Annotated in this window: 51 protein-coding genes (1 of these 51 cut by a window edge); 30 read left to right on the forward strand and 21 right to left on the reverse strand. The window is 71.4% G+C overall.

Annotated elements, in window-relative coordinates; genetic code table 11:
• Positions 1–91 precede the first annotated feature (91 nt).
• Positions 92–1555 (reverse strand): class I adenylate-forming enzyme family protein, encoded by a 1464-nt coding sequence (locus tag ACIBHY_RS46445; protein ID WP_397310092.1) that lies wholly within the window; start codon positions 1553–1555, stop codon positions 92–94.
• Positions 1556–1595: 40 nt separating this feature from the next.
• Positions 1596–3929, reverse strand: coding sequence for a helicase-associated domain-containing protein (locus tag ACIBHY_RS46450; RefSeq protein ID WP_397310093.1), 2334 nt, complete (start codon positions 3927–3929; stop codon positions 1596–1598).
• Between the two features lie 44 nt (positions 3930–3973).
• Here ACIBHY_RS46450 and ACIBHY_RS46455 point away from each other — a divergent pair, with 44 nt between their 5' ends.
• Positions 3974–4777 carry a hypothetical protein gene (locus ACIBHY_RS46455; protein ID WP_397257748.1) on the forward strand — a complete coding sequence of 268 codons (804 nt, stop codon included), beginning with the start codon at positions 3974–3976 and terminating at the stop codon, positions 4775–4777.
• Here ACIBHY_RS46455 and ACIBHY_RS46460 read toward each other — a convergent pair.
• Positions 4770–5396, reverse strand: coding sequence for a TetR/AcrR family transcriptional regulator (locus ACIBHY_RS46460; protein ID WP_397257746.1), 627 nt, complete (start codon positions 5394–5396; stop codon positions 4770–4772). The two genes, ACIBHY_RS46455 and ACIBHY_RS46460, sit on opposite strands and share 8 nt — an antisense overlap.
• 34 nt (positions 5397–5430) lie before the next feature.
• Positions 5431–5832, reverse strand: a complete 402-nt coding sequence (locus ACIBHY_RS46465; RefSeq protein ID WP_397310094.1) for a hypothetical protein — start codon at positions 5830–5832, stop codon at positions 5431–5433.
• An 87-nt stretch (positions 5833–5919) separates the two neighbouring features.
• Between ACIBHY_RS46465 and ACIBHY_RS46470 the strand changes: the two genes are divergently transcribed.
• Both ACIBHY_RS46470 and ACIBHY_RS46475 read left to right on the forward strand, forming a co-directional pair.
• Complete coding sequence (locus ACIBHY_RS46470) at positions 5920–6528, forward strand: HAD family hydrolase (protein ID WP_397257742.1); 609 nt, start codon at positions 5920–5922, stop codon at positions 6526–6528.
• A gap of 89 nt (positions 6529–6617) precedes the next feature.
• Positions 6618–7013, forward strand: a complete 396-nt coding sequence (locus ACIBHY_RS46475; protein WP_184972024.1) for a cold-shock protein — start codon at positions 6618–6620, stop codon at positions 7011–7013.
• Here ACIBHY_RS46475 and ACIBHY_RS46480 read toward each other — a convergent pair.
• Positions 7010–8578 carry an MFS transporter gene (locus ACIBHY_RS46480; protein WP_397310095.1) on the reverse strand — a complete coding sequence of 523 codons (1569 nt, stop codon included), beginning with the start codon at positions 8576–8578 and terminating at the stop codon, positions 7010–7012. The two genes, ACIBHY_RS46475 and ACIBHY_RS46480, sit on opposite strands and share 4 nt — an antisense overlap.
• 125 nt (positions 8579–8703) lie before the next feature.
• Here ACIBHY_RS46480 and ACIBHY_RS46485 point away from each other — a divergent pair, with 125 nt between their 5' ends.
• Together ACIBHY_RS46485 and ACIBHY_RS46490 are read left to right on the forward strand one after the other, a co-directional pair.
• Positions 8704–9504 carry a DUF3027 domain-containing protein gene (locus ACIBHY_RS46485; RefSeq protein WP_397257738.1) on the forward strand — a complete coding sequence of 267 codons (801 nt, stop codon included), beginning with the start codon at positions 8704–8706 and terminating at the stop codon, positions 9502–9504.
• A gap of 54 nt (positions 9505–9558) precedes the next feature.
• On the forward strand, positions 9559–12591 hold the full coding sequence (locus tag ACIBHY_RS46490) for a sacsin N-terminal ATP-binding-like domain-containing protein (protein WP_397310209.1): 3033 nt from the start codon (positions 9559–9561) through the stop codon (positions 12589–12591).
• 312 nt (positions 12592–12903) lie between these two features.
• Here ACIBHY_RS46490 and ACIBHY_RS46495 read toward each other — a convergent pair whose 3' ends face one another.
• Positions 12904–13311 carry a heavy metal-responsive transcriptional regulator gene (locus tag ACIBHY_RS46495; protein ID WP_397310096.1) on the reverse strand — a complete coding sequence of 136 codons (408 nt, stop codon included), beginning with the start codon at positions 13309–13311 and terminating at the stop codon, positions 12904–12906.
• 55 nt (positions 13312–13366) lie between these two features.
• Between ACIBHY_RS46495 and ACIBHY_RS46500 the strand changes: the two genes are divergently transcribed.
• Entirely contained in the window at positions 13367–13705 is a 339-nt protein-coding gene (locus ACIBHY_RS46500; RefSeq protein WP_397257734.1) for a hypothetical protein, read from the forward strand.
• Here the strand turns inward: ACIBHY_RS46500 and ACIBHY_RS46505 are convergent.
• The gene (locus ACIBHY_RS46505) at positions 13684–14532 is read right to left on the reverse strand and encodes an NAD(P)H-binding protein (RefSeq protein ID WP_397257732.1); all 849 of its coding nucleotides are present in this window, start codon (positions 14530–14532) and stop codon (positions 13684–13686) included. The two genes, ACIBHY_RS46500 and ACIBHY_RS46505, sit on opposite strands and share 22 nt — an antisense overlap.
• A 115-nt stretch (positions 14533–14647) precedes the next feature.
• Here ACIBHY_RS46505 and ACIBHY_RS46510 point away from each other — a divergent pair, with 115 nt between their 5' ends.
• Positions 14648–15640, forward strand: coding sequence for an Lrp/AsnC family transcriptional regulator (locus ACIBHY_RS46510; protein WP_397310097.1), 993 nt, complete (start codon positions 14648–14650; stop codon positions 15638–15640).
• 119 nt (positions 15641–15759) lie between these two features.
• On the opposite strand, the gene ACIBHY_RS46515 is transcribed toward ACIBHY_RS46510, so the two are convergent.
• On the reverse strand, positions 15760–16560 hold the full coding sequence (locus ACIBHY_RS46515; RefSeq protein WP_397310098.1) for a cation transporter: 801 nt from the start codon (positions 16558–16560) through the stop codon (positions 15760–15762).
• Entirely contained in the window at positions 16557–16994 is a 438-nt protein-coding gene (locus ACIBHY_RS46520; RefSeq protein WP_397310099.1) for an ArsR/SmtB family transcription factor, read from the reverse strand. Before ACIBHY_RS46520 ends, ACIBHY_RS46515 begins: the two co-directional genes overlap by 4 nt.
• A gap of 69 nt (positions 16995–17063) precedes the next feature.
• Here ACIBHY_RS46520 and ACIBHY_RS46525 point away from each other — a divergent pair, with 69 nt between their 5' ends.
• Together ACIBHY_RS46525 and ACIBHY_RS46530 are read left to right on the forward strand one after the other, a co-directional pair.
• Positions 17064–17411, forward strand: a complete 348-nt coding sequence (locus tag ACIBHY_RS46525) for a hypothetical protein (RefSeq protein ID WP_397310100.1) — start codon at positions 17064–17066, stop codon at positions 17409–17411.
• A 49-nt stretch (positions 17412–17460) separates the two neighbouring features.
• Positions 17461–18444 carry an arsenic resistance protein gene (locus tag ACIBHY_RS46530; protein ID WP_397310101.1) on the forward strand — a complete coding sequence of 328 codons (984 nt, stop codon included), beginning with the start codon at positions 17461–17463 and terminating at the stop codon, positions 18442–18444.
• A gap of 70 nt (positions 18445–18514) precedes the next feature.
• Here ACIBHY_RS46530 and ACIBHY_RS46535 read toward each other — a convergent pair whose 3' ends face one another.
• Both ACIBHY_RS46535 and ACIBHY_RS46540 read right to left on the reverse strand, forming a co-directional pair.
• Entirely contained in the window at positions 18515–19990 is a 1476-nt protein-coding gene (locus ACIBHY_RS46535; RefSeq protein WP_397310103.1) for an alpha/beta hydrolase, read from the reverse strand.
• A gap of 69 nt (positions 19991–20059) precedes the next feature.
• On the reverse strand, positions 20060–20266 hold the full coding sequence (locus ACIBHY_RS46540) for a DUF2530 domain-containing protein (protein WP_379618274.1): 207 nt from the start codon (positions 20264–20266) through the stop codon (positions 20060–20062).
• 52 nt (positions 20267–20318) lie between these two features.
• Between ACIBHY_RS46540 and ACIBHY_RS46545 the strand changes: the two genes are divergently transcribed.
• A complete protein-coding gene (locus ACIBHY_RS46545) occupies positions 20319–21779 on the forward strand; it encodes an NCS2 family permease (RefSeq protein ID WP_397257718.1) in 1461 nt (486 codons plus the stop codon).
• Here ACIBHY_RS46545 and ACIBHY_RS46550 read toward each other — a convergent pair.
• The gene (locus ACIBHY_RS46550) at positions 21766–24081 is read right to left on the reverse strand and encodes a LuxR C-terminal-related transcriptional regulator (protein ID WP_397310104.1); all 2316 of its coding nucleotides are present in this window, start codon (positions 24079–24081) and stop codon (positions 21766–21768) included. The two genes, ACIBHY_RS46545 and ACIBHY_RS46550, sit on opposite strands and share 14 nt — an antisense overlap.
• Before the next feature lie 336 nt (positions 24082–24417).
• Here ACIBHY_RS46550 and ACIBHY_RS46555 point away from each other — a divergent pair, with 336 nt between their 5' ends.
• From ACIBHY_RS46555 to thpR, 3 genes are read left to right on the forward strand one after another with little or no spacing between them, the layout of a single operon-like run.
• Positions 24418–24867, forward strand: a complete 450-nt coding sequence (locus tag ACIBHY_RS46555; protein ID WP_184972061.1) for a MarR family winged helix-turn-helix transcriptional regulator — start codon at positions 24418–24420, stop codon at positions 24865–24867.
• 23 nt (positions 24868–24890) lie between these two features.
• Positions 24891–26111, forward strand: a complete 1221-nt coding sequence (locus tag ACIBHY_RS46560) for an MFS transporter (protein ID WP_397257714.1) — start codon at positions 24891–24893, stop codon at positions 26109–26111.
• Positions 26112–26118: 7 nt separating this feature from the next.
• Positions 26119–26676, forward strand: coding sequence for an RNA 2',3'-cyclic phosphodiesterase (thpR, locus tag ACIBHY_RS46565; protein ID WP_397257712.1), 558 nt, complete (start codon positions 26119–26121; stop codon positions 26674–26676).
• 96 nt (positions 26677–26772) lie between these two features.
• On the opposite strand, the gene ACIBHY_RS46570 is transcribed toward thpR, so the two are convergent.
• A complete protein-coding gene (locus ACIBHY_RS46570) occupies positions 26773–27741 on the reverse strand; it encodes an aldo/keto reductase (protein ID WP_397310105.1) in 969 nt (322 codons plus the stop codon).
• A 107-nt stretch (positions 27742–27848) separates the two neighbouring features.
• On the opposite strand from ACIBHY_RS46570, the gene ACIBHY_RS46575 reads away from it, so the two are divergent.
• The 3 genes from ACIBHY_RS46575 (at position 27849) to ACIBHY_RS46585 (ending at position 33234) form a co-directional block, all read left to right on the forward strand.
• On the forward strand, positions 27849–29072 hold the full coding sequence (locus ACIBHY_RS46575) for a polysaccharide biosynthesis C-terminal domain-containing protein (RefSeq protein ID WP_397310106.1): 1224 nt from the start codon (positions 27849–27851) through the stop codon (positions 29070–29072).
• 37 nt (positions 29073–29109) lie between these two features.
• Complete coding sequence (locus ACIBHY_RS46580; protein WP_397310107.1) at positions 29110–30081, forward strand: hypothetical protein; 972 nt, start codon at positions 29110–29112, stop codon at positions 30079–30081.
• Between the two features lie 78 nt (positions 30082–30159).
• A complete protein-coding gene (locus ACIBHY_RS46585) occupies positions 30160–33234 on the forward strand; it encodes an SCO7613 C-terminal domain-containing membrane protein (RefSeq protein ID WP_397310108.1) in 3075 nt (1024 codons plus the stop codon).
• On the opposite strand, the gene ACIBHY_RS46590 is transcribed toward ACIBHY_RS46585, so the two are convergent.
• On the reverse strand, positions 33227–34186 hold the full coding sequence (locus ACIBHY_RS46590; protein ID WP_397310109.1) for an LLM class flavin-dependent oxidoreductase: 960 nt from the start codon (positions 34184–34186) through the stop codon (positions 33227–33229). The genes ACIBHY_RS46585 and ACIBHY_RS46590 overlap by 8 nt on opposite strands.
• Complete coding sequence (locus tag ACIBHY_RS46595; RefSeq protein WP_397257700.1) at positions 34183–35247, reverse strand: NAD(P)/FAD-dependent oxidoreductase; 1065 nt, start codon at positions 35245–35247, stop codon at positions 34183–34185. The genes ACIBHY_RS46590 and ACIBHY_RS46595 overlap by 4 nt, the downstream gene beginning before the upstream one ends.
• A 91-nt stretch (positions 35248–35338) precedes the next feature.
• On the opposite strand from ACIBHY_RS46595, the gene ACIBHY_RS46600 reads away from it, so the two are divergent.
• The gene (locus ACIBHY_RS46600; protein ID WP_397257698.1) at positions 35339–35767 is read left to right on the forward strand and encodes a MarR family winged helix-turn-helix transcriptional regulator; all 429 of its coding nucleotides are present in this window, start codon (positions 35339–35341) and stop codon (positions 35765–35767) included.
• A gap of 30 nt (positions 35768–35797) precedes the next feature.
• The gene (pip, locus tag ACIBHY_RS46605) at positions 35798–36751 is read left to right on the forward strand and encodes a prolyl aminopeptidase (RefSeq protein ID WP_397310110.1); all 954 of its coding nucleotides are present in this window, start codon (positions 35798–35800) and stop codon (positions 36749–36751) included.
• 51 nt (positions 36752–36802) lie between these two features.
• Here pip and ACIBHY_RS46610 read toward each other — a convergent pair whose 3' ends face one another.
• Positions 36803–37177 carry a hypothetical protein gene (locus ACIBHY_RS46610; RefSeq protein WP_397257694.1) on the reverse strand — a complete coding sequence of 125 codons (375 nt, stop codon included), beginning with the start codon at positions 37175–37177 and terminating at the stop codon, positions 36803–36805.
• An 83-nt stretch (positions 37178–37260) separates the two neighbouring features.
• Here ACIBHY_RS46610 and ACIBHY_RS46615 point away from each other — a divergent pair, with 83 nt between their 5' ends.
• From ACIBHY_RS46615 to ACIBHY_RS46645, 7 genes are all read left to right on the forward strand, one after another.
• Positions 37261–38271 (forward strand): NAD-dependent epimerase/dehydratase family protein, encoded by a 1011-nt coding sequence (locus ACIBHY_RS46615; RefSeq protein WP_397310111.1) that lies wholly within the window; start codon positions 37261–37263, stop codon positions 38269–38271.
• Complete coding sequence (gene lhgO / locus ACIBHY_RS46620) at positions 38268–39458, forward strand: L-2-hydroxyglutarate oxidase (protein ID WP_397257690.1); 1191 nt, start codon at positions 38268–38270, stop codon at positions 39456–39458. Before ACIBHY_RS46615 ends, lhgO begins: the two co-directional genes overlap by 4 nt.
• Before the next feature lie 17 nt (positions 39459–39475).
• A complete protein-coding gene (locus tag ACIBHY_RS46625; protein ID WP_397257688.1) occupies positions 39476–40162 on the forward strand; it encodes a response regulator transcription factor in 687 nt (228 codons plus the stop codon).
• Positions 40162–41562, forward strand: coding sequence for a sensor histidine kinase (locus ACIBHY_RS46630; protein ID WP_397310112.1), 1401 nt, complete (start codon positions 40162–40164; stop codon positions 41560–41562). The genes ACIBHY_RS46625 and ACIBHY_RS46630 overlap by 1 nt, the downstream gene beginning before the upstream one ends.
• A 65-nt stretch (positions 41563–41627) precedes the next feature.
• Positions 41628–42284, forward strand: a complete 657-nt coding sequence (locus tag ACIBHY_RS46635) for a response regulator transcription factor (protein ID WP_184972393.1) — start codon at positions 41628–41630, stop codon at positions 42282–42284.
• Between the two features lie 9 nt (positions 42285–42293).
• Entirely contained in the window at positions 42294–44012 is a 1719-nt protein-coding gene (locus ACIBHY_RS46640; protein WP_397310113.1) for an ABC transporter, read from the forward strand.
• Positions 44009–45616, forward strand: coding sequence for a GTPase (locus ACIBHY_RS46645; RefSeq protein ID WP_397310114.1), 1608 nt, complete (start codon positions 44009–44011; stop codon positions 45614–45616). Before ACIBHY_RS46640 ends, ACIBHY_RS46645 begins: the two co-directional genes overlap by 4 nt.
• Positions 45617–45751: 135 nt before the next feature.
• Here the strand turns inward: ACIBHY_RS46645 and ACIBHY_RS46650 are convergent, their stop codons facing one another.
• The 5 genes from ACIBHY_RS46650 to tdh all read right to left on the reverse strand — a co-directional run bounded on the left by ACIBHY_RS46650 (position 45752) and on the right by tdh (position 50864).
• On the reverse strand, positions 45752–46960 hold the full coding sequence (locus ACIBHY_RS46650; protein WP_397310116.1) for a cytochrome P450: 1209 nt from the start codon (positions 46958–46960) through the stop codon (positions 45752–45754).
• Positions 46961–47029: 69 nt separating this feature from the next.
• On the reverse strand, positions 47030–47620 hold the full coding sequence (locus tag ACIBHY_RS46655) for a TetR/AcrR family transcriptional regulator (RefSeq protein WP_397257678.1): 591 nt from the start codon (positions 47618–47620) through the stop codon (positions 47030–47032).
• 89 nt (positions 47621–47709) lie between these two features.
• The gene (locus ACIBHY_RS46660) at positions 47710–48615 is read right to left on the reverse strand and encodes a LysR family transcriptional regulator (RefSeq protein WP_397310117.1); all 906 of its coding nucleotides are present in this window, start codon (positions 48613–48615) and stop codon (positions 47710–47712) included.
• Positions 48616–48632: 17 nt separating this feature from the next.
• On the reverse strand, positions 48633–49805 hold the full coding sequence (locus ACIBHY_RS46665) for a glycine C-acetyltransferase (protein ID WP_397257674.1): 1173 nt from the start codon (positions 49803–49805) through the stop codon (positions 48633–48635).
• 33 nt (positions 49806–49838) lie between these two features.
• On the reverse strand, positions 49839–50864 hold the full coding sequence (tdh, locus tag ACIBHY_RS46670) for an L-threonine 3-dehydrogenase (RefSeq protein WP_397257672.1): 1026 nt from the start codon (positions 50862–50864) through the stop codon (positions 49839–49841).
• Positions 50865–51309: 445 nt separating this feature from the next.
• On the opposite strand from tdh, the gene ACIBHY_RS46675 reads away from it, so the two are divergent.
• From ACIBHY_RS46675 to ACIBHY_RS46695, 5 genes are all read left to right on the forward strand, one after another.
• The gene (locus tag ACIBHY_RS46675; RefSeq protein ID WP_397257670.1) at positions 51310–52452 is read left to right on the forward strand and encodes an ROK family transcriptional regulator; all 1143 of its coding nucleotides are present in this window, start codon (positions 51310–51312) and stop codon (positions 52450–52452) included.
• Positions 52453–52592: 140 nt separating this feature from the next.
• Positions 52593–53756 carry a Gfo/Idh/MocA family protein gene (locus ACIBHY_RS46680; RefSeq protein ID WP_397310118.1) on the forward strand — a complete coding sequence of 388 codons (1164 nt, stop codon included), beginning with the start codon at positions 52593–52595 and terminating at the stop codon, positions 53754–53756.
• A complete protein-coding gene (locus ACIBHY_RS46685) occupies positions 53753–54964 on the forward strand; it encodes a glycoside hydrolase family 20 protein (RefSeq protein ID WP_397310119.1) in 1212 nt (403 codons plus the stop codon). Before ACIBHY_RS46680 ends, ACIBHY_RS46685 begins: the two co-directional genes overlap by 4 nt.
• Positions 54965–56134, forward strand: a complete 1170-nt coding sequence (locus ACIBHY_RS46690; RefSeq protein WP_397257664.1) for a Gfo/Idh/MocA family protein — start codon at positions 54965–54967, stop codon at positions 56132–56134. It abuts the gene before it with no gap.
• Positions 56131–56392 carry the start of a hypothetical protein gene (locus tag ACIBHY_RS46695; protein WP_397257663.1) on the forward strand. It continues 1637 nt past the right edge of the window, so only the first 262 of its 1899 coding nucleotides appear in the window; the start codon lies at positions 56131–56133; its stop codon lies beyond the right edge, outside the window. Before ACIBHY_RS46690 ends, ACIBHY_RS46695 begins: the two co-directional genes overlap by 4 nt.

Raw genomic sequence — 56392 nt, forward strand, 5'->3', positions numbered from 1 at the left:
ACACTCATCCTCCGACAACACCAACGGCATCAGCTTCGGACTCGGCATGCCCCAAGCCTACAAGCTGCACATGAATTAATAACTCAGAACACTAGAGCCTGGTCCGCAGCTCCTTCCGGTCGATCTTGAGCACGCTGGTGACCGGAATCGTGTCGACGAAGTGCACCTCGCGCGGGTACTTCACCCGGCCGACCCGGTCGCGTACCCACGCGATGAGCTCCTCTCCCGCGGTCTCGGCGCCGGGACGGAGCTGGACGAACGCGACGACCTCCTCGCCGTGGCGCGGGTCGGGACGGCCGACCACCCCGGACATGACCACGTCCGGGTGCCGGTTGAGCGCGTCCTCGACGTCGCGCGGGAAGACGTTGAAGCCGCCGCGGATGATGAGGTCCTTCTTGCGGTCCACGACGTAGAGGTAGCCGTCCTCGTCGAGGCAGCCGATGTCGCCGGTACGCAGTTCGCCGTCCACGATCGGGGAGCTGAGGCCGCCCCAGTAGCCGAGCATCAGTGACGTGCCGCGGATGCAGATCTCGCCGATGTCGCCGGTCTCGACAGATTCGCCGGAGTTGTCGCGGACGGTGAGGGTGTAGCCGGGCAGCGGCAGGCCCACGCTGCCGATCCGGCGCCGGCCCGGCGGGTTGAAGGTGGTGACCGCGCTGGTCTCGGTCATGCCGTAGCCCTCCAGGATCTGCGTGCCCGGCATCCGGCGCTCGAACTCGATCAGCGTCTCGCGCCCGAGCGGCGCCGCGCCGCAGGTGAGGAAGGCCAGGTCGGGCAGCGGGTGCTCCTCGAGCGGTTCGGCCAGCAGCATCTGGATCATCGAGGGCACGACGGTGCCGAACTGCGCGCGTTGCTCGGCGGCCAGCGCCAGGAACGGCTTGGGTTCGAACCAGCGCATCAGCACCGCCTGCTGCGGCTCCTCGGCGTGCATCTCGGCGACGGTGATGATCAGGCCGTAGGCGTGGGAGAGGGGCACGGGCACGATCGCCCGGTTGAGCCCCTCCTGGTGGGACATGGCGAAGGCGTCCTTGGCGACCTGCCACAGGCCGCGGTGGCTGAGCTTGACGCCCTTGGCCCGCCCGGTGGTGCCGCCGGTGTACATCAGCGCCGCGAGATCCCCGGGGTCCACGGTGACGGGGCCGTGCTCGGGCGCCTGCTCAAGCTCCCCCGTGTCCAGAAAAATCCGCACTTCATCGGGTACGGCCAGCCGCACCGTCTCCACCAGCTCCGGCGACGTCACCACCGCCACGGCGCCGCTGTCGGCCAGGATGTGACGCAGCTCGTCCGGGCCCACCAGGAACACGACCGGCGTGACCACCGCACCGGCCGCCCATAACGCCTGGTAGACGATGGCGACGTCGGGACTGGTCGCCATCATCACGGCCACACGGTCGCCGGGCCGTACACCCGCGGCCACGAACCCGCCGCAGACCCGCCTGGTCCGCTCGGCGAGCGTGTGACGGCGGTGCCACGCACCGTCGTAGAACACCGAGTCGTAGTCGCCGAAGCGCTCCCACGACTCCTCTGCCAGCCTGCCCAGCGTTTGCTCGGTCACAGGATCAAGCTGATGCGGTCAACGGCCGGTAGTCAAGTCTTCATTGCAGGCCGGCGACTCCGGTGATGCGGTGGAGGGCGAAGCGGTGGACCGCGGCGCGGGTCTCGTCGTAGGCGGTCAGGTAGCCGCCCTCCATCCTGGCCGGCTCCAGGATGCGGGAAGTGGCGTTGCCCTGGGAGTCGAGGTAGCCGATCCACACGCGTACGCCCTGGCGGATGGCCTCCTGCAGCGCGGAGATCGTCGCGGTGGCCGGACCGCGCGGCACCTGGCCGTCGGGCGCCTCCACGGGCTCGCGGCGGGCCAGGTGGGCGGCGTCGCCGGCCCGCAGCGCGCGTACGGCCGCCGCCGCCACCCCGGAGTCCAGCCCCGTCGCCGAGGCCACGGAGCGGACCGGCGCGATGCCCTCGGTACGCCGGCTGTCGAGCTGGCTGATGATGACGTCGCCGTCGAGCGACTCGGCGACCGGCGCGTACCCCATGGCGCGCAGCGAGTCGACCAGCACCGCCCGCGACGAGCGGGAGGCGATCACGGTGGGCGCGAGCCTGCGCAGCCTGAGCTGGGCGGCGCGGCGGTCGGCGGTGATCTGGTCGAGCAGAGCCGGGTCGTCACAGCGGATGTACGCGCTCGCGGTGCCGACGCGCATGCGGCCGTGGCGCCGGGCGACATCGGCGACCAGGTAGGACAGGGCCTGCGGCACCGGCGTGGCCGAGTGGCGGGCCAGCATGGCGAGCAGTTCTTCGGCGCCGTGGCCGGCGTCGAGCGCGCGGCGGACGGAGGATTCGCCGAAGCGGTAGACGGTCGCGCCGCCCTTGGACTCGATGTCGGCGGTCAGCGTCATCCAGCGGTTGAGGTCGCTGGTCAGCGGGCCCGGCGCGACGGCGGTCAGGTCGGCCTGCAGGAGCACGTGGTCGACCGGTTCCGGCAGCAGCGGCTCCAGGACGGCGGCGGCGTCCAGGCCGTCGCGTAGCGCCCTGGCGTGCCCGGACAGCACGCCGAGGCCGGTGACGCCCACCTGCTCGGCCTCGCGCAGCGCGAACTCCATGAGCTGCTCGCGCAGCGCGCCCCGGCGTCTCGGCTGCTCCCACGCCAGCCGTTCGGCGATGGACTCGCGCGTCGGCGCGAGCCCCGCGGCGGCCGCCAGGACGCCCAAGGTCGCGGCCCGCACGCCGGGCGCGGCCGAGCGGCGCAGGTCGGTGTGCAGCGCGTTGAGCGGCCGGTCGCGCTCGTCGCGCTCGCCCACCAAACCTGGCACGCGGTCCATCTGCAGCCACGTCGTGGCCAGCACCACCCAGCGGGCGGCGGTCGGCTTGACCCGCCACAGGTCGTAGCCGGTCGTGGGCAGCCACTCGCCGTCCACGGCGCCGCCCGCGGCGATCAGCCCGGCCGCGTGGGTCACCTCGACGACCAGCGCCGCCGCCCACTCGGGCAGGTCGAGGTCGGTGGCGGCGCGCTTGAGGTCGCGCACGCCCAGCCCGCCGGTGCGCAGCACGCCCGGCGGGTCGACGCTCCACCGCTCGCACAGCTCCTCCACCGAGCGCACGAACGCGAACGCCTGCCCGGCGGCGGTACGATCGGCCATCTTCTGGTCGCGCTCGGAGCCCTCCAGCGCGGGCGCGGTGGCCCGCAGGTCGCGGTGGACGCGCCCGTCGCGCAGGTACAGGCCGACCTCCCGGGGGAGCGTCACGCTCTCCTCGCCGGTGGCGGCCAGCAGGGCGCGGGCCAGCAACTGCTCGATGGGCGAGCGGGCCGACTCGACGCGTACCTCACGCCGGGCGTTGGGCACCCGGCCGGTGGGCGGGCCCCAGGCCAGCTGTTCCAGCGCCGCCCGCGCCTCGCCGGAGACGTCCTCGATCAGCTTGCCGGGCTCGGCCAGGGCGGCGGCCAGGCGCTCCTTGCCGGTGCCCGAGGTGCCGGGGGCGATCTCGTCGGCCATGTCCGCCAGCTGATCGGGCGGATGGTGGCGGAACGCCTCGGCCGCCGGTGGCCCCAGCCCCGCGGGGTCGTCGAGTACCTTGCGCACGCCGGGCGCCAGGTCGAGCGCGCTGTCCGGGCCGTAGACGAGCGCGAGTTCGCGCAGCCGTTCCAGGGCGGCGGAAAGTTCGGGCTCGGGCTTGCCCTCCGCCAGCGCGCGGCCGATCACGGCGCGCAGGCGCGCCTTCGAGATCGGCTTCTCCTGTACGGCCAGCGTCTCGACGACCGCCAGCGTGAACCGGTCGAGCCGGTCGAGAACCCTGCCGATCGCCGAAGGACTGCCCGCCCGTGAGGCGAGGCCTTCCAGATGGGCGGGCACCGGGGTGATCAGCTCGGGGCGCGCCGAGACGAGCGCCCTCAGCTGTTCGTCGGTGCGCCCCCTGATCCACTCCGTGAACTCCATCGATGCCATGGTATGTCGCAGGTGATTCGGGCAGCATGGCTCCCGTGACAGAGCGGGCAGATCAGCTGATTCTTAATTACGTGAGCGCGGCTGCCGACGCCGCTCACGGCGTGCTCAGAGCGGATCAGCGGCTCGACTTCTCCCGGCGGCTGCGCGCCAGGATCGAGCAGGAGCGCCAGGGCAGCCAGAGCGCCCGTGACGTGGCGAAGGTGCTGGCCCGCTTCGGCGATCCGGAGGCGCTCGTGGCCCGCGAGGCCCGCAGGCTGGCCGAGGGACAGCCCGGGGAGCGAGAGCCCGAGTCCACCGCCGCGTTCCCGAAGATCCGCGACGACCCCGGGCTGCCTCCCGGCGCCGCCAAGAGCGTCAAGCTCGCCCAGGACCGGCTCTCGCGGCGGCCGGGACGCGGCATGCCGCTGGCGGGGCTGCGCAGGGCGGTGATGTCCAGCGCCAACCCGATGACCACCGAGGGCCGCGACGCGGGCACCATCGTCAAGGAGCACCCACGCGAGACGCTGGCGATGGCTCTGCTGCTGGTGGCGGCGCTGATGGTGCCGTTCAACCTGCCGTCGGTGGCCATCTTCACGGTCCCGATCATCATCTGGGCGATCGGCACCGTGATCGTGCTGCTCAGCGACAGCTGGACGTGGCGCGACCGGCTGCTCGGGACCAGCGCGCCCATCCTCGGCTACTCGGTCGGCGGGGTGCTCATCGGCGGGCTGCGGGTGGGGGCCACGGCCGGGTTCGAGCGGTTCTTCACGGAGTTCTTCAATGTCAGCGGGATCATGTTCATGATCGGCGCGGGGCTCGGGGTGGTCCTGCTGGCCTACCGCCTCTTCAACGTCAGCTGACCGGTGCGGGGCTCGGCAGGAGGCCGACGGCCAGGCGTACCCAGGCCGCCACGAACTGTTCCTTCTCCGCGTGGCCCGGCGTCTCGCCCACGGTCTCCTGGAAGAGCCGGTAGTGCACCACGGCGCCGCCGAGCACCGCGGCGATCGCCGGCCAGTCGATCTTGGCGTCGGCGTACTCGGGCTGGGTGGTGAACCAGGTGGTGATCGCGTCGAACATGGGCTGCAGCAGGCCCTCCCTGACCACCGTGACCAGCTCGGGGAACTGGCTGAGGTCGCGGAAGAAGACCCGGGTCAGCTCGCTCTCCTCGCGTACCTTGGCCAGGCCCGCGCGGCACACGTGCGACAGCCGCAGTTCCAGCTCGGCCGACTCCATGCCGCCGAGTTCGGCCAGGCTCTCGGCCACCTGGGCCTTGGTGCGGTTGGCGTGCTCGTTGATCGCCGCGGCGAGCACCTCGTACTTCGACTTGAAGTGCCGGTAGAGGCCGCCGGCGCCCGGTGAGAGCCCGGAGGCGGCCTCGATCTCGGCAACGGACGTGGCGGAGTAGCCCCGCTGCGCGAACAACCGCAGGGACTCGTCGATGATCCGCTCACGCGTGCTGGTGCTCGGCGATCTTGTCATGTCTTACCCGTTACCTCCGCAAGGAGCGTAGCCGTCATGGAGCCAAGCGCCGGACAAGGCCCGCGGCCACGGAGCCGAGGATGAGCCACACCACGGCGGCCAGACCGTAGTTGACCAGGGTTTCCCAGCGGGCGTCGGTCATCTGGAAGAGGTTGGACAGGCCCAGGGAGAGCCCGGAGGCGAGGGATTCGACCAGTTGGTACCAGGTGTTGGCGGGGTTCGCCCGGAAGACGGTGAACACGGCGTAAAGGACGGCCACGAGCGCGGCCAGGCGGGAGGCGACCCTGATCACCCAGACGGCGAACGTCACCGTCCGCTGCCACGCACCGGGCTTCCTGACGGCCGAGGGTCTGGCGGGGCGGTGGGGGCGGGTCTGCTCCAGCGGGGCCGCCACCAGCTTGTCACCCGGCTCTGGCGGCCTGGGGGTCTCCGACATGGGCACTCCCTCGATAAGTAATTCCTTTCTGCCCTCTCCACGGTCCCACAATTACCCTCGTTACGCTTCCTTTGGCATGCTGCTGGCGTGACTGCTTCTGTGGGCTTCGACCTGGATATGACGCTTGCCGATACTCGATCGGGCATTGCCGCCGTCTACGACGAGCTCGCCAGGCGGCTCGACGTGGAGATCGACAGCCAGGCCATCATCGCCAGGCTCGGGCCGCCGCTGGAGCTGGAGATGGCCAACTGGGTGCCCGAGGAGCGGGTACCGGCGGCGGTGACGCTGTTCCGCCAGATCTACCCCGACCTCGCCGTCCCCGCCACCACCGCCATGGCCGGAGCGCACGAGGCCGTCGAGGCCGTCAGGGCCGCCGGCGGGCGCGTCATCGTGGTCACCGGCAAGAACGTCCACGACGCCCGCCGTACCGTGAGCTGGCTCGGGCTGAAGGTCGACGAGGTGGTCGGATCGGTGTTCGGGGCGGCCAAGGGGGCGGCGCTCACCTCGTTCGGCGCCGCCGCGTACGTGGGGGACCACGTGGCCGACATCGAGGCCGCCAGAGCGGGCGGCGCCGTCAGCGTGACGGTCGCCACCGGCCCCTACACCGTGGGCGAGCTGCGTGATCACGGAGCGGATGTGGCACTGGGCGACCTGACGGAATTCGCGACATGGTTTGGCGATTGGCGTCAGGTGTAATTCGGGGCCAAATACCCGGTCGCTACGGGGCTCTCCGGGGCATAACCTACATCCATCCTTTTTCCAACGTTCCGAACGAGGTCCCTCCTGTGCCGAGTGGCAAGGTCAAGTGGTACGACGCCGACAAGGGTTTCGGCTTCCTCACCCGCGACGACGGCGGTGAGGTATTCGTTCATTCCTCCGCGCTTCCCACTGGTTCTGCCCCGCTGAAGCCCGGCCAGAAGGTCGAGTTCGGCGTGGCGGAGGGCCGACGCGGCCAGCAGGCGCTGTCGGTGCGCATCCTCGACCAGCCGCCGACGCTCGCCAAGGCCAAACCCAAGGGCAAGCGGAAGAAGCCCGACGAGCTGGTCGTCATCGTCGAAGACCTGATCAAACTGCTCGACGACCTATCCACGTCCTACCAGCGGGGCAAACACCCCGACGCGGCCCACTCCAAGAAGATCGCGGCCGTGCTCCGGGCGGTCGCCGACGACGTGGACGCCTAGCCGTAGGGGTTGGTGAGCGGCTTGGTCCGGTCGAGCGGACCGGGCTGCGCGTCCGGCGTGGGCGGCTCCTCGTGCGCCCACGCCTGCTCCGGCTCCCTCGGGACCGGCGCCGTCGGCGGCTGCCGCTCCTCATGGATCTGGGCGTTGACCGCCTTGATCCGCCGCCTGCGCCGGATCAGCAGCCAGACCAGCCAGGCGAACAGCACCACCGACAGCGTGATGAAGCCGGGCGGGCCGTTCTCGGTCAGGGACAGCAGCAGGCCGACCAGCCCGCCGAACACCCAGGCCATCTGCAGCAGCGCCTCGACCACGCCGAAGGTGGACGAGCGCACCTCCTCGCCGATCTCGCGCTGCACGATCGCGTCGAGCGCCAGCTTGCCGAGCTCCTGAGCGAAGGCGGTGATGAGCGCGACGGCGATGGCCGTCCACAGGTTGAAGAAGATCGCGGTGGCCACGGTCATCGCGACCGTCAGCCCCAGCGTGAGCAGCACGATGAGCTGCGGCGAGTGGTTACGCGCCCAGTTGGCCACGGCCGCGCCGACCAGGCCGCCCAGGCCGGCGGCCAGCGCGAGCACGCCGATCGTCTTGGGCACGTCGAAGAAGGTGTCCTTCACCTGCAGCCACGGCGCGCCCAGGTCCTGGACCAGGAACAGCATGAAGAACAGCAGGAACCCGGAGAACAGGCGAACGCCCACGTTGGCCAGCATCGCCTCGGTCACCGCGGGGCCCACGTTGAGCAGGCTGCGCCAGCGCTCGGCTCTGCCGCCCTCCTCCGGGGCCTCCTCCTCCAGGTCGGGGGAGTCGACGTGGCGCGGCAGCCGTACCGCGAAGACGCCGACCAGGAGGAAGGCCACCATCGCGACGCGCAGCATCACCGCGCTGCCCAGCCACGCCGTCAGACCCGCGCCAATGGGTACGGCGATGCCCGCCGTCACCAGCGAGAACAACGCCACGCGCGCGTTGGCGGAGACGAGCGTGATGTCGGCGGGCAGCACGCTCGGCATGATCGCCGCCCGCGAGACCGTGAACGCCTTCGACAGCACCAGCACACCCAGCGCTCCCGCGAACAACGTCGGCAGGTCGCCCGGCCCCACCGCCGCCGCCATCGCGAAACACAGCAGCCCCCGGCCGAACAGCGTCCCGGCGATCACATAGCGCCGGCCCGAGCGGAACTTGTCCAGGATCGGCCCGACGAAGGGCGCCACCAGCGCGAACGGAATCATGGTGATCACGAGGTAGAGCGCCACGGAGCCGCGCGCCTCGCCGACGGGGACGCCGAAGAAGACCGTGCTGGCCAGCGCCACCGTCACGAACGCGTCGGCCGCGCTGTTGCCGATCGACAGCTCGATCAGCCGCCCCAGGCCGGTACGCCCGGCGCCGTTGGCATGGGTGAGGCGGCGCGTGGCCTGCCCCATCTTGTGCGCGCCCCGAGCGGTGGCGACCCCGGCCCGCTTGGTACCCGTGGCGGTGGCCCGGCCGGCGCGCCAGGAAGCACGGCCCGCCTGGGCCGCGCCCTTGCCGACACGCCGCGAGATCTCTCGCGCCTTGTTCCAGCCTTCCGCCACGTCTACCAGTCTTACCCGATTTGCGGTCGCTCTCGGACCCGGATTCTCTGTGAGGGCGCTGTCAGGTCCGCCCATGGGTGAGAATGAAGTGTGAGCGAACAGCACCTTTCGGCGGAGGCGGTCCGATGACCCGCACCAGGACACGCGTGGCCCCGCCCGACCAGGCCTGCGTCGCCGCGGTCGATCTGGCCCGCGCCGCCGCGCTCGAGCTCGCCTGGCCCGGCGAGCCCGGCGATCACCTGGGCGTCGAGAGCGAGGGCGACCGGGTCGTCACCCACTACTTCGCCTGCCAGGACCGGGCGTACCGGGGCTGGCGCTGGGCCATCACCGTCACCCGCGCCTCGCGCGCGAAGATCGTGACGGTCAGCGAGGCCGTGCTGCTGCCCGGCTCGGGCGCCCTGCTCGCGCCCGAGTGGCTGCCGTGGAGCGAACGGCTGCGCCCCGGCGACCTCGGCGTGGGCGACCTGCTGCCCACGGCCGACGACGACGACCGCCTTGAGCCCGGTTTCGCCGAGACCAGCGACGACGGCGACACCCAGATGATTTTCGAGTACGGCCTGGGCCGGGCCCGTGTGCTCTCGGCCGCCGGCAGGGACCGGGCCGCCAGACGCTGGCACTCGGGCGAGCACGGGCCGCACACGCCGATCGCACACGCCGCGCCCGCTCAGTGCTCCACCTGCGGCTTCTTCTTGCCGCTCGCGGGTGTGATGCGGCTGGAGTTCGGGGTGTGCGCGAATGAGTACGCCCCGGACGACGGCAAGGTGGTCTCCGCCGACCACGGCTGCGGCGCCCACTCCGAGGCCGCGGTCATGCCGCCTCCGGTGGAGCAGGCCTCGCCCATCCTCGACGACATGGGCTTCGACCTGATCGAGGACGAGGCGGGCTCGGTCGACGAATCGGCCTCCGAGGAGCTCGGCCACTCCTGACTTCACTGTCGGTCGGGGCCGCTAATCTTCGGGGACCCCTACCCGCATTGGAGGATCGTGGACAGCTTCGGCACCGACCGGATGCGCGCGGCGGTCCTCACGGCCTGGACGGCCTCGCCCGCCCGTTTCCGTGAGGACGCCAACGCCGAGGAAGACTTCGCCCTCGGCGGTTATCGAGATCGGCTCATCGTCGAGCTCGCGCAGAACGCCGCCGACGCCGCCCTGCGCGCCGGCGTGCCGGGGGTGCTGCGGCTCAGCCTCGACGGCGACGTGCTCACCGCCGCCAACACCGGCGCGCCGCTCGACGCGACCGGCGTCGAGGGCCTGTCCACGCTGCGCGTGTCCGGCAAACGCGACGAGGCGGGCGCCGCCGGGCGCTTCGGCGTCGGGTTCGCCGCCGTCGTCTCGGTGACCGACGAGCCGTCCATCGGCTCACGCGAGTCCGGCGCGGTGCGCTGGTCGCGCGAGGAGACCACCGCTCTGGTCGCCGGTGTACCGGTCCTGGCCGGTGAACTGTCCGGGCGTTCCGGGCACGTCCCGCTGCTGCGCCTGCCGTTCGCGGCCGACCCGCTCACGGTGCCCGACGGTTTCGACTCTCTGGTACGGCTGCCGCTGCGCGACAAGACGGCGGCCGAGGCGGTCCGGCGGATGCTGGCCGAGACCAGCCCGGCGCTCCTGCTCGGCCTGCCCGCGCTCGAAGCCATCGAGATCGAGCTCGACGGCGCGCTGCGCCGGGTGGACGCCGACGGGTGGCACCTGGTGGCCGACTCCGGCGAGTTCACCGCCGAGCAGGTGGCCGAGCTGTTCGCCGACCGGCCCACCGAGGAACGGGCCCGGCCCTACTGGTCGGTGCGCTGGGCCGTACCCGTGGACGGGGTGGTCACGGAAGGGGCCGCGCGGGAGCCGCGGCCGCTGCCGGCCGGTGTGCCCGCGGTCGTGCACGCGCCCACGCCCAGCGACGAGGCGCTCGACCTGCCCGCGCTGCTCATCGCCTCCTTCCCGATGGCCACCGACCGGCGGCACGTGGCCAAGGGCCCGCTGACCGACTTCCTCATCGACAAGGCCGCCGAGTCGTACCTGCGCCTGCTCAAGGAGCTGCCGCGCACGCCCAAGCTGCTCGACCTGGTGCCCGCGCTCATGGGCAAGGGCGAGCTCGACGCCCGCATCCGCCGCGCGATCCTGCGCCGCCTGCCCGCGGCCCCGCTGCTGCCCGCGCTGTCGGCGCCCGCTCCGGCCGTGGAGACCGCGTCGTTCAGCGAGGCCGCCGTCTACGAGCCCGACGCCCAGTGGCACGTCGAACACCCCGCCCCCGCCAAGGGGCCCGACGGCTGGGTCGTGGCGGGCCGCGAGGCGGCGGTGGTCGCCGGGGCGAGTGACCTGCTGGAGGCGGTCGCCGGGTTCGTTCCCGGCCTGCTGCCCGCGGGCTGGCCGGCGCGGCACCCGGCGATGGCCTCGCTCGGCGTGCGCAGGGTCGAGCTGGCCGACGTGATCGACCTGCTGTCCGGCGAGGGCGTCGAGGGCCGCGACCCCGCCTGGTGGCACGCGCTCTACGACGTGCTGCCCTACGACGACCCCGAGTCGCTCGGGGCGCTGCCGGTTCCGCTGGCCGATGGGCGGCTGGTGCGCGGGCCGCGCGGCACGCTCATGCTGAACGGGGCCTCGCTCGACCTGGAGGCGCTGGGCCTGCGGATCGTCCACCCCGACGCGGCGCACCCGCTGTTGCTGCGCCTCGGCGCCGCCGAAGCCACGCCGCGCACCGTGCTCGAAGACACGCTCACCCGCACCGCCATCGCCGAGTCGCTCGACAGCGACGACCCGGAACCGATCGCGCGCGCCGTACTCTCCCTGGTCGACGCCGCCGCGCTCGCGCCCGGCGAGGCGCCGTGGCTGGCCGAGCTGGCCTTGCGCGGCGCCGACGGCGAACGCTACGCCGCCGGTGAGCTGCTGCTGCCGGGCGGGGTCCTGGCCGGGCTGCTGGAAGAGGGGCCGCTGGTCGCCGACGAGCTCGTCAGCGCGTACGGTTCGCGCGTCCTGGTCGCCGCCGGGGTGCTCGACGGCTTCGCCGTGGTCAACGACGCCGACGTCCTGCTCGACCACGACGAGTGCGACCACGACCTCGACGGCGAGGAGGCCTGGCTCGACCACGTCCACGACCTGCTGCCCGACCTTGAGGTGCCGCCGGTCGTGGCCGAGTTCACCGCCGTACGCGACCTGGAGCTCGTCGCCGACTGGCCCGCCGCCCTGCCGCTCCTCACCCGGCCGCCGCTGCGCGGGGCGCTGCACCCGCTGCGGGTGGACGGGGTGGAGGTGCCCTCGTACACGGCGTGGTGGCTGGCCGGGCACCCCGTGCTCGACGGCCGCCGTCCGCGCGAACTGCGCCTGCCCGGCGCCGACCCGCTGCTGCAGGGCCTCTACACCGACGCGCCCGCCGGGCTCGACGAGAGCGCGCTGTCGATGCTCGGCGTGCGCACCACGCTGGCCGACCTCCTCGCCTCCCACGGCGGGCCCGAGGAACTGCTCGACCTGATGGCCGACGCCGCGATCGTGGTCGACCGGGCCCAGTTGCGGGCCCTGTGGATCGCGCTGGCCGGGGTCTCGCCGTCGCGGGTGGCGCCGCCGTCCCGGGTCCGCGCGGTGCTCGACGGCGAGATCGTGGTGGCCGCGGCCGACGACGCCGTGGTGGTGGAGGCGCCCGACCTTTTGCAACTGGTGGCGGCGCGGCCGTTGGTGCTGGCGTCCTATGACCTGGCGGAGTCCCTGTCGGAGCTGCTCGACCTGCCGTTGGCGGGGGAACTGGTGAGCGGCGAGGTGACGTCGGAGGGGCAGGCCAGGCCGGTGCCGCCGGAGGTGCGGTCGCTGCTTCCCACCGCGCCCGAGACGTACGTGGAGCACGAGAAGCTGCTGGTGGACGGGGTTCCGTGCGCGTGGCGGTACTTCGACGGCTCGATCCACTGCACGGGGGTGGACGGGTTGGCCAGGGGCCTGGCCTGGGCGGTGGGCCAGTGGTCCGACCGTTTGGCGGTGGCGGCCCTCCTGCGCGACCCCGCCGCCGTCCCCCTCCTCCTGGCCGAAGCCGACCTCTCCTGAAAGTGTGGTCCTCGCCTGGGGCTCGGGCTGTGGCAGAGGGCCCGAAGGCGTGGTCCTCGCCGGGGGTGCTTCGCGCTTTGGGCTCGGGCTGCGACAGCGGGAGCAAGCCCCCGCGCCTCCGGCGAGAGGCCTTCCGGCCCCTCGCGCTCCCCGGTCGTGGGCCGGATTCGGCCTGGTCGTATCCGGGGCTGGACGACCACGGCCCCGGTCGCCCCGTGGCGTTGGATGCGCGCAGGGTCGTCGCCGTGGCGGGCATGGCGTCATCCGCACCGGCAGGCGGCGATCGGGGCGTGCCGGCTGCCGGCGACGCGTCTATGGCGACGGCCGGGAGGCGAGGATGGCGCAGACGCGGTCCGGGGCGCAAGCGGCCGGGTCGGTTTCCTGTGCGCGTCGCCGGAGAGCGAGCAGGGTTGAGCGGGCCGAGATGAGTTCGTCGATACGTTCGTTCACCTGGGTCAGATGTGCCTCGATCAGCTCGCCCACGTGCTCGCAGGGCGCCTGGCCCGCATCGCGGATGTTCAGGACCTCGCGGATCTGGGCCAGGGACAGCCCGGCGGTCTGGGCGTCGCGGATGAAGGCCAGGCGGTCGATCGCGGCGGCCGGGTAGTCGCGGTAGCCGCCGCTGGTGCGTGGGGGTTCGGGCAACAGCCCGGCCTGCTCGTAGAAGCGGATGGTCTTGGTGCTGACGCCGGCCTCGGCGGCGAGCGTGCCGATGCGCATAGCCCCAGGGTATGGCCTTGACCTTCCAGTGCGCTGGAAGGTTTAGCGTGTGCGCATGGAGATCGTGCTGTTGAGCGTGCCGGGCTGTCCGAACGCTCCCGTCCTGGCCGACCGCCTCGTCCGGGCGATGGCGGAGGTGGGGGTCGCCGACACGGTCGTACGCCGGACGGTGAGCACCGATAAGGAGGCGCGGCGGTGGGGCCTGCGCGGGTCTCCCATGCTCCTGGTGGACGGGCTTGACCCGTTCGGCGTCGCGGGGATGCCCGTCAGCATGTCGTGCCGGCTCCAGGAGATGCCTTCGGTCGCGGAGTTGCGGCAGGTGTTGCGGCGTACGTCCGCGATGGTGTGGTCGGACGCGCTGGGCCGTGCCGTTCATCTGAAGGACTCATGGTGATCGTGTGCCCATTGCTGGAAGCTGCGCGGTCGTTTCCCGGTGACGTCGGCGACGGTCGAGGTGACCAGGGACGAGGCCGAGCGGTTCTCGGCCGCCGACAGCAGCGCGTCCACGAGGGTGGGTGGGCGGCCGTCGGCCAGCATCTGTGCTCGTGCGTCCTGGACGGCGACCTCTTCGAAGCGGAGCTCGCGGCCGATCGCCGCGCCGATCGCCAGGACCTGCGCGGGGCGGCTGATCGTCTGGGGTCCGGTGAGCCGATAGGTCGCGCCCACGTGAGCGTCGTCGGTGAGCGTGCGGACGGCGACGGCCGCGATGTCGCGCGGGTCGATGACCGCCGTCGCCGCGGTGAGCGGGCCGCGCACCACCCCGGTGGCCCGGATCTGCTCGGCCCAGCCCAGGGTGTTGCTGGCGATGGTGTCGACCCGCAGTACGGTCCGGGGCAGGCCGGACTCCTCGATCAGGCGTTCCATGCCGGCGTGCAATGTGAAGATGGGGTCGTCTCGTTCCTCGGGGCGGCCGTCCACGCCGATCGAGGACAGGTAGACCAGGCGCTGGGCGTTCCGGGCGATCGCTTCCAGTACGCCGGGCGCGCCTTGGGCGGTGAGGAAGGGCCACACCAGGAAGACCGTCTTGATGTCGGTCAACGCCTCGGCCAGTCCGTCCGGGGCGTCGAGGCTTCCGGCCGCGACGCTGATGCCGCCGGGCACTCGGGTGGTTGCCGCCGCGCCCGGACGCACCAGGGCGCGGATGCCGGCCGTACCCATGGCGTGGAGTTGGGAGAGCACGTGTCGCCCGACGTTTCCCGTGGCCCCGATCACCAGAATCATCGCCTCATCCCTTCCCGAGGTTTCCGTTCCCGGCAATCGTGCGAATCCGGTGGGCCGCCTGGCGACTCAGAACCGGATGAACGAGCTGAATTCGACATCTCATAGGCTGGTAACGGTGGGAACCGACATCGCGGACGAGCTTGACCGGCGGCTGATCCACGCGCTCCAGCTCGACGCGCGCGCACCGTTCAGCCGCATCGCCGAGGTCCTGGGCGTCTCCGACCAGACGGTCGCGCGTCGCTACCGGCGGTTGCGTTCGGCCGATCTGCTGCGGGTCGTGGCGGTGCCGGCCGCGAACTTCTACGGGCACGGGCGGTGGATGCTGCGCCTGCGCTGTGTCCCGGGGGCGGCCGACGCGATCGCCTCCGCGCTGGCCCGCCGTCCCGACACGGCCTGGGTGCAGGTGGTCTCGGGGGGCACCGAGGTGCAGTGCGTCACCCGCGCCCGAGTGCCCGGCGAGAGCGAGCACCTTATCCTGGAACGCCTGCCTCGCAGCGGACGGGTGGTGGACATCACCGCCTACTCGCTGCTGCACACCTTCTATGGCTCACCCGGACGCGTCCGGCTGCTCAATGCCCTCACCCCGGAGGAGGCGGGCCAACTCGGCCCGGGGCCTGACGCGGTGACAGGAGCCGGCCTGCCGCACTGCGACGCCGACGACCTGCGCCTGCTGAACGTCCTCGCCCACGACGGCCGTACGGGACCGGCCGACCTCGCGGCGGCCACCGGCTGGTCGCCATCGACCGTGCGGCGGCGAATGGACGAGCTCCAGGCAAGCGGCGCGCTCCACTTCTACGCCGAGTTCGATCTCGCCTACCTCGGCTACCGCGCGGGCATACGGCTGTGGGCCACGGCCCCGCCCGCCGAGCTGGCCGCCACCGGGGAGGCCCTGGCCTCCCACCCCGAAACGGTCTTCGCCGCCGCCACCACCGGGCCCACCAACCTGGTCGCCACGGTGATCTGCACCGACGCGCATGACGTGTACCGGTACCTCACCGAACGCGTCGCGGCCCTGCCCGCCATCACCCATGTGGAAACGACCCCGGTCATACAGACCCGTAAACGCGTCGGCCGCCTCCTTCGGCCCTTGGCCCCAGCACCGGCTTAGCGGCATCGACGACAGGCGGCCCGCGCCCGCCGGTCAGGTGCTCCGCGGCAGGTGGGCCAGGGCGGCGTGCATCTCGGTGGGGTAGGCGGCCCGCACACGGGCGGGCATCGGGCGGCCGATCATCGGTCGCTCTCCTTCTCGCCGGTGGTGCAGCAGTCGCCGCCGCACGTGGCTGGCTCGATCGAATCGCCGTCGCCGTCGCCGTCGCCGTCGCCGTCGCCAGCGCCGTCGCCAGCGCCAAGGCCAGGGCTGGCGACGGTGTGGGTGCGGGTGCCGGGGTGGCTGTGGAGGGCGCAGCAGGCGTCGCCGCGCCAGGCTTCTCGGCCTTCCTTTACGGCGACGGCCGCGATGACCAGGGCGGCGATCGGGTCGGCCCAGGACCAGCCGAACAAGCTGTTGAGCGCCAGGCCCACCAGCAGCACCGCGGACAGGTAGGTGCACAACAACGTCTGCTTGGAGTCGGCCACGGCGGAGGCGGAGCCGAGTTCGCGGCCGGCGCGGCGCTGGGCGGCCGACAGGAACGGCATGACGGCCAGAGACAGGGCGGCCAGGATCAGGCCGGGCGTGGAGTGCTCGGCCTCGCCGGCGCCGGCCAGGGCGCGTACGGCGTCGAAGGTGACGTAGGCGGCGAGCGCGAAGAACGAGATCGCGATGACGCGCAGTGCCGTCTTCTCCCGCTTCTCGTGGTCGGTGGCCGAGAACTGCCAGGCGACCGCCGCCGCGGAGGCGACCTCGACCACGGAGTCGAGACCGAAGCCGATCAGGGCCGAGGAGGAGGCGATGGTGCCGGCGGTGATGGCCACGACGGCTTCGATCACGTTGTAGGTGATGGTCGCGGCGACCAGCAGGCGGATACGGCGGCGCAGTACGGCCCGCCGCGCCGGTGCCGGCCCGAGGCCGGGCAGGTTCAGCGCGGTCACGCGCCCACCCCTCCCTTGGCAGGCACGGCGGTCTCGGCGGTCTCGGCGCCGCCGGGGACGGAGATGGAGGCGCCGCCGGGGGTGGAGACGGGGCAGAGGGTGACGGCGTGGCCGGTGGCGGCCAGCAGTTGTTCGGCGGCGCCGAGCAGGTCCATCAGTTCGGGCCGGGTCAGGGCGTAGAAGGACTGGCGGCCTTCTGCGCGGTAGTCGACCAGGCCGCAGCCGCGCAGGCACGCCAGGTGCTTGGACACGGTGGACTGCGCCAGGCCCAGCTGGTCGGTCAGGTCCACGACGCGGGCCTCGCCCTGGGCCAGCCGCTGCACGATCTTCAGCCGGGTCTCATCGGCCAGCGAGTGGAACAGCGCCGCCGCCGGGGGGATGCCCGCGGCGATGTCGGTGTTCACACATCGACCGGCATCTCTATCAATCGCCATATGGCGATGATAGTCCGGCATCGCGATATATTGTCAACGGTCATGGCGTCCGGGGCTTACCGTCGGGGTATGGCACAGGACATCGCCCTTGACCAGGGATGGGCTCCTTCGGCGTGCACGCTGCCCACGGCCGAGCGGCCGGTGCGGCTGGCCGAGTTCGACGCCTTCTTCGCCGACGCGGTCCAGGCGGTGCGGCGCCCCGGGCGTGAGCTGCTCCGGCTGGAGCTCGTCTTCAGCCCGGAGCGCGCCGCCCGTGCCGCCGAGCTGAGCGCGCGGGAGAACGGCTGCTGCTCCTTCTTCACCTTCACCCTGACCATCGCCGACGGCCGCCTGACGCTGGAGGTGGCGGTGCCGGCCGTACACGAAGAGGTGCTGGACGCGCTCCAGGCCCGCGCCACGGCAGCAACCTCGGCATGAACGCGCGTCACGCACAGGACCCGCGCCCGCGATGAGCCGGACCACCCGCATGGAAGATCATCAGATTGCCGTCTACCTGGCCGCGATCGCCGCCGGGGCGCTGCTGGGATGGGCGTTGCCCGGACCGGGGGCGGCCCTGGCCGGGGCGATCAACCCGGTGCTGGGCGCGTTGCTGTATGTGACGTTTCTGCAGGTCCCGGCCGCCGGGCTGGTGCGCGCGCTGCGCCAGGGCCGGTTCCTGGCCGCCGTCTTGGTGGTCAACTTCGCCGTGGCGCCGGTCGTGGTCGCGGTGATGCTGACGCTGCTGCCCGCCGATCAGGCCATCCGCATCGGCGTGCTGCTGGTCCTGCTCACCCCGTGCGTCGACTACGTGATCGTCTTCAGTGGCCTGGCCGGCGCCGCCGCCGACCGGCTGCTGGCCACCACCCCGATCCTGCTGCTGGCCCAGATGCTCGCCCTGCCGGCGCTGCTGTGGCTCTTCCTCGGCGCCGACCTGGCCGCGACGGTGCGGCCCGGCCCTTTCGTCGAGGCGTTCGTCGTGCTCATCGTCATTCCGCTCGCACTGGCCTGGGCCACCCAGGCCTGGGCCGCGCGGGCCCGGCCCGGCCGCGTGCTCGCCGCGGCCGCGGGCGTCGCGATGGTGCCGTTGATGGCCGCGATCCTGCTGGTCGTGGTCGCCTCCCAGGTGCCCGCTCTCACCGCCGGCCCGGCCGATCTGGCCGATCTGGCCGGTGTGGTGCCGTTCTACGCCGCTTTCCTGATCGTCATGGCCTTCGCCGGGCTCGGCGTCGCCCGCCTGTTCCGGCTCGGCACCCGCGACGGGCGCGCGATCGTCTTCACCGGCGCCACCCGCAACTCCCTGGTCGTGCTCCCGCTGGCGTTGGCCCTGCCCGCCCACCTCGCCCTGGCCGCCGCCGTCGTGGTCACCCAGACCCTCGTCGAGGTCATCGGCATGCTCGTCTACATGCGGGCCGTACCACGCCTCCTGCCCGCTGCGCCGGAGACCGCGAACCGCGCCGAAACGAGCCCATGAGCAGATGCCCCTCCCTGGTTGGGAGGGGCATCGGGGCCGGGCGGCCGCCCCCGTCAGGCCGCCGGCCGGGTCAGGCGGCGGGGCAGGTGGCGTCCTTCTGGGGGAGGGTGCCGTTGAGGAGGTAGGTGTCGATGGCGCGGGTCACGCAGCTGCTGCCGCTCAGGTACGCGCCGTGCCCCTCGCCCTCGTACGTGAGCATGACGCCGGTCTTGAGGCTGGCGGCCAGGCGGGGCGCCCACTCGTACGGCGTGGCCGGGTCGCCCTTGCCGCCCACCACCACGATCGGGGCAGAACCGGTGGCGTCGACGCGCTTGGCGTCGTCGTTGGCGCCGCGCACCGGCCAGTAGCGGCAGATGGAGGCGAGCCCGCCGTTCTCCATCATCGGGTTCACCGCGAGGGTCGCCTTCTTCACGTCCTCGATGTCGGCGTCGGTGGGGCGTTCTGGGCTGTCGACGCAGTTGATGGCCTGGAGGCTGGTCATCATGGTGTTGTACGTGCCGTCGGGCCTGCGGCCGGTGTAGAGGTCGGCCATGCTCAGGAGCGCCTGGCCGTTGCCCTTCTTGGCCGCCGCGACGGCCTGCTCCAGCACGGGCCAGCTCATCTTGGAGTAGAGGGCGGCGATGACGCCGGTCTGGGCCAGACCGCCGGTCAGCTCGCGGTCGCCCACCTTGACGGGCTTGTCGTCCAGGGACTTCAGGAAGGTCTGGAGGTCCTTCTGGACGGCGGCGGGTGTGGCGCCGAGGTCGCAGGTCTGGGCGACGCAGTCCTTGGCGAAGGCGTCGAAGGCCTGCTTGAAGCCCTTGGCCTGGGTGACGGCCCGCTCCTTGAAGCTGACCGAGGGGTCGAGGGCGGCGTCCAGGACGAAGCGGCCGACGTTCTTGGGGTGCTTGGTGGCGTAGACGGCGCCGAGCTGCGTGCCGTACGAGAGGCCGAAGTAGTTGAGCTTGTCGTCGCCGACGGCGACGCGGATACGGTCGAGGTCCTCGGCGGCGTTGGCGGTGCCCACGTGGGGGAGGATCTTGCCGGACTCCTTGGCGCAGGTCGCCGCGAACTCCTTCATCATGCGGTCGAAGTCGGCGGACTGCGGGGAGACGGCGGCGAACTTGTCGATGTCGCCGCACTTGACGCCGGAGCTGCGGTCGACGCCGCGCGGGTCGAAGCTGACCAGGTCGTAGCGGGTGCCGAGGCTGGCGAACGCCTTCGAGGCCAGGGCGAGGGTGTCGACGCCGGAGCCGCCGGGTCCGCCGAAGTTGAAGACCAGGGAGCCGAGCCGGTCGCCGGTGGCCTTGATGCGGATGAGCGCCAGGTCGAGCTTGTCGCCGTCCGGTTTCGCGTAGTCGAGGGGGACGGGGAGCTTGCCGCACTCCAGGGAGGCGTCCTTCAGGGGCTTGCCGTCGGGCCCGGTCAGGTCGGTGCATGGGGCCCAGACGACGGCCCCGGTCGTCTCCTTCTTCTTCGCGACGGGGGCCGGGTCCGGCTTGGCCGCGGTGCTGCATGCGGTGAGCGCCGTCGCGAGCAGAAGGGTCGTCGTCAAGGTCTTCTTCATGCCCTCAAGCATGGTCAGACCGGATTTGCCCAGGTAGTGGGAGATGACAGCAGTTGCGGGTGACTTATGTCAGCGCCTGCGCCTGACAAACCAGATTCCGAACAGGCCGAAGCCGGCGCCGGTCAGACAGGTCCAGATCCACCAGGTGTTCTCGGGCGCGGGCCGGAAGATCAGCAGAACGACGAGCGCGACCGCCCAGAGCGCGGTGCCCACGGCGATGGCGGCCGGATCGTTGGTCTTGATCGGCTCCGGTTCTGGTCGCCATTCGCGTTTCACATTGTCCAGGGTAGCTTCCAATACCATCTCGATACGATCACCTACGCTTTTCATGTGTTGCGACGGCTGTCACCCTTCGCGCGTGAACAGCACTCTTGACCGGTTCTTCAGCATCACCGCACGAGGTTCGACGCTCTCCCGCGAGGTCCGCGGCGGCCTCGCCACCTTCTTCACGATGGCCTACATCGTGGTACTCAATCCCTTCATCATCGCCACCAAGCCGGACGCCGACGGACAGTTCATCGGCGACGGAACCAGCCCCAACATCGCCCTGGTCGCGGCCGGAACCGCGTTCGTGGCCGGTGTCCTGACCATCCTCATGGGCGTCGTCGGCAGGGTGCCGTTCGCCATGGCCGCCGGGCTCGGCCTCAACGCCTTCGTCACCTTCGGCATCGCCACCCAGATGAGCTGGGAGGAGGCGATGGGCCTGGTCTTCGTCGAGGGCGTGATCATCGGCATCCTGGTGCTGACCGGGTTCCGCGTGGCGGTGTTCAACGCGATCCCCACGCAGTTGAAGACCGCGATCAGCGTGGGCATCGGTTTGTTCATCGCGCTCATCGGCTTCGTGGACTCCGGCTTCGTCCGCGGCAACGCGGTGCCGCCGCTGACCCTGGGCATCGCCGGGGAGCTGACCTCCTGGCCGGTCCTGGTGTTCATCGTCGGCCTGCTGGCCACCGCGGCGCTCGTGGCGCGCAAGGTCAAGGGCGCGATCCTGATCGGGATCGTCGGCACGACCGTGCTGGCCGCGGTCGTCGAGCTGCTCTTCCGCCCGGGGGCGTTCTCCAAGGACAACCCCGGCGGGTGGATGCTGAACGTCCCGCACATCACCTCCGACATGTTCGGCATCACGAACCCGCTGGTGCTGTTCACGGAGTTCGACCCCATCGGGGGTTTCACCCGGGTGTCGGTGCTGCTGGCCGTGCTGCTGGTGTTCACGCTGCTCGTGACGGACTTCTTCGACACGATGGGGACCATCGTCGGCGTCGGCCGCCAGGCCGACCTGATCGGCCCGGACGGGCAGCTGCCCAGGACCAAGGAGATCCTGCTGGTCGACTCGATCGGCGCGGCGGCGGGCGGCGCGGGTTCGGTGTCCTCCAACACCACCTACGTCGAGTCGGCCTCCGGTGTGGCGGAAGGCGCCCGTACGGGCCTGGCCAGCGTCGTGACCGGCGTGCTCTTCCTGGTCGCGATCTTCCTGGCGCCGCTGGTCAAGGTGGTTCCGTACGAGGCGGCCGCGCCCGCGCTGGTCATCGTGGGCTTCCTGATGATGAGCGCGATCAAGGAGATCGACTTCAGCGACTACGAGGTCTCGATCCCGGCGTTCCTCACGATCGTGCTCATGCCGTTCACCTACTCGGTCTCCAACGGCATCGGCGCCGGATTCGTCAGCTACGTGCTGATCAAGGTGCTGAAGGGCAAGGGCCGCGAGGTGCACCCGCTGATGTGGGGCGTCTCCCTCCTGTTCGTCGTGTACTTCGCCCTGGGGCCGATCAGGGACCTCATCGGTTTGTAGCGCCCGCGACCAGCTCGGCCACCTTCGCCCTGGAGGTCAGGCCGAGCTTGGCCAGGATGTGCTCGACGTGCGTGTCGGCGGTCCGCTTGGAGATGTGCAGCCGCTCGGCGATCGCCCGGTTGGACAGGCCCTCGCGCAGCAGCACGGCCACCTCCCGCTCCCTGCGGGTCAGCAGCTCCATCGCGGGCCCGACGGCCACCGGGGCGCAGCCGGGCAGCCGGTCGGCGTCGGCGAGCGCGGCGCCGACCACCTTCTCCAGCGGCGTGCGGGCGCCGTGCTCGCGTTGTTCGGCGAAGCGCTTCTCGCCGAGCGCGGCCAGCACGGCGCCCGTCGCGCTCTGGTGGAACTCCTCCATCACGACCGTGCCGCTCAGCCGCAGCCCGGTCATCCGCCAGAGCCGGTCGGCCGCGCCCAGCAGCCAGGCCGCCCGCTGCGCGCGACCGCGTACGGCGGCCAGCCAGGCGTGCGTCTCCAGGCAGTAGGCCGTGCCGATCATGTCACCCAGTTCCGTCTTGATCCCGATCGCCGTACGGCCCGCCGTCTCACACCCCTCGTAGTCGCCCTTGCCGAACAGGGCGGCACTGGTGATGTAGTACAGGTATCCGCGCAGCCACTGCTCGCCGGTGCCGTGTCCCAGCCGCAGCAGCCCGTGCTCGCACAGCCGCCGCGCCTCCTCCGGCTCGCCGGCCAGGTGGTGGCGGTAGCCGTCCTGGGCGTCGAGGGCGACCAGCCCGATCCGGTCGTCGACCTCTTCCATGATCTTCAGCGCGGTCTCGGCGGCCTCGGCCGCCTCCCCGAGCCGGCCGGCGAAGCAGAGCGCCAGGTGCCGGTAGAGCAGAATGCGCCCGGCCAGCAGCCGTTCGCCGAGCTCCTCGGCCATGGGCAGGGCCTCGTCGCAGTCGGACAGGGCGGTGTCGAGGTCGCCCTGGAAGGCGATCAGGTACGCGCGCACGCCGAGCGCCCTGGCCCGCTGACGGGAGGGCGCGGTGCACCGGTGCAGCACCTGGCCCAGCCAGTAGCGGCTCTCGGTGTACAGGCACGAGATCTGCCAGTAGCCCCAGAGCGCGTTGATCAGGTCGGCGGCCACGTTCGGGTCGGGCAGGAGCATGGCGTGCTCCATGGCCGCGCGCAGGTTGGCGTGGTCGCGCCGCAGCGCCCGGTAGCGCTCCACCTGGTCGTCGTCGATGAAGTGCTCGTCGAAGTAGGCGGCCAGGCGGTGGAAGCGGGCGATCTGCCGGCCGCGCACGGCGGCCTGCTCGCCGCTGCGGGCGAGCTGGTCGGCGCCGTACTCGCGGATGGTGTCGAGCTGGCGGTAGCGGGCGCCCGGTTCGTCGGCGAGCAGGACGAGCGATTTGTCGACCAGGCCGATCAGCGTCTCCATGACGGTCTCGACGGGCAGCCGGTCGTCGGCGCAGACCTCCTCGACGGCCTCCATGTCGAAGGATCCGGCGAACACCGACAGCCTGGCCCAGAGCACTCGCTCCGCCGGGGTGCACAGGTCGTGGCTCCAGTCGATGGTGGTGCGCAGCGTCTGGTGCCGTGGCAGCGCCGTACGCCGGCCGCCCGTCAGTAACCGGAAGCGGTCCTCAAGACGCTCGATGAGCTGCTCCAGCGGTACGGCCCGCAGCCGCACGGTGGCCAGCTCGATCGCCAGCGGCATCCCGTCGAGGCGGCGGCACAGCGCGACCACCTGGTCGCCGTTGGCCTCGGTGAGCTGGAAGCCGGGCACGACGGTGGCGGCGCGCAGGGCGAACAGCTCGATGGCGTTCCCGCTCCCGGCGGCGAGGGCGGCGGAGTCGGGCACGGGAAGCGGCGCGATCATATACGTATGCTCGCCGGGAACGTCGAGCGGCTGGCGGCTCGTGGCCAGTACGCATACCCGGGGTGTCTCGCGCATGAGGATGTCGGCCAGGCCCGCGCAGGCGTCGATGAGGTGCTCGCAGGTGTCCAGGATGAGCAGGATGTCGCGCTCTTGGAGGTGGTCCAGGAGCGTGTCGAGCTGGGTCTGCCCGGCTTTCTCCGGAAGTCCGAGCGCCGTGCACGCGGTGTGGGTGAGGAGTTCGGGATCGCGCAATGCGGACAGCTCGATGAGGCAGATTCCGTCGGCGAAGCGCTCCTTGACGGCGTCGGCGACCCGCAGGGACAGGCGGGTCTTGCCGACGCCGCCCGGTCCGGTGACCGTCACCAGGCGCTCGCCGGTGAGGAGGGCGGCGAGCTCGGACTGCTCGGTCCGGCGCCCGATGAACGCGGTGACGTCGCGGGGGAGCTCTCCTGGCCGTCTGCGGAACGTGCCTAGTGTCATGTTCGGATCGTATTCATTGCGTAACGATCGGTTATGGGATTCCGCGCAATCCGTGGAGTACGTATGCCGAGAGAGCAGGTCGCCGGGAAATCCGTAGGGGGTACCGATAGCCGGGACGCGGGCCGTACCGGCACCCTGTGGGAGTGTGACCTCCGCTCCGCGCAGGAGCATGGATGTCTCAGCGGGCGGTGATCCGGCGTGGCCTCTGGAGGGGTGAGCCACCCCGGGTCACCGCCCCTTTTTCATGCTCGGCCAGGTCTGCTGTATCAATGGGTGAGATCTTCGGCCTGGAGGGAATGTGTCGGGTATCCATATAGTTAGCAAAGGTAATGACTCATGCTAACGAACACCCAAAAGATGGACCTGCGGAGCGACGCAGGCCTGGCTTCAGCTCTGCGCGTGTCACTGGCGCGGCTGACCAGGCGGCTACGACGACAGGCGACGGCGGCCTCGCTGACACCCACTCAGGTCGCGACGCTCGCCGCCGTGGAACGGCATTCCGCGATAACCCCCGGCGAATTGGCCGAGCTCGAGAAGGTGCAGCCGCCCTCGATGACCCGCGTGATCGCCGGGCTCGTGGAGCGAGGATTGCTCGCGCGTACACCGCACCCGACCGACCGGCGGCAAGTGACCGTGAGCGTGACCGAAGCCGCCTTGAAGCTCCTGAAGGAGGAGCGCAGGCAGAAAGAGGCTTGGCTGACGCAGCGGTTGAAGGAGCTGACGCCGGAGGAACGGGCGGTGCTCAGGCAGGCGGCCCCGATTCTGGAGAAGCTCAGCAAGATCTAGAACCTGAGGAACCCAGGACCGGGATGTTCCGGTCGCTCAGGAATCACAACTACCGGCTGTTCGCCTCCGGCAGCGCCGTCTCCAACCTCGGCGGTTGGATGCAGCGCACCGCCCAGGACTGGCTGGTGCTCGACCTCACGCACGGCAGCGCGGCGGCCCTCGGTACGGCTACCGCGCTCCAGTTCCTCCCGATGTTGCTGTTCGGCCTCTTCGGCGGCGTGCTCGCCGACCGCTACCCGAAGCGGCCCATCCTGGTCGTCGCTCAGTCGATCATGGCGCTGCTCGCGCTCGCCATCGGCATCCTGACCGTCACCGGCACCGCGCAGGTCTGGCACGTCTACGTGATGGCCTTCGCGCTCGGCCTCGTCTCCTGCGTCGAGGTGCCGACCCGGCAGACGTTCGTGGTCGAGATGGTCGGCCGCAAGGACCTGTCCAACGCCATCGCGCTCAACGCCTCGATCTTCAACCTGGCCCGCGTGGTCGGCCCGGCCGTCGCCGGTGTGCTGATCTTCATGCTGGGCGGGACCGGACCGATCTTCCTGCTCAACGCGCTGACGTTCGCCGGGGTGATCTCCAGCCTGATCTTCATGCGGAAGGCGGAGCTGAACCTCGCCGAGCCCGTCCCCAGGGCCAAGGGCCAGCTGCGCGAGGGACTGCGCTACGTGCTGGGCAAGCAGGAACTGCTGATGCCGATCCTGCTCATCGGGTTCGTGTCGATGTTCTCGCAGTCGTTCTCGATGTCGATCGCGCTCATGGCCCGCGAGGTGTTCAGCGCGGGCGCCTCGTCGTTCGGGCTGGCCTCCAGCATGTTCGCGGTCGGCGCGCTCGGCGGCGGGCTGCTGGCCGCGCGCCGCGCCAAGCCCAGCAGGAAGGTGCTGCTCACCGGCGCGATCAGTTTCGGGTTGTTCCTGGTCGCGGTCGGCGTGGCGCCCGTCTACCCGGTCTACCTGGCGCTGCTGGTCCCGGCCGGCATCGCGCTGATCACCGTCAACACCGCCGCCAACGCCAGCGTCCAGCTGGCCACCTCGCCGGAGATGCGCGGCCGGGTCATGGGCATCTACCTGCTCGTGTTCACCGGTGGCGCGCCGCTGGGGGCGCCGCTGGTCGGCCTGCTGTCGGAGTTCGGCGGCCCGAGAGCCGGAGTCATGCTCTCGGGTGCGCTGGTACTGGCCGGAACCGGCATGGCGCTGCTCATGACACGCATGATCGGCGCGCGCCGCAGGGTGGCGCTCGCCACGGCATGATGCCCGCATGAGGTTGTTCGCGGCTCTGGTACCGCCCGACGAGGTTCTCGACGAGATCGAGACGGCGATCGCTCCGCACGCCGGACAGGTACCGGGCCTGCGCTGGCCGGACCGCGCCACCTGGCACATCACCCTCGCGTTCTTCGGCGAGGTGCCCGAGCGCGTCCTGCCCGGCCTCCAGGTACGGCTGGCGCGCGCCGTAGCCCGCCACCCCGCCCTCGACCTGGCCTTCGACGGCTTCGGAGCCTTCTCGTCGGTACGCCGGGCCAGGGTCTTCTGGGCAGGCGTCACCGGCGCCTCGATGGCCCGCCTGGCCGACTCGGTCAAGGCCGGAGCCCGCCGGGCGGGCGCGGTGGAGACCGACGAGAAGCGCTTCCACCCGCACCTCACGCTCGCCCGCGCCAAGCACGAGCAGGACCTGAGCGCGCTGGTGGAGTCGCTGGCCGGATTCACCGGATCGCCGTGGCGGGCCGAGTCGGTCCGGCTGGTCAGCTCGACGCTGGGAGCCCAGGTGAGGTACGAGTCACTGGCCGAGTGGGCGCTCGCACCTCCGGAGCCCGGCTAGGCTCCACAATCGTGGACCGTCCCCGTTTCTGGCTCCTGCCCATCGTGCTCGGCCTTCTGCTGCTGATCGTCGTCGTCGGCGCGCTGGTCACCTGACCTACCAGGCGTAGTCCTCCGGCGCCGTCCTGTGCCCGGGGAAGATCTCGTCCAGGCCGGCCAGCGCCGCCTCGTCGAGCTTGACCTCCAGGGCGGGCAGACTGCTCTCGAACTGCTCCATCGTGCGCGGGCCGATGATCGGCGCGGCCACCGCGCGCTGCTTGAGCAGCCACGCCAGCGCCACGTGCGCGGGGTCGGCGCCCAGGTCGTCGCAGAGCTTCTCGTAGGCCTCGATCTTCTCGCGGTGCTTGTCGAGCTCGACGAGCATCCGCTCGGACGACGAGCGGCCCTTGTCGATCTTGCGCAGGATGCCGCCGAGCAGGCCGCCGCCCAGCGGGCTCCACGGGATCACGCCGATGCCGTAGTCCTCGGCCGCGGGCAGCACCTCCAGCTCGACCGCCCGGTTCAGCAGGTTGTAGTGGCTCTGCTCGCTGACCAGGCCCACGGAGTTTCTGCGCCGGGCGGCCTCCTGGGCCTTGGCCAGATGCCAGCCGGCGAAGTTCGACGAGCCGACATAGACGATCTTGCCCTGCTGCCGCAGGACGTCCATCGCCTCCCAGAACTCCTCCCACGGTGTGCCGCGGTCGACGTGGTGGGCCTGGTAGATGTCGATGTAGTCCGTCCGCAGGCGCTTCAGCGAGGCGTCGCAGGCCTTCCTGATGTTCAGGGCGGACAGCAGGCCGTCATTGGGCCAGTCGGTCATGCCGCCGTAGAGCTTGGTCGCGATGACGGTCTTCTCCCGGCGGCCGCCGCCCTGGGCGAACCAGTTGCCGACGATCGTCTCGGTCGCGCCCCGGCCGGCCGACTGGCCGTACACGTTGGCGGAGTCGAAGAAGTTGACGCCCGCCTCAAGGGCGCGGTCCATGATCGCGAAGGAGTCTTCCTCGGAGGTGAACGGGCCGAAGTTCATGGTGCCGAGGCACAGCGGGCTGACCTTGAGGCCGGAGCGTCCCAGGTTCACGTATTCCATGGACATCACCCTAGGTAGCTGGAGTGCACTCCAGGCTAGGATGACTTTCCGTCGTGATGGTGCTGCTTCGGTCCGCTGTTCCCCTGTTTCTGTCCATGGTGACCGGGATGGTGGGTTCCCTGGTCGTCGCCGGCGCGCTCGGGCGGCACGCGCCCGTCACGCTGGCCGCCTTCGCCGTCATGACCGCCGTGCTCAACCCCGCCGCCACCGCCGTGGCCGGGGCGCTGCGCGGGCTGATGCCGTTCGTCGCGCCGCACAAGGACGACCCGGTACGCGCGGTGCCGATCCTGCGCGACGCGCGCTGGCTGACGCTGGCAGTCGGGCTCGCCGGGGCGCTGGCGGTGCTCGGGGTGCCGTTGCTGGCCGGTGCCGCGGGGGTGTCGCGGGAGATCGTGGCCGAGCTGGGGCCGCTGCCGTACCTGCTGGCGCTCGATCTGCTCGTGCTGGCGTCGAACGGCGGCGCCAACACGGTGCTCATCGCGCTCGGACGTGCGCGGCAGGTGCTCTGGTCCGGCCTGGCCAACACCACGACGGTGATCGTGCTGACGCTGGTCCTGGTGCCGCGCTGGGGGCTCGACGGGATGGGCGTGGCGTGGCTCGCGGCCGGGCTGGCCGGCGTGCTCGTCTCGAACGTCTGCCTGCGCCGCGCGCTCGGCCGTCCCGTCGGGCAGGCGCGCCCCCGGGTGGCGGAGATCCTCGCGCTGGCGCGGGTCAGCCTGCCGCTGGCGGGGACGGTGCTGGTCAAGTTCGGGGCGCTCGGGGTGGTGACGTTCGCCGCGACGCTGACGACCGTGCGCGAGGCCGCCGCGCACGCGGTGCTCGGGACGCTCACCGGGTTCACGTTCCTGGCGTCGCTGGCGGTGGCGCAGGCGGCGGTGCCGGAGATGGCGCGGGCCACGACCTCGGCCGAGGTGCGGCGGGTCAACCGGCGGGCGGCGGTGCTGGCCGTGAGCGCCTCGGCCGCGGGCGGGCTGGCGCTGCTGGTCTCCGGGCCGGCGCTGGCCGGACTGTTCAGCGAGGACCCCGGTGTGCGGGGGGCGGTGCTCGCGCTGGTGCCGTTGATGCTGCTGTCGTCGATGGCGGACGCGGCACAGGCCGTGCGGGGTTTCGGGCTGTCGGCGCTCAAGCGGGCCGGCGCCTCGCTGGTCTACTTCGCGATCGGGTACGGCCTGCTCGTCGCCGCGGCGGTGCCGGTGGCGCGGGTGTGGGGGATCACCGGGTTGTGGGTGGCCATGTTGGCGGTGAACGTCCTGCTTTATGCGTTGCAGAGCTGGGGGTTCCGCAAGCACAGTGCCCAGGTGGGGATGGCCGGGGCCGCGGAGCGGGCATGATGTCAGGGTGGGGGATGTCTGGATTAGGGCGATTGCCGTGACCGTGCTGGCCTGCGCGCTGCCTGCGGCGCCGGCGATGGCAGCGGCCGATGAGGCGGAAGAGAAGCTGTTCACCTTCCGCGACGCGCGGATCACGGAGTCGAGCGGGCTGGCGGTCTCGCCCACGCATGCCGGGATCTACTACACGCACAACGACAGTTCGGCCGCGGCGGAGTTCTTCGCGGTCGACGGGGCGGGCCGTACCAAGGCGGCCTTCAGGGTGTTGGGGGCGCAGGCGCGCGACTGGGAGGCGATGGCGGCCTCCAAGGACCCCGCGACCGGGCGCGGCGTGCTCTGGTTCGCCGACATCGGGGACAATCTGGACGGCGCCTGGCCGGACATCTCCATCTACAAGGTGATGGAACCCGCCTCGCTGAGAGACGCCACGGTGCCCGCGGTGCGCTACCGGTTCCGGTACGCCGACGGGGCCCGCAACGCCGAGGGGATCATGGTGAACCCCAGGACCGGGCGGTTGTCGGTGGTGTCCAAGGAATTCACGGGGGCGGTCTACGAGGCGCCGCTGAAACTGCGGACCGGACGCGTGAACATCCTGCGCAAGGCCGCCGCCGCGCCCATGATGGCCACCGACGCGGCCTACGCGCCCGACGGGTCCTCCTATGTCGTGCGGACCTACTTCTCCGCCACGCTTTTCCGGCCTTCCGGCGACATCATCACCAAGATCTCGATGCCGCCGCTGGATCAGGCCGAGTCGATCGCGTACACGGCCGACGGCAAGGCGCTGCTGACCGGGTCCGAGGGGGCGCGCAGCCCGCTCTACCGGGTGCCGCTGCCGGAGCGGGCGCTGGCCTCGGCCGACTCCAGGCCGACGCCGTCGAAGAAGGCGTCGGTGGCGGCGGCCGAGACCGCCCAGGACGAACGCGGGCTGAGCGGCCAGGACATCCTGATCTGGCTGGCCGCCGCGCTCGGCGCCACCGCGGTCATCGCGGTGATCGCGCGCCGTAGCCGCTGATCTAAGCTGGACCACCCAGGTACGTCTGAGTACGTTCGCCCAGGCGTGGGGTTGACGTGCAGCGGCATCATTCTCACTATGCATCCTGATAGTGGGAAATTCCGGGTGATGGCGTGCCCGGACTGCGGGGCTCCGCTGGCCGGCACCCCGGGCGTCTGCCCGCGCTGCGCCCTGCCCCTGGCCGGGCCGACAGCGGCCGAGCTGTGGCGGGTCGACTCCGCCCTCGCCGACCTCAGGATGCGTGAGGCCGACCTCCACCGCCGCCGCGGCCACCTCCTCGGCCTGCTCCGCGAGGCACGGTCCAGGGCCCTGCGAGCATCCACGGCCGTGCCGGGCATACCGGCGGGTTCGGCGGGTCGGCCGCCCATGCCGCCCATGCCGCCCATGCCGCCCATGCCGCCCATGCCGCCCATGCCGCCTGCGCCGGGGGCGCCCAGGTTGTCTGGGGGGCCGGGTGGGGCTGGGCCGGCGGAGGTTTCTCGGCGGACCGCGCAGAATCTGCTGCTGATCCTCGGTGGGCTCCTGCTGACCGTGGCGGCTGTGGTGTTCACCGTGGTCAGCTGGGGATACCTGGGCATCGCCGGGCGGGGCGCGATCCTGGTCGTGGTGACCGGGGTGGCGCTGGCCGTACCGGCGCTGCTGCTCAAGCGGGGACTGACGGCCACGGCCGAGACCGTCGGGGTGCTGGCGCTGGCGCTGATGGCGCTGGACGGGTACGCGGCGCACCGGGTCGGACTGCTCGGCGGACTGTCGTGGGTCGACTACGGCGCGGGTGTGATCGCGGTCGTCGCGGCGGGGGCGGCCGTCTATGGCAGGGTGCTGCCGCTCCGGGTGGCGCCGATCATCGCGATCCTGCTCGCTCAGGTGCCCATGGTCATGTGGTTCGGTTCGACCGCGACCGGGACGGCTGCCGCGTTCACCGTCACCGCCCTGCTCGACGCCGCCGTCTGGAGCCGCGCCAAGCGCGTCGAGATCCGGGTGACGGCCGCGATCTGCCTGGGGATCAGCGCGCTCGTGGCGGTGTTCGTGGCCGCGGTCGAGTCGGTGGTGGGTGACCTGGTGTGGGCTCCGGCCGGGCTGCTGCTGGTGCTGGCGGCGGCGGGGATCCATGTCGGGATGCGGGTTGTTCCGCTGATGCGCTGGGCGCCGCTGGGGCTGGTGGGACTGGCCCTGATGTTCGCGCTGGGCTCGCCGGTGCGGCCGTTGCTGAACTCCTCGTGGCAACTGCTGCCGTACCCGCTGGCGGCGATGGTCGTCATGGTCGCGGCGCTGTGGCTGCCGGTCGTGATCCGGCGGGCCGGGGTGGTGTCCGGTGCGGTCATGGTCGTGCTGGGTGGGCTGCCGTTGGTGATGGTCGTGCTGAACGCGCTGCTCATGCCGTTCCGCAACGTGTCGGCGGTATGGGCGGGCACGCGATGGGAGGTCGCCCAGCTCGCCCTCGCTCGGCCGGGTGTCGTGTTCCTGGCCGTGGCGGCCGCGGTGTGCGTGGTGGCTGCCCGCCGGTGGAGTGTGCCGGCGGCGCGGGTCTCGGCTTCCGACCTCTCGGGGCTGGTGTTCGGGAGCGGGCTCGTTCTCGCGCTGCCGGCGTTGCTGGTGGTTCCGGCGGCCTTCGGGCTCGGGTACGCGGCCTCGGTCGGGGTGCCGCTGCTGGTCGCGGTGGCGCTCAGCGTGGCCGCGACCAGGTATCCGGCCGCTGCCTGGGGCGCCGGGACGGTGGCCGTGCTCGCGCTGACCGAGGGGCTGGCGGGGGAGGCGGCGACCTACACGGTGCTCGGCGTGCTCCTGGTGACCTGGGCCGTGCTGTACCGGCGTCCGGCCGCGCTGGCCGGCGCCGCGCTGAGCGGCTCGGGCCTGGTGTGGGCGGTCCTCTACGGGCTGGAGGTGGCGGTGCTCGACGCGGCCGCGCTCGGGTTCGCCGCCGGTGCGGTGCTCGCCCTCATCGGCTGGTACGGCACGCCCGAGCCGGCCGCTGAAGCGCAGGCCGGGGGTGCGCGGCAGGTTCCGGGGTTGAGGCTGGGCTGGGCGGTTGGGCGGGTCCTGGCCGTGGTGCTGGCCGGGGTGGCGGTGCTGCCGGTGGTGGACGTGGTGGTGCGGGGGGTGGCGAACTTCTCCGGGCTGCTCGACCCCTGGGGCGGGGCGCCTTCACTGCCGGAGGCTCGGTGGGCGGCGCTGCTCGCGGTCGTGCTCGCCGGGGCTGTGCTGGTCGCGGCGACCCGGCCCGCGGTCGCGGTGGTCGTGGCCGGGGTGCTGGTGGCGGTGGTGCCGGTGACGGTTCGCCTGCCGTACCAGGTGAGCTTGGGGTTGCTCCTGCTGGCCACGGCGGTGGCGGCGGTGCTCGCCGCGCGGCGCGCCACGGCGGGCGGGGAGTGGGTGCTCGCCGGTGACCTCGCGATCGGCGTGGCGGTGTGGCTCGGCGTGCTGTCCGTCGCGGGGGCGGCGGCAACGCAGACCGGGACGATCGTGACGTTGGCGACCCTGGCCGGGGTGGCGGCGGGCGCGAGTCTTTGGGGGCGGGGCGGGGTCGCCGGAGTGGCGCTGGCGAGTGTGCTGGCCGTCGCCGAGGTGGGCGTGGTCGCCGCCGCCCACGGCCTGCGTACGGCCAGCCTCGTCTGCGCCGGAGCGGGAGTCGTCGCGGTGGCGGCGGCGGCTTGGAAGCGGGTGCCGGCCATCGGGTATCTGGGGACCGGGTTCCTGCTGGTGTCCTCCTGGATGCGGTTGTGGGCGGAGGAGGTGACGGTGGTCGAGGCTTACACGCTGCCGTTCTCGCTGGTGCTGCTCGGGATCGGCTGGCTGCGGGGGCGGCAGGGGTCGTCGTGGAAGGCCTATGGGGCGGGGCTGTTGTTCACGTTCGGGCCGAGCCTGCTCGCCGAGCCGACGGCCCTGCGGTCGCTGCTGCTGGGGGCGGCGGCGCTCGCGGTCACCGTGGCAGGAGCCCGCCACCGGCTGCAGGCCCCGGCCGTGCTCGGCGCGCTGACGCTGGCCGCGGTGGCCGTCCGGGAGCTGGCGCCGTGGGTCGCCGGGCTGGTCACGGCGCTGCCCCGGTGGGTGCCCATCGCGGTGGGCGGCATGCTGTTGCTGGTGGTCGGCGCCACGTACGAGGCGCGCAAGCGCGACCTCGTCCGGCTGAAGGACGCCGTCGTCAAGCTCAAGTAGACGGATCAGGAACGGATGGCCGCGCCGACGTTCGGGGCTCGGGCGCGAGGGGCTGCCCGGGTGGCGGGGTTCTGGTACCGGTGGCTGCTCGGACGGCGGGGACGATTTCGGTGGCCCAGCGGGTCAGGGCTGTGGTCGCCGGGGTTCCGTCGGCGATGGGGAAGTAGGTGAAGCCCGCGGCGCCGTACTCCAGGACCGCGCTCGTGAGCTCCTCCACCCACTGCGCGACCGAACCGCCGCGCCAGCGCCCGCTCGCGTCGCGGGTGGCGGGCAGTGGCGCCGTGGTGATGCGACCGGGCAGGTTGTAGATCGTGGCGATGTCGCGTGGGTCGCGCCCGGCCTTGACGGCGGCCTCGTCGATCAGCGGGCGGGAGGTGGCCACGCGGTCGCTACGCCAGTCGGAGGCGTGGCCGGGGATCCAGCCGTCGGCCACTCGGCCGGTGACGGCCAGCGACTTCGGCCCCAGCGAGCCCGTCCAGATGGGCGGTGCCGGGACGGCCGCCGGGATCAGGTCGTTCACCCGGTAGAACTCGCCGTCGAAGGTGACCGGCCCGCCGCCGCCCGACAGCGCGCGTACCACCGTGATGGCTTCTTCCAGCGCCCGTACGGCCCGCGCCGGAGACAGCGGCTCGACCCCCAGCTTCTCGATCTCCCGCCACAGGCCACCGGCGCCCAGGCCCAGGGCGATCCGCCCGCCGGACAGCGCGGACAGGCCGGCGACGGTCCTGGCCAGCATGGGGGCGGGGCGGGTCGGGAGGTTGGTGACGTTGACGGCCGCGGTGACCGCGTTCGTGCGGCCGAGGATGACGCCGAGGGCGGCGTAGGCGTCCAGGCGGTCGTGGAGGTACGGGTGGTCGGAGACGGTGACCAGGTCGAGGCCCTCCCGATCGGCCTGTACGGCCTGGCCGATCAGCTGGTCGTCGTCCAGGCCGAAGCCGAACAAGATCTTCATCGTGCCGCCTCCGCTCCGAGCAGGCCGAGGTAGGTGTCGAGGAACAGTTCGCCCTTGATGCCCACGGTGGCCTCGGCGCCGAGCACGCCCGCCTCGGGGGCGTAGGAGACGCCGCCGCGCGGGCCGAGCGGCAGCACGATGGCGTCCTGGGCGGGTTCGTAGGCGGTGAGGCTGGTCTGTCCGTCGATCAGGGCGCGGATGTTGGCGGCGGCCACCTCGGCGTGCCGCTGGGCGAAGCGGGCCATCTTCATCTCGGGCACGCTGGTGATGTCGCCGATCGCGAAGATCGTGTCGCTGCCGGGCAGGCGCAGCTCGGGGGTGACGTCGAGCCGGCGGCCGGGGACGAGGTAGCCGGTGTTGGGCGTGGCGCCGTAGCAGGCGAACCAGATGTCGGCGCTCAGTTCGGCGCCCGCCCGCGTGGTCGCGGTGAACGGCGCGGCGTGACCGGGCGCGGTCGGCGGCGGCTCGCTCAGCGAGGTGCCGAGCAGCAGTTCGACGCCGAGCGCGGCGAGCTGGGCGCGCAGTTCCGCGCGGAACTCGGCGGGGAATTCTCCGGGCAGCAGCTCCGGGGCGGGATCCACGACGGTGACGTGCTTGTCCGGCCAGGCGGCCTTGATCTCCCCGGCGAACTCCAGCCCCACGGGCCCGGCGCCGAGCAGCAGCACGCGCGGGGCACGCGAGAGCGCCTCGTGCGTGGCCCAGAGCTTGGCGCGGGCGTCCACGCTGTCGTCCACGTCGAGCTTGGCCGGGTAGGTGTGGCGCGAGCCGGTCGCCAGGACCACGAAGTCGGAGGTGACCCGGTCGCCAGAACCGAGCTCCACGGCCGAGCCGAACATCCTGGCCGCCCGGTCGTGCCGGATCCGGCCCCGGGTCAGCAGGCCCTCGTACGGGATGAAAAGCCGCTCGGCCCACACCGGGTCGGTCACCGCGCGCAGTGCCGCGACGTTGTGGACGAAGGTGTCGCGGGGTTCGACCAGGGTGACGTCGGCCACGTCGTCCAGGGCCTTCGCGACGGTGATGCCCGCGTATCCGCCGCCGATCACGGTAACGGTCGCTGTCATGGAGTCCTCCAGAATGGTTCAGATTATGAACAGTTCTTATCATGAACCATAGAGGTGGTGGCAAGTGGGCTAGCCTGGGCCTGGAGGCGAGATGACCGAGATCGACGTGACCGAGACCAGGGAGCTGGCCACGGCCCTGGTGGGTCTGTCGCACCATGTGCTGCACATGTTCAACGACATCGGGCGGGGGCACGACCTCACCGCGCAGCAGACGGAGCTGGTGTGCGCCGTGATCGTCCGGGACCGGGTGCGGATGAGCGATCTGGGCAAGATCATGCATCTGGAGAAGTCCAACCTGAGCGGGCTGGTCGACCGTACGGAGAAGCGGGGCCTGATCGTACGCAGGCGCGATCCCGGGGACCGGCGCGTGACCTACGTCGAGCTCACCGACGAGGGACGCCGGGTGGCGGTGAGCACCCACTGCGAGGTCACCAGGCGGCTGAACCAGCTCGTCGCCCAGATCCCCGCCGAGGACCAGCGCAGCCTCACCGTGGTAGTCGAGAAGATCACCGAGTCCTGATATATAACAGTGCTGTTGTATCTTGGGACGATGTTTCCTGAGATCGAGCCCTATGACCATGGCCACCTCGACACCGGCGACGGCAACCTCGTGTACTGGGAGGCCTGCGGGAACCCCGGCGGCAAGCCCGCGCTCGTCGTGCACGGCGGCCCCGGGTCCGGATGCTCGCCGAACATGCGCCGCGGGTTCGATCCGGAGCGCTACAACATCATCCTGTTCGACCAGCGCAACTGCGGGCGCAGCCGTCCCCTCGCCGCCGACCCCGCGACGGACCTGACCGCCAACACCACCCAGAACCTCATCGCGGACATGGAACGGCTGCGCGAGCACCTCGGCGTGGACACGTGGCTGCTGTACGGCGGTTCGTGGGGATCCACGCTGATCCTCGCCTACGCGCAGGCACATCCCGAGCGGGTGTCGGCGATCGTCATCGTGAGCGTCACCATGACCCGCCGCTACGAGATCGACTGGCTGTACGACGGCGTCGGCCGCTTCTTCCCCGAGCAGCGGGCCCATTTCCGCGCGGGCGCGCCGGAAGGCGCCTCCGGCGCCGTGCCAGAACTACTGGCCGCCTACGGACGGCTCATGGCCGACCCCGATCCCGAAGTGCGGGCCAAGGCCGCGGTCGACTGGACGACGTGGGAGGACTCGGTCATCTCCCTGGAGCCGAACGGCAAGCCGAACGCCTACTCCAACCGGCCGTCCGAGGCGCTGCTGACCTTCGCCCGGATCTGCGCGCACTACTTCTCCAACGGGGCCTGGCTGGAGGAGGGCGCCCTGCTCCGGGACGCGCCCAAGCTGGCCGGGATTCCGGGAGTGCTGATCCACGGGCGCTTCGACCTGGGGTCGCCGCTGGAGAACGCCTGGCAGCTGGCCCGCGTGTGGACGGATGCCCGGGTGGTCGTGGTGGAGGACTCCGGTCACACCGGCAGCTCGACCATGCAGGCAGAGGTCCTGTCCGCTCTGAACTCCTTCGCCTCCTGACCCACGCTCCCGTCTCGGTTCTGGGTCGGTTGTGGCGCGCTCCGCCAGGGGTCAGCGGGGGCGGCGGAGGGTGGCGGTGAAGGTTTCGCCGCGCAGGGCCCGTTCCACCGCGTCGATCGCGCGGGACAGGCGGACCAGGCGGGGGCCCTCCTCGCGGTACACGTCAAGGACGGCCTCCACCGCGTGCGGCGGCAGGTGGCCCTTCAGGTCGACGGCGGCACCGCGGTAACCGGCGCGAGCCGCCTCGATGGCCGAGTCGACGTGGTGGGCCGCCATCCTGGCCAGCGCGATCGGGTGGCGGCGCAGCACCTCGTGCGCCCGGTAGTCGGGCGGGACGGCGTCGAGCAACCAGGCCACGGCCGAGGTCTCCCAGTCGGGCACGCTGGGCGGTCGGACCTCGGCCGGCCACTCGGGCGGGACATACATACCGCCATCGTACTCATGTTCGAGTGCCCGTCCATGAAAGCGGGGCCTGTACGGCGAACCAAGTAAGCGCTAGCTTGCGAAGCATGCGTGTCTTGGTGACCGGCGCCTCGGGATTCGTCGGCTCGTACGCGGTCGCCGCGCTCCTCGGTGAAGGCCACGAACCCCACATTTTCGTGAGAAATCCGGAAAAGGCGGCTCGTGTCCTCCGCCGCCTCCGTCTCACCTCCGAAGCCTCTGACCTCCCCACCCACGTCGGCGACATCCGCGATGCCGGAGCCGTCCGCGCCGCCCTGTCCACCTGCGAGGCCGTCCTCCACGCCGCCGCCGACATGGGCGTCACCGGCCACGCCGCCGACCTCGAAGGCGCCAACGTCGTCGGCCTGAAGAACGTCCTCGGCCAGGCGGTGGAGCTGGGCCTGGACCCGGTCGTGCACGTCTCCACGGTCGCCGTCTTCGTCCCGCCCGCCGAGCCCGTCATCACCGTGGACACCCCGCTGGCCGGCCCGCGCAACGGCTACGGCCGTTCCAAGGTGAGCGGCGAGCTCTACGCCCGCGGCCTCGACGGCGTCACGATCGTCTACCCGGGCGGCGTCGCGGGCCCGCACCAGCCGACGGTCGACGCGCTCAACGAGGGCTTCCGCGCCGGCGTGGCCCTGGGCTGGCCGATGGTGCCGGGCGGGGTGAGCGTGCTGGACGTACGCGATCTGGCGCTTTTCCTCGCCCGCTGCATGACGCCCGAAAAAGGCGCACGACGCTACATGATCAGCGGAAATTTCCGGACCTGGCGCCAACTGGCCGACCTCTGCGAACAGCTCACCGGCCGCAAAGCGCGCAGGTTCCCGATCCCCGCCGCCCTCCTGCGTACGGCCGGCTCCGCCCTCGACGTCGTCAAACGCGTCAAGCACGTGCCCTACCCGCTCACCCGCGACGCCGCCGACTTCATGCTCACGCTGGTCCCGACCGACGACCGCCCCGCGCTGAACGAACTCGGCGTCACCCTCCGCCCAGTGGAAGACACCGTTTCGGATACATTGCGCTGGCTGTCGGCCGAAGGCCACCTGAACGTCCGAAGAATCGGCAGACTAGCCCCGTGACGGAGAAGATTGGGGTCGTCGGCGCCGGCATCCTGGGCCTGGCGGTGGCCAGAGAGCTCGCCCTGGTCAGGGGCGCCGAGGTCACCGTGCTCGACAAGGAGCACCAGGTGGGCGTCCATCAGACCGGCCACAACAGCGGCGTCGTGCACGCGGGCATCTACTACCCTCCGGGTTCGCTCAAGGCCCGGCTCTGCCGCGAGGGCGTGGCCATGCTCCGGGCCTACTGCGTCGAGCACGGCCTGCCGTACGAGGAGGTCGGGAAGCTTGTCGTGGCGGCGGGCCGGCACGAGCGGCCGGGACTGGCCGCGCTGGCGGCCCGCGCCAGGGAGAACGGCGTGCCCGGCATCACCGAGCTCGACGCGCTCGCGCTGCGCGAGATCGAGCCGCACGCGGTCGGGGTGGCCGCGATCCACTCGCCGCACACCGCGATCGCCGACTTCCCCGCCGTCGCCCGCCGCCTCGCCCAGGACGTGAGCGAACACGGAGGTTCGGTACGGCTGGCGCACCCCGTCAAAGCCATCAGGGAACGGGCGGGAAAGGTCGAGGTCCTGGCCGCCGGGCGCGTCTTCGCCTTCGACCGCCTGGTGGTGTGCGCGGGGCTCGGCACCGACGCGGTGGCCGCCATGGCCGGCCACCGGGGCGACGTACGGATCGTCCCCTTCCGCGGCGAGTACTACGCGCTGGCCGGATCGGCCAAGGACCTGGTCAGAGGCCTGATCTACCCGGTTCCCGACCCCAGGTACCCGTTCCTCGGCGTCCACCTGACCCGGCACATCGACGGCGAGGTCCTCGTCGGCCCGAACGCCGTGCTGGCCCTGGCCTACGAGGGCTACACGTGGCGCGACGTCCGCGACGCCCGGCGCATCCTCACCTGGCCCGGCACCCTGCGCATGGCCAGGAGACACTGGCGCACCGGCGTCAAGGAGGTCTACGGCTCGCTGGTCAAGCAGGCGTTTCTCGACGCCGCCCGCCGGTACGTCCCCGCCCTGACCGCCGCCGACCTGGAGCGTGCGCACGGCGGCGTCCGCGCCCAGGCCGTCGCCCGGGACGGCGCGCTGGTCGATGACTTCGTGGTCGATGTCCACGACAGGGTGGTTCTGGTGCGTAACGCACCGTCTCCTGCGGCCACGTCGAGTCTGGCCATTGCGCGGCATATCGCGGGAGTTGTTCCAGCACCCATCAGCTGAGTGCATCCTTAGGGGTGATGGAATCACGCCTGCTGATCGTCGAGGACGACGCCAACATCCTCGACCTCCTCGCCGCGAGCCTGAAGTTCGCGGGCTTCGACGTCCTGACCGCCAGGGGCGGCCACGAGGCGGTCGCCGCCGTGCAACGGCACCGCCCCGACCTCATCGTGCTCGACGTCATGCTGCCCGACATGGATGGGTTCGACGTGGTGAAACGGCTGCGGAGCGGCGGCGCGGCCACTCCGGTCGTCTTCCTGACGGCGCGTGACGGCACCGAGGACAAGATCCGCGGGCTGACCCTCGGCGGCGACGACTACGTGACCAAGCCGTTCAGCCTCGAAGAGGTGATCGCGCGCATCCACGCGGTGCTCCGCCGTACCAGCGCGCAGTCGCCGCCGCCGCGGCTCACCTTCGCCGACATCGAGCTCGACGAGGAGAGCCACGAGGTGTGGCGCGGCGGGCGGCTGGTGCCGCTGTCGCCGACGGAGTTCAAGCTTTTGCACTACTTCATGACCAACGCCGGACGGGTGCTGTCCAAGCCGCAGATTCTCGACCACGTCTGGGACTACGACTTCAGAGGCGAGGTCGGCATCGTGGAGTCGTACGTGTCGGTGCTCCGGCGCAAGATCGACAAGGGCAACCCGCGGCTCATCCACACCCTGCGCGGGGTCGGCTACGTCCTGCGTCTGCCACCGGGGCCCTGATGCGCGGGCTGCCACTGAGGATAAAGCTGATCGCCGCGATGCTCGCGCTGCTCGGGCTCGGGCTGACGTTCATCGGCGTGATCAGTGTCTCGGTGCTGCACCGCTACCTCATCGACCGGGTCGACGGCCAGATCATCCTGCTCAGCCAGCGGGTCCAGAACAAGCTCCGGCACGACCAGCTGGACAAGGCGCGCAAGGGGCTGCTCATCGAGTCCGACACGATCGTCATGGTCCGGCGGCCCGATGGGCGGCTGGCGCCGCCGTACACCAATGTCAGGGAAGTCGACCTCAAGTCCAAGCCGGGGCCGACGGCGGTCGTGGGAGCGCCCGTCACCGTGCGGGCGATCAGCGGCGAGGGCGAGTGGCGGGTGCTGCGCACCAACAGTCCCTACGGCGAGGCGACCGTCGCCGTGGACCTGTCGGAGGTCCGCGACATCACCCGCCGCCTGGTGCTGATCGAGTCGCTCGGCGGCGGCGGCATCCTGCTGATCCTCGCCGTGGTCGGCGTCGCGCTCGTGCGCCGCAGCCTGCGCCCGCTCGTCGTCATCGAGCGTACGGCCGGCGCCATCGCGGCAGGCGAGCTGAGCCGCCGCGTGCCCGACGGCGACCCGCGTACCGAGGTCGGCAGGCTCGCCAGCGCGATCAACGGCATGCTGGCCCAGATCGAGTCCGCCTTCACCGCGCGCTCCGCCTCCGAGGCCGCCGCCCGGCGCTCGGAGGACCGCATGCGGCAGTTCGTCGGCGACGCCTCCCACGAACTGCGCACGCCGCTGACCTCCATCCTCGGCTACGCCGAGTACTCCAGGCAGAACCCCGGCGCCGACCCGGCCGAGATGATGCGGCGCGTGGAGAAGGCGGCGGGCCGCATGAGCCTGCTCGTCGACGACCTCCTGCTGCTGGCCCGCGTCGACCAGCAGCGGCCGCTGCAGATGCGGCCCGTGGACATGCTCGCGCTGGCCGCCGACGCCGTGCACGACGCCCGCATCCTCGCGCCCGACCGCAACGTCAAGCTGGACGTCGTCGGCGACGCCGCGCTGATCGTCTCCGGCGACGAGGTACGGCTGCGCCAGGTCGTCGCCAACCTCATGTCCAACGCCCTGCACCACACGGAACCCGGCACCCCGGTCGTCGTCAGGGCGGGAGCGGGCAGGAGCACGGCGTTCGTCGAGGTCGCCGACCAGGGCCCCGGGCTCACGCCCGAGCAGGTCGAGCGGGTCTTCGAACGTTTCTACCGGGCCGACTCCGCCCGCTCCCGCCGCTCCGGCGAGGACCGGGGCAGCGGGCTCGGCCTGGCCATCGTCCGCGCGCTCGTGCATGCGCACGGCGGCGACGTGCTGGTCAGCAGCACGCCGGGCGCCGGCTCGGTCTTCAGGGTGGAACTCCCACTCGACTTGGAGTGACTCTTCAGCTTTCCCTAAGGTCGCTCGGGCACCCTGTGGCTGTGAGTACCCCAGAGGCCCTGATCATGGTGGTGGACGACGAGCCCAGCATCAGGGATCTGCTCTCCGAGAGCCTGCGCTACGCCGGGTTCGAGGTGCTGACCGCCGCCGACGGCAGGGAAGCCGTCGAGATCGCCGAGCGCTCCTCGCCCGACCTCGTCGTGCTGGACGTGATGCTGCCCGACCTCGACGGGTTCGAGGTGGCGCGGCGGATCGAGGCGCCCGTGCTGTTCCTGACCGCCAGGGACGCCACCGACGACAAGATCACCGGGCTGGCCGTGGGCGACGACTACGTGACCAAGCCGTTCTCCCTGGAAGAGGTCCAGGCCAGGATCCGGGCGGTGCTGCGCCGTACCCGGGGAGAGATCACGCCGCCCAAGCGGCTGCAGGTCGGCGACCTCGAACTCGACGAGGAGACCCGCGAGGTGTGGCGGGGCGGGCAGAGCGTGCACCTGTCGCCCACGGAGTTCAAGCTGCTGCACTACTTCATGTCCAACGCCGGGCGGGTCGTGTCCAAGGCGCAGATCCTCGACCACGTGTGGAGCTACGACTTCGGCGGCGACACCGGCGTCGTCGAGTCCTACGTGTCCTACTTGCGGCGGAAGATGGATGACACCGAGCCGCGGCTCATCCACACGCTGCGCAGCGTCGGTTACGTGCTGAGGGAGCCGTCGGCCGGTTAGCGTGTCCTCATGGAACTGGTGAGCGCATTAGAGTCACTGCGCCGCCGTCTCGACCGTGAGCTCTTCCCGCTCGCGATCGGGCAGGCGGCGGCCGATCGGCTCGCGCTCAAGGAGCTGACCGGCCAGCTCGACGACTACCTGCTGCCGCGGCTGCGTTCGATCGACGCGCCGCTGCTGACCGTCGTCGGCGGCTCCACGGGCGCGGGCAAGTCCACGCTGGTCAACTCGCTGGCCGGCGCCGACATCGCCGAGCCCGGCGTGCTGCGGCCGACCACGCTCGTGCCCACGCTCGCGGTCAGCCCCGCCGACCACGCCTGGTTCATGGGCCAGAACGTGCTGCCCGGACTCTCCCGTGCCACCGGCGACAGTCCCGGCGCGCTGCGCGTGGTGACGGTGGACACGCTGGTCCCCGGCCTCGCGCTGCTCGACGCGCCCGACATCGACTCCGTGGTCACCGCCAACCGGCAGCTCGCCGCCCAGCTTCTCGCCGCCGCCGACCTCTGGCTCTTCGTCACGACCGCCGCCCGCTACGCCGACGAGGTGCCCTGGAGCTTCCTGCGTTCGGCCCGCGACCGGAGTACGGCTCTCGCCGTCGTCCTCGACCGGGTCCCGCCCGAGGCCATGACCGCGGTCTCCGCCGACCTGACCCGCCTGCTCGACGTCAACGGGCTGGCCGGCGCCAAGCTCTTCACCGTGCCGGAAGCCGTGCTGCCCGACGAGAAGGCGCGGCTGCCGCAGGAGTCGGTGCGCCCGATCGTCTTCTGGCTCACCGAACTGGCCGCCGACGCCGCCGAGCGTTCCCGCATCGTGCGCCAGACGCTCTCCGGCGCGCTCGACAGCCTGGCCGCCCGCGTGCCGGCCCTCGCCGACGCCGTCGAACGCCAGCAGGAGGGCTTCACGGCCCTGCGCTCCATCGTCACCGCCGCCTACGCGGGCGGCATGGCCGACTTCGACGCCGGCATGCGGGACGGGTCACTGCTGCGCGGCGAGGTGATGGCCCGCTGGCAGGACTTCATCGGGACCGGCGACCTGATGCGCTCCCTGGAGAGCCGGGTGGGCCGGCTGCGCGACCGGATCGTCGGCTTCTTCACCGGCAAGGCGCACACGACCCAGCTGCGCGACGCTCTGGAGAGCGGCGTCGAGGCGCTCATCAGGGGCGCCGCCGACGGGTCGGCGGAACGGGCGCTCGAAGGCTGGTCCGCGGCGCCCGGCGGCCCCGGCCTGCTCGACCGGGTCGGCGCGGTCGAGGCGGCCAGGCTGGGACGGGCCTCCTCCGCGCTGGGCGCCGCCGCGGAGAAGGCGGTGCGCGGCTGGCAGGACTACGTCCTCGACCTGGTGCGGCAGGAAGGCGCGGCCAAGCGGACCACCGCGCGGGTCGCCTCCTTCGGCGTCAACGGGGCGGGGGTGCTGCTGATGCTGGCGGTGTTCGCCTCCACCGGAGGGCTGACCGGGATCGAGGTGGGGATCGCGGGAGGGACGAGCGTACTGTCGCAGAAACTGCTGGAGGCCATCTTCGGTGACCAGGCGGTCCGTACCCTGACCACCAAGGCCAGGGAGGACCTGCGCGACCGCGTCCAGGCCCTGCTCGACGCCGAGTCCGCGCGCTTCACCGACCTCCTGGCCGAGGCCGAACCCCCTCCCGACACGGCCGGCGCCCTCAGAACCGCCGCCGCCGACATCACCGCCCACCGAAACGACCTGCCCGCCGCCGGAGGTGAGGAGGGGTGAAACTGCTGCGCCGCGGACCGTCCCTGGACGATCGGCTCAACGCCCTGCTGGAAGCGGCCGACCTGGCCGGGGGACGGCTGCCCGCCGACGTCGTCGCCGCCGCCCGGGAGGTCGCGCATCGGGCCGGCGTACGGCGGAGCCTGTCCGTCGACCACACCGTCGCCGCCCTCGCCGGAGCCACGGGCAGCGGCAAGTCGTCGCTGTTCAACGAGCTGACCGGCGCCGAACTCGCCACCGTCGGCGTCACCCGCCCCACCACCTCCACCGCCCAGGCCGCGTTGTGGGACGGCGACGGGGCCGGGCCGCTGCTCGACTGGCTGGAGATCCCCCGCCGCCACGCCGTCGCCGCCGACACCGGAATGGCCGGGCTCGTCCTTCTCGACCTGCCCGACCACGACTCCATCGAGCTCGGCCACCGGCTGGAGGTGGACCGGCTGGTCGAGGTGGTGGACCTGCTGGTGTGGGTGCTGGATCCGCAGAAGTACGCGGACGCGGCGGTGCACGAGCGCTACCTCAGGCCGCTGGCCAGGCACCGGGAGGTGATGGTCGTGGTCTTGAACCAGATCGACCGGCTGCCGCCGGCGGCCGTCTCGCGCTGCCTCGCCGACCTGCGGCGGCTGCTCGCCGACGACGGTCTGGACGGGGTGCCGGTGCTGGGGGTGTCCGCCCGCACCGGGGCCGGGCTGCCCGAGCTCCGCGCTCTGCTCGGTGAGAAGGTGGCGGCCCGGCTTTCCTGGGCCGGCCGCCTGTCCGCGGACGTCGCCACCGCCGCCGACGCGCTGGCCGCCACCGGCTCCGGCGCGGTGGAGGTTTCCGGGCGGCTTTCCGGCGGGGTGTCCAAGGCGCTCACCGCCGCGCTGGGTGCGGCGGCCGGGGTGCCGTTGGTGGTCGACGCGGTGGGCAAGGCGCACCGGCATCGGGCCGTGGTGGCGACCGGGTGGCCGGTGACGCGGTGGGTCCGGCGGTTCCGGCCGGATCCGTTGCGGCGGTTGCGGATCGGGGTGTCGTCCGCCGCCACCGGAGAGATCGTGGGGAAGACTTCGCTGCCTGAGGCATCGGCCGTGCAGAAGGCGCAGGTGGAGACCGCGATCAGGGACGTCGGCGAGGCCGCGGCCGACGGGCTGCCCGGGGTCTGGGCGGCGGCGGTACGGCGGGCTGCGCGGTCACGGGCGGGGGAGCTGGCCGACGCCCTGGACAAGGCGGTGTCCATCACGTCGCTGCGTGCGGCCCGGCGGCCTCGGTGGTGGCGGGCCGTGGGGGCGGTGCAATGGGTGGTGTTCGCGGCGATGGCGGCCGGGGCGCTGTGGCTGGGCGTTCTCTTCGGCCTCGGCTACCTGCGGCTGCCTGAGCCGCCGACGCCCACGGTGCTGGAGGTGCCATGGCCGACGGTGCTCCTGGTGGGGGGTGCGCTGGCCGGGGTGCTGGTGGCGTTGCTGTCCCGGGTGGCGGCGTGGATCGGCGGGCGGCGGCGGGCCCGCGGAACCGCCAAGGCGTTGCGCGCGGCGGTGGGAGAGGTGGCCAGGACCGACGTCCTGGACCCGGTGACCACCGAACTCGACCGCTACACCGCCTTCACCACCGCCCTGACCCAAGCTCGCCGGTAGCCTCACCCACCCGGACGGCGTGACCAGGCCCCCTGCCGGGTCACGCGAGGGGCTGAGGCGCGGCTCGCGTGGTCTGGTTGTGTGGCCGGGCCGGGGGTTGTGCGGGGTGGCTCTTACCGGGCCCTGGCCGAGGGGCTAGCGGGGGGTGAAGGCGATGGGCATGTGTTTGATGCCGTTGATGAAGTCCGAGCGCATACGCCGTACCGGGGCCGTGTGGGTGGCGGCGGGGAAGCGGCGGACGAGTTCGCGGATCATGCAGGTGATCTGCAGCCTGGCCAGGTTGGCGCCGAGGCAGAAGTGGGGGCCGCCACCGCCGAACGTCACGTGGTCGTTGGGCGTGCGCCGCAGGTCGAGGAGGTGGGCGTCGGGGAAGACGGCCTCGTCGTGGTTGGCGGAGGCGTAGAACGTGACGACCTTTTCGCCCTCCCGGATCGGTCGGCCGGAGATCTCGGTGTCGGCGGTGGCGGTGCGGCGGAAGTTGTGGATGGACGAGCCCCAGCGCAGGAACTCCTCGGTCGCGCTGCGCCACAGCGCCTCGTCGCCCAGTCCGGCGGAGAGTTCGCGGTAGGCGGCGGGGTGGTCGATGAGGGCCTTCATGGCGTGGGAGATGAGGTTGCGGGTGGTCTCGTTGCCCGCGACGCACAGGATGACGAAGAAGGAGTCGATCTCCTCCCGGGTCAGCCGGTCGCCGTCCACCTCGGCCTGGACCAGCGCGGTCAGGATGTCCTCGCGCGGCCGGGTGCGGCGCTCGTCCACCAGCGCGTCGCAGTAGGCGAAGATCTCGGCCGCCGCGATCTCGCCGTCCTCAGGGCTGGTGCGGAAGTCGGGGTCCTGGAAGCCGACCATGCGGTTCGACCAGTCGAAGATCAGGTGGTGGTCGCTCTCCGGGACGCCGATGAGGTCGCAGATCATCTGCAGCGGCAGATACTCCGCGACGTCGGTGACGAACTCGACCTCGCCGCCGCGTTCCAGCACGTCGTCGGCGATCCGCTCGGCCCTCGCCTGTACGGTCGCCGCCAGCTTGCCGATCATCTTCGGCGTGAACCCGGCGCTGACCAGCCGCCGGTAACGGGTCTGCTTCGGCGGGTCCATGTTGAGCAGGGTCAGCTTGGCGATCTCGATGAACTCGGGCGACTGCGTCCTGATGAACGTCGTGCCCAGTTCGGTGGACCAGGTCTTGGCGTCGCGGCTGATGGCCTTCACGTCGTGGTAGCGGGTGACCGCCCAGAAGCCGGTGTCGTCGGGGACGTCGTGCCAGTAGACGGGCGCGTTGCGGCGCAGGTAGGCGAACTGGTCGTGGGGGACGTGGCGTTCCCAGGTGTTCTCGAGCAGGTCGATGCGCATCGGGCTCCCTTGTGGCGCGGGGGATCGGGGCCTGGTTTCCGGTACGGCGGGCCGTACCGGATGAGGGGGTCAGAAGCCGAGCAGGTCGCGCAGGGCGAGCACCACGGCCGCCCGCTCCACGGCGGGCGGGTCGAGGCGGTGCTGTACCGCGCAACCGATGAGTAACCCGAGCACGGCCACGGCCGTCTGCTCGGGCGATCGCCTGAGCGGTACGCCCGCGGCCGCCGCCCAGTCGGACAGCCCCTCGGCTAGTCGGGCACGGATGTCGGCGTAGCGCCTGGCCAGCGGTTCGCCGATGTGGGGATCGCGCGCGCCGTGCAGCCACAGCTCCAGTTCGAGCAGGAGCCATGCCGCACCGCGATCCGGTTCGTCACGGGTGAGGACGTCGAAGAGGGCGGCCAGCCGGTCGTCGAGTTCGGTGATCTCCTCGAACCCGGCGAGCAGGTCGGCCGCGGTCTGGTCCTTCCACGCCTCCAGCAGGGCGAGCAGGAGACCTTCCTTGCCGCCGAAGTGGTTGTAGAGGGCGCCGGTGGTCCGGTCGGCGGCCTCGGCCACCGCCTCGGCGGAGACGGCGTGGAACCCCTTTCTGGCGAAGAGGTCGGCGGCGGCGTCGATCAGCCGGGTACGGGTCTCGGCCCGTCGCTGATCCTGGGTCGCCACGCTGACACCTCCGGTATATCGAGGTTCCGATATATATCCCTTTCCCTATATTTCATGACTTGCCGGGTTGGTCAAGGGGTCGGGTTGTTTCAGGTGTGCGGGAAGAGATCGGTGGCCGTGGCGTCCAGGGTGAGCAGCAGGGGACGCAGGAGCGGATGGTGTTCGGCGCCCCTGCGGACGGCGGCGAACACGCGGCGCTCCGGGCCAGGCGCCTCCCGCACCACCACGCCGGTGAGATCCAGGTCCCGCAGCGCCAGCCGGGGCACCAGCGCCACCCCGGAACCCGCCCCCACCAGCGCCACGACCGCGCGGAAGTCGTCGGAGGAGTGGGCGAAGTCCGGGGTGAACCCGGCCTGCTCGCCGGCCACGGCGATGACGTCGTGCACCGGGTTGCCCGGGTAAGGGCCGATCCAGCTCTCGGCCGCCAGCTCGGCCAGCGCGACGCCGCCCGACTTCGCCAGGGGGTGGCTGGTGGGCAGGACCAGGTCGAACGGCTCGGCGTACAGGGGGACGCGGGTCAGGCGCTGGTCGGCCGGTGCGCCCCGGTATTCCACGGCGATGGCCAGGTCGGCTTCGCCGTCCAGGAGCATGGTGAGGCTGTGGTCGCCTTCGGCGTCGCGCACCCGCACGTCCAGGCCGGGGGAGGTCTCGCGCAGCGTGCGTACGGCGGGGGCCAGGAGGGCGGCGATCGCGGTGGCGAACGAGGCCACGGTGACCTCGCCGGCCGCCCCGGTCGTGTAGGCGGCGACCTCGGCTTCCGCGCGTTCGAGCTGGGCCAGGACCTCGTTGGCGTGGGCCAGCATGATGCGGCCGACCGCCGTGAGCCGCACGCCGCGGCCATCGCGGATGAACAGCCGGTGCCCGACCTCGTGCTCCAGCGCGCCGAGCTGCTGGGACACCGCCGACGGCGTGAGGTGGAGCGCCGCCGCCGCGGCGGTGACCGTCCCGTGGTCGGCCACCGCGCGGAGCGTGCGCAGGCGCCGCGTCTCTATCACGCGGCCGAGCATAGGGTCTATCCGATGCGTGCCGTGATGAACGCGTCCACGGCGCGGTCGACGTCCTCGGTGGAGTGGGCGGCCGAGAGCTGGACGCGGATGCGCGCCTGCCCGTGCGGCACCACCGGGTAGGAGAAGCCGATCACGTAGATGCCCAGCTCCAGCAGCCGCTCCGCCATGGCTCCGGCCTCGGCCGCGTCGCCGATCATGACGGGCGCGATGGGGTGGTCGCCGGGCAGGATGTCGAACCCGGCCTCGGTCATCCGCGCACGGAAGCGCGCGGTGTTGGCGCGTAGCCGGTCGCGGGCGTCGTTGGAGGTCTCCAGCAGGTCGAGGATGCGCAGGGACGCGGCGGCGATGACGGGCGCGAGCGAGTTGGAGAACAGGTACGGCCGCGACCGCTGCCGCAGCAGCTCGCAGATCTCCTTGCGGGCCGCGACATAGCCGCCGCTGGCGCCGCCGAGCGCCTTGCCCAGCGTGCCGGTGATGATGTCGACCCGGTCGGTGACGCCGTGCAGCTCAGGTGTGCCGCGGCCGGTGGGGCCGACGAAGCCGACGGCGTGTGAGTCGTCGACCATGACCATCGCGTCATAGCGGTCCGCCAGATCACAGATCTCCTGCAACGGCGCGAGATATCCGTCCATGGAGAACACGCCGTCGGTGACGATCAGCCGTCGCCGCGCGTCCGAGGCCTCCTTGAGCCGCGACTCCAGCTCGCCCATGTCCCGGTTGGCGTAACGGAGGCGCCTGGCCTTCGACAGCCGGATGCCGTCGATGATGCTCGCGTGGTTCAGCGCGTCGGAGATCACCGCGTCCTGCGCGTCGAGCAGCGTCTCGAACACACCGCCGTTGGCGTCGAAACACGAGCTGTAGAGGACCGTGTCCTCCATGCCCAGGAAGTCCGACAGGCGGGTTTCCAGCTCCTTGTGCACCTCCTGGGTCCCGCAGATGAACCGCACCGACGCCATCCCGAACCCCCACCGCTCCAGCGCCTCCCGCGCCGCCGCGACGACCTCGGGGTTGTCGGCGAGGCCGAGGTAGTTGTTGGCACAGAAGTTCAGGACCTCGGCCTCGCCCACGCGTACGTGGGAGTTCTGCGGGGTGCTGATCACCCGCTCGGGCTTGTGCAGCCCGGCCTCGGTGATCTCGTCGAGCGTCTCACGCAGCTGGTCGCGGACGGTGGAAAACATCAAACCTCCAAGATCTGGTACGGCGGGCGGCGTTCACTCCCAGTCGAGAATGACCTTGCCGGTACGGCCACTGGCGGCGGTGTCGAAGGCGGCGTCGAAGTCGCGGTAGCCGAAGCGGTCGGTGATCACGGGGGAGAGGTCGAGGCCCTTCTCCAGCAGGACCGACATGTTGTACCAGGTCTCGTACATCTCGCGGCCGTAGATCCCCTTGATGGTGATCATCGACGTCACCACCGTGGACCAGTCGATCGCGAACTCCTCCGCCGGAAGCCCCAGCATCGCGATCTTCCCGCCGTGGGTCATCGTGGCGATCATCTCCCGCATGGCCCGAGGGTTGCCGGACATCTCCAGCCCGACGTCGAACCCCTCCCGCATCCCCAGCTGCTTCATCCCGTCCGCGATGGGCGTCCGCGCGACGTTGAGCGCGAGCGTGACCCCGAGCTTGCCCGCCAGATCAAGCCGTTCCGGGCTCACATCGGTGATCACGACGTTGCGCGCGCCGACGTGGGTGGCGACCGCGGCGGCCATGAGCCCGATGGGCCCGGCGCCCGTGATCAGCACATCCTCGCCGACGAGCGGAAAGGACAGCGCCGTGTGGACGGCGTTGCCGAACGGATCGAAGATGGCCGCGATGTCGGGGTCGACCGGCACCCGGTGCACCCAGACGTTGGAGGCCGGGATCGACACGTACTCGGCGAAGGCGCCGTCGCGGTTGACCCCCAGCCCGATCGTGTTGCGGCACAGGTGGCGGCGCCCGGCCATGCAGTTGCGACACTTCCCGCACACGAGGTGTCCCTCGCCGCTGACCAGATCCCCGACCTTGATGTCCTCGACCCCGGCCGCGACCTCGACGACGGTCCCGCTGAACTCGTGCCCCACGATGAGCGGCAGATCGAGAGTGTGCCGGGCCCAGTCATCATATTTCCGGATATGCAGGTCGGTGCCGCAGATGCCGGTACGCAGGACCTTGATCAGCACCTCACCCGGCCCCACCGTCGGCTCCGGCACGTCCCTCAGCCACAGCCCCTCTTCGGGCCGCTCCTTGACCAGCGCCTTCATGGCAACCAACCCCCTCGTCTGAACCTTACGCACTGTGCCCGGCGGGCTTCGGGCATGTCCATCGAGGTTTCCTTAACTCCCCCAACAGAGAACCTTCACGCCCCTGCCAGACCCCCCAATCCCACGGTCCACCCCCTCAGCGATCCCTGGCGTGTCGCCCACCCCCCAGCCGGGGACCGCTGGGGGAGACCGCCCGCAGACTCGCCCCCACCCGAGGGCCTTCGGGCTACCGGCCACATGTCACCCTGCCCGGCGACGCCCCTGCCGGGACGCCCTGCGGCCCTCCCGCGCGGGCGAAGGACGCATGTTCGTCTCCCCTGTCAGGCGGGCGGGTGGCGGGGTTGGGGTGGTTGACGGCAAACGGTTGGGGTGGGGTACCTGGCTGTGATTACGTAACAAGGTTGGCTAAGTACACTGTTCGTTCAACCAGAAGGGTGGAGGTCAGGTGGTACAGCAGAGCGGCGACGCCTCCCTTCTGCGCAGGCTCAACTCGGCGGCGATCCTGCGGATCCTGCGGGCCGGCGACGATGTCACGCTCACCGAGCTGGCCAAGGCGGCGAAGGTGTCCAGGCCGACGGCCGAGGCGATCGTGGAGGAACTCCTGGCCGAGGGCTGGGCGGAGGAGTGCGAGGAAGAGTTGGGCGACCGGCAGCGCGGGCGCCCGGCGCGGCGCTATCGGTTCCGGGCGGCGGCCAGGCACGTGGTGGGGATCGGGATCGGCGGCTCCACGATCCGGGCCATGACCGCTGACCTCAAGGGGAACGTGGTCGGTTCGCGCTCGATCGGGGTGCCGCGCGAGGTGGACGCGGGCGAGCGCATGGCCGCCGTGGTCGAGCTGGTGGAGGAGAGCGCGGCCGATCTCGGGCTGACGGCCGGGGACCTGGCGGCGGTCGGGGTCGGGACCACGGGTGTGGTCGACGGCGAGGGCCGCGTGGTCAAGAGCGTCAGGCTGCGCGACTGGACCGGTCTGGAACTGCAGGCCGAGCTGCGCAAGGCCCTGTCCGCGCCGCTGCTGGTGGAGAACGACATGCGCCTGGCCGTCCTGGCCGAGCACTGGCGGGGCGTGGCGCAGGAGTGCCGGGACGTGGTCTACCTGTTCACCGGCAACAGGCTGGCGCTCGGGCTGCTCATCGACGGCGTGCCGTACCGGGGCGCCCACGCGGCGTCGGGCGAGCTGGGCGAGCAGCCGAACGGCAACTGGTCGGCGTTCGGGAGCGTGATCGCCTACGCGATGGCCGCCGAGCCGGGCGAGCTGAGGGCGCCGAGTGACATGGCGGAGTTCGCGTTCGAGCGCGCCAGGTCGGGGGATCCGGCGGCGGTGGAGGCGGTGGAGCAGTTCGCGCTGAAGCTGGGCGAGGGGCTGGTCACGATCGTCAACCCGCTCGACCCCGAGATGGTGGTGATCGGCGGTGCGCTCGCGCGGGGCCGTGAGCTGCTGGTCGGCCCGATCCAGGCCTATCTCGACCGGGTCTGCCTCTACCCGCCCAAGGTGGTCGCCTCCGAGCTGGGCCGCGAGTCGATCGTGGTGGGCGCGGTACGGCTGGCGCTCAACCACGCCGACAGAACCCTCTTCTCCGTAGGGCTTTAACGCTGTCGAGTTGCTTATCTCCAGGGTAGTTCACGGCCCTGGTGTCGCTTACGCCGGAATTTCTGCCTGATTTTCTATAGATTCTTTCATAAATCCTCGCTAACCTTCAGGACTGGTCAAGGAGCCTGAAGGGACGGCAAGTGGAAGATCTACGCATCGGGGTCATCGGCCTCGGGCTGCGGCTCAGCCTCGCGGTGGCCGCGCACCGGCCGGGCCGCGGTTCGGTGGTCGCCGCCCTCTGCGACTCCGACCCTGCCGCGCTGAAGAAGGCCGAGGAGCGATTCGGCTCGCCGTACCTCACCGAGGACCACCGCGACCTGCTGGAACGCGACGACATCGACGCCGTCCTCGTCGTGACCCCGGACGACACGCACGAGCGGCTGGCGGTCGACTGCCTGGAGGCGGGCAAGGCCGTCTATCTCGAGAAGCCGATGCACATCACGGTCGAGGGCTGCGACAACATCCTGGAGACCGCGCGCAGGACCGGTACGCGGCTCTACATGGGCCACAACATGCGCCACATGGGCGTCGTGCGGCTGATGCGGGAGATCATCCAGAGGGGCGACATCGGCCCGCCCAAGACCGTCTGGGTGCGGCACTTCGTCTCCTACGGCGGCGACTACTTCTTCAAGGACTGGCACGCCGAGCGGGCCAGGACGACCGGCCTGCTGCTGCAGAAGGCCGCGCACGACCTGGACGTGATCCACTGGCTGGCCGGTGGCTACACGACCAGGGTCAACGCGTTCGGCGACCTCGTGGTCTACGGCGATCTGCCCCGCCGTGCCCCGGACAGGCCGAGGCCGGAGGGGTGGCTGAAGGAGTTCGACTGGCCGCCGACCGCGCGCAAGGACCTCAACCCGGTCGTGGACGTCGAGGACCTCTCGGTCATGAACATGCGCCTGGACAACGGCGTCATCGCCGCCTACCAGCAGTGCCACTTCACGCCCGACTACAACCGCAGCTACACGGTCATCGGCGCCGAAGGCCGCCTGGAGAACGACGGCGGCCACGTCAAGGTGTGGAACCACGGTCCCACCGGGTATCGCGCCGAAGGTGACATCACGTACAAGGTGCCCGAGACGAAGGGCTCACACGGTGGTTCCGACGAGCGGATCGTTAGCGAGTTCTGCGGGTTCGTGCGGGAGGGCGGCGTGACCGACACCTCGCCGGTGGCCGCGCGGATGAGCGTGGCGGCGGGCTACATGGCCACGATGTCGCTGCGCGACGGCGGCGTGCCGTACGACATCCCTGCCCTGGACCCCGAGCTGGTGGCCTACTTCGACCGCGGCCAGGTGGAGCGGTGAACGTCCGGCGCTGGCTGGCGGGCGAGGGCGTCTGCCGTCCCGCGGAGATCCGCGCGGAGCTCGTCCCCGGCCTGAGCGACGACGAGGGCGGCCCGCGCTTCGCCGAGGAGGGCTACCGCCTCACGATCACGCGCGACGTCGCCGTCGTGGAGGCGCCCTCCCCGGCCGGTCTCCTGTACGGCTCCCGCACCGCCGAACAGGCGCTGGCCAGGGACGGCGAGCTGCCGGTCGGCGTGGCCGTGGACTGGCCCGACTACGAGGTACGCGGCTTCATGCTCGACGTCGGCCGCCGCTTCTTCACCCCCGGCTACATCCGCGACCTGATCGGGCACATGGGCGAGCTCAAGCTCAACGAGCTGCAGCTCCACCTCAACGACAACGGCTTCAAGAAGGAAGGCGGCGGCTGGGACGGCGTCCAGGCCGCGTTCCGCCTGGCCAGCGCGCGCTTCCCCGGCCTGTCGGCGACCGACGGCGTGTACACGCGGGCCGACTGGGATTCCTTCGAGGACGTCGCCGCGGCCAACGGCGTCCGGCTGATCCCGGAGATCGACGGCCCCGCGCACTCGCTGGCCTTCACCCGCTTCCGCCCCGACCTGGGCGAAGGCGACCACCTGGACCTGTCCAGGCCGCGGACGACCGCCTTCATGATGGAGCTGTTCGACGAGTTCGTCCCGTGGTTCCGCGGTCCGGCGGTGCACTTCGGCGCCGACGAGTACTTCGCCGACCCCGGGTTGTTCCGCGACTACTTCAACGCCATGGCCGCCCACATCAGGTCGCACGGCAAGCAGGCCCGCGCCTGGGGCAGCTTCACCCGGATGACCGGCGACGCCGAGGGCTACGACCGGGACGTGACGATCAACACCTGGGCCAACTCCTGGTACGACCCGGTCGAGGCGATCAGGGACGGCTACCCGTTCATCAACACCAACGACGAGACGCTCTACGTCGTCCCGAAGGCCGGCTACTACCACCCGGACGGGCTGGACGCGGAGTTCCTGGCCCGTGAGTGGCAGCCGCACGTCTTCCCGGGCGGCAAGTCCGTCGAGCCCCGGCATCCGCTGCTGCGCGGCGCCATGTCGGCCGTGTGGAACGACATGACCGAACTCGACTACACCGAGCAGGACGTGGACCGGCTGATCCGGCCCACGTTCGCCATCCTCGCCAGCAAGATGTGGAACGGCTCGCCGTACCCGCGAGAAGGGATCTAAGTGGAAGACCTGCGCATCGGAGCCGTTGGTCTCGGCCTCCGGACGAGTCTGCACCTGGCCGCGCACCGGCCGGGCAAGGGGTCGGTGGTGAGCGCGCTGTGCGACATCGACCCGGCCGTCCTCAAGCGCCAGTCGAAGCGGTTCGAGGCCGACTTCCTCGCCGAGGACTACCGCGACCTGCTGGAACGCGACGACATCGACGCGATCATCCTGGCGACCCCGGACGACACGCACGAGCGGCTGGCGGTCGACTGCCTGGAGGCGGGCAAGGCCGTCTATCTCGAGAAGCCGATGCACATCACGGTCGAGGGCTGCGACAACATCCTGGAGACGGCCCGCAGGACCGGTACGCGGCTGTATGTCGGGCACAACATGCGCCACATGGGCGTGGTCCGGCTGATGCGGGAGATCATCCAGAAGGGCGTGATCGGCGAGCCGAAGGCCGTCTGGGTGCGGCACTTCGTCTCCTACGGCGGCGACTACTACTTCAAGGACTGGCACGCCGACCGCCGCTACACCACCGGCCTGCTCCTGCAGAAGGCCGCGCACGACCTGGACGTCATCCACTGGCTGGCCGGCGGCTACACCAGCCGCGTCAACGCCTTCGGCGACCTCATGGTCTACGGCGACCTGCCCCGCCGCGCCCCGGACACGCCCAGGCCGGAGGGGTGGCTGAAGGAGTTCGACTGGCCGCCTACAACGCGCCGCGATCTCAACCACGTCGTCGACGTGGAGGATGTGTCCGTGATGAACATGCGCCTGGACAACGGCGTCATCGCCGCCTACCAGCAGTGCCACTTCTCTCCCGACTACTTCCGCAACTACACGGTGATCGGCACCGAGGGCCGCCTGGAGAACTTCGGCGACGGCCCCGGCGACGTGGTCAAGGTATGGAACACCGGCCCGAGCGAGTACCGGGCCGACGCCGACATCACGTACAAGATCCCCGAAGCCAAGGGCTCGCACGGGGGCGCCGACCCGGGCATCATCGGCGAGTTCTGCAGGTTCGTCCGTGAGGGCGGCGTGACCGACACCTCGCCGGTGGCCGCGCGCATGAGCGTGGCAGCGGGCTACATGGCCACGATGTCGCTGCGCGACGGCGGCATGCCGTACGACATCCCGGCGCTCGACCCCGAGCTGGTGGCCTACTTCGACCGCGGGCAGTCATGACCTACCACCTCCGCTACCAGGTGCTGCCCGGCCGGGATCCGGCCAGGCTGGCGGCGTACTGCGCCGGGCACGGGATCGAGGAGGTCGTGCTCATCTACGGTTCCGAGGAACTGCACGCCGGCCACCCGGTCGGCGTCGGCGAGGACCTGTGGTTCGAGCACGTGGCCGAGGTGAAGGACACGCTGGACGCGCACGGGATCGGCGCCAGCCTGAACCCGTGGGTCACCGTCGGCCACGCCGACCGGGGTCGCACGCAGG

Origin of the sequence: Nonomuraea sp. NPDC050547 (assembly GCF_044457345.1) — a bacterium.
Taxonomy (GTDB): domain Bacteria; phylum Actinomycetota; class Actinomycetes; order Streptosporangiales; family Streptosporangiaceae; genus Nonomuraea.

Coding starts and splice junctions, on each gene's coding strand:
- ACIBHY_RS46610 (WP_397257694.1), bottom strand. CDS start 37,177: ATGTATGTCCCGCCCGAGTGGCCGGCCGAGGTCCGACCGCCCAGCGTG.
- ACIBHY_RS46625 (WP_397257688.1), top strand. CDS start 39,476: ATGGAATCACGCCTGCTGATCGTCGAGGACGACGCCAACATCCTCGAC.
- ACIBHY_RS46600 (WP_397257698.1), top strand. CDS start 35,339: ATGACCGAGATCGACGTGACCGAGACCAGGGAGCTGGCCACGGCCCTG.
- ACIBHY_RS46535 (WP_397310103.1), bottom strand. CDS start 19,990: ATGAAGAAGACCTTGACGACGACCCTTCTGCTCGCGACGGCGCTCACC.
- ACIBHY_RS46570 (WP_397310105.1), bottom strand. CDS start 27,741: ATGGAATACGTGAACCTGGGACGCTCCGGCCTCAAGGTCAGCCCGCTG.
- ACIBHY_RS46500 (WP_397257734.1), top strand. CDS start 13,367: ATGGAGATCGTGCTGTTGAGCGTGCCGGGCTGTCCGAACGCTCCCGTC.
- ACIBHY_RS46530 (WP_397310101.1), top strand. CDS start 17,461: ATGGAAGATCATCAGATTGCCGTCTACCTGGCCGCGATCGCCGCCGGG.
- ACIBHY_RS46485 (WP_397257738.1), top strand. CDS start 8,704: ATGACCCGCACCAGGACACGCGTGGCCCCGCCCGACCAGGCCTGCGTC.
- ACIBHY_RS46495 (WP_397310096.1), bottom strand. CDS start 13,311: ATGCGCATCGGCACGCTCGCCGCCGAGGCCGGCGTCAGCACCAAGACC.
- ACIBHY_RS46460 (WP_397257746.1), bottom strand. CDS start 5,396: ATGACAAGATCGCCGAGCACCAGCACGCGTGAGCGGATCATCGACGAG.
- ACIBHY_RS46585 (WP_397310108.1), top strand. CDS start 30,160: ATGCATCCTGATAGTGGGAAATTCCGGGTGATGGCGTGCCCGGACTGC.
- ACIBHY_RS46665 (WP_397257674.1), bottom strand. CDS start 49,805: ATGTTTTCCACCGTCCGCGACCAGCTGCGTGAGACGCTCGACGAGATC.
- ACIBHY_RS46640 (WP_397310113.1), top strand. CDS start 42,294: ATGGAACTGGTGAGCGCATTAGAGTCACTGCGCCGCCGTCTCGACCGT.
- ACIBHY_RS46635 (WP_184972393.1), top strand. CDS start 41,628: ATGGTGGTGGACGACGAGCCCAGCATCAGGGATCTGCTCTCCGAGAGC.
- ACIBHY_RS46550 (WP_397310104.1), bottom strand. CDS start 24,081: ATGACACTAGGCACGTTCCGCAGACGGCCAGGAGAGCTCCCCCGCGAC.
- thpR (WP_397257712.1), top strand. CDS start 26,119: ATGAGGTTGTTCGCGGCTCTGGTACCGCCCGACGAGGTTCTCGACGAG.
- pip (WP_397310110.1), top strand. CDS start 35,798: ATGTTTCCTGAGATCGAGCCCTATGACCATGGCCACCTCGACACCGGC.
- ACIBHY_RS46450 (WP_397310093.1), bottom strand. CDS start 3,929: ATGGAGTTCACGGAGTGGATCAGGGGGCGCACCGACGAACAGCTGAGG.
- ACIBHY_RS46520 (WP_397310099.1), bottom strand. CDS start 16,994: ATGGCGATTGATAGAGATGCCGGTCGATGTGTGAACACCGACATCGCC.
- ACIBHY_RS46465 (WP_397310094.1), bottom strand. CDS start 5,832: ATGTCGGAGACCCCCAGGCCGCCAGAGCCGGGTGACAAGCTGGTGGCG.
- ACIBHY_RS46555 (WP_184972061.1), top strand. CDS start 24,418: ATGCTAACGAACACCCAAAAGATGGACCTGCGGAGCGACGCAGGCCTG.
- tdh (WP_397257672.1), bottom strand. CDS start 50,864: ATGAAGGCGCTGGTCAAGGAGCGGCCCGAAGAGGGGCTGTGGCTGAGG.
- ACIBHY_RS46630 (WP_397310112.1), top strand. CDS start 40,162: ATGCGCGGGCTGCCACTGAGGATAAAGCTGATCGCCGCGATGCTCGCG.
- ACIBHY_RS46575 (WP_397310106.1), top strand. CDS start 27,849: ATGGTGGGTTCCCTGGTCGTCGCCGGCGCGCTCGGGCGGCACGCGCCC.
- ACIBHY_RS46595 (WP_397257700.1), bottom strand. CDS start 35,247: ATGACAGCGACCGTTACCGTGATCGGCGGCGGATACGCGGGCATCACC.
- ACIBHY_RS46590 (WP_397310109.1), bottom strand. CDS start 34,186: ATGAAGATCTTGTTCGGCTTCGGCCTGGACGACGACCAGCTGATCGGC.
- ACIBHY_RS46545 (WP_397257718.1), top strand. CDS start 20,319: ATGTGTTGCGACGGCTGTCACCCTTCGCGCGTGAACAGCACTCTTGAC.
- ACIBHY_RS46560 (WP_397257714.1), top strand. CDS start 24,891: ATGTTCCGGTCGCTCAGGAATCACAACTACCGGCTGTTCGCCTCCGGC.
- ACIBHY_RS46505 (WP_397257732.1), bottom strand. CDS start 14,532: ATGATTCTGGTGATCGGGGCCACGGGAAACGTCGGGCGACACGTGCTC.
- ACIBHY_RS46525 (WP_397310100.1), top strand. CDS start 17,064: ATGGCACAGGACATCGCCCTTGACCAGGGATGGGCTCCTTCGGCGTGC.
- ACIBHY_RS46615 (WP_397310111.1), top strand. CDS start 37,261: ATGCGTGTCTTGGTGACCGGCGCCTCGGGATTCGTCGGCTCGTACGCG.
- ACIBHY_RS46650 (WP_397310116.1), bottom strand. CDS start 46,960: ATGCGCATCGACCTGCTCGAGAACACCTGGGAACGCCACGTCCCCCAC.